Source organism: Pseudomonas sp. 22072 (assembly GCF_052046095.1).
In the GTDB taxonomy this organism is placed as follows: Bacteria; Pseudomonadota; Gammaproteobacteria; order Pseudomonadales; family Pseudomonadaceae; genus Aquipseudomonas; species Aquipseudomonas paracarnis.
Genome location: NZ_JBQEQE010000003.1, coordinates 1 through 57,671, shown reverse-complemented (window position 1 = coordinate 57,671; position 57,671 = coordinate 1). Strand labels below are relative to the sequence as shown.

47 protein-coding genes, 1 tRNA gene and 5 pseudogenes (1 of these 53 running past the window's edge) are annotated in these 57,671 nt (G+C 58.6%); 37 read left to right on the top strand and 16 right to left on the bottom strand.

Going from position 1 to position 57,671, the window contains the following annotated elements:
• The 3 genes in view from ACTJLA_RS03950 to ACTJLA_RS03940 are tightly spaced (each overlapping or abutting the next) and all read right to left on the bottom strand, a layout consistent with a single transcriptional unit that may run on beyond the window.
• Window positions 1-91, bottom strand: partial view of a DUF4129 domain-containing protein gene (locus ACTJLA_RS03950; RefSeq protein ID WP_198862507.1) — the 5' end (the start) only. It extends 1,439 nt beyond the left edge of the window; only the first 91 of its 1,530 coding nucleotides appear in the window; it begins with the start codon at window positions 89-91; its stop codon lies off the left edge, out of view.
• A complete protein-coding gene (locus ACTJLA_RS03945) occupies window positions 78-1,058 on the bottom strand; it encodes a stage II sporulation protein M (protein WP_034128599.1) in 981 nt (326 codons plus the stop codon). The genes ACTJLA_RS03950 and ACTJLA_RS03945 overlap by 14 nt, the downstream gene beginning before the upstream one ends.
• Window positions 1,055-1,747 (bottom strand): RDD family protein, encoded by a 693-nt coding sequence (locus tag ACTJLA_RS03940; RefSeq protein WP_054918403.1) that lies wholly within the window; start codon window positions 1,745-1,747, stop codon window positions 1,055-1,057. The genes ACTJLA_RS03945 and ACTJLA_RS03940 overlap by 4 nt, the downstream gene beginning before the upstream one ends.
• A 167-nt stretch (window positions 1,748-1,914) precedes the next feature.
• Here ACTJLA_RS03940 and sbcB point away from each other — a divergent pair, with 167 nt between their 5' ends.
• The gene (gene sbcB / locus ACTJLA_RS03935; RefSeq protein WP_054918405.1) at window positions 1,915-3,342 is read left to right on the top strand and encodes an exodeoxyribonuclease I; all 1,428 of its coding nucleotides are present in this window, start codon (window positions 1,915-1,917) and stop codon (window positions 3,340-3,342) included.
• A 90-nt stretch (window positions 3,343-3,432) separates the two neighbouring features.
• On the opposite strand, the gene mvaT is transcribed toward sbcB, so the two are convergent.
• Complete coding sequence (mvaT, locus tag ACTJLA_RS03930) at window positions 3,433-3,807, bottom strand: histone-like nucleoid-structuring protein MvaT (RefSeq protein ID WP_019821235.1); 375 nt, start codon at window positions 3,805-3,807, stop codon at window positions 3,433-3,435.
• 352 nt (window positions 3,808-4,159) lie between these two features.
• Between mvaT and purU the strand changes: the two genes are divergently transcribed.
• Window positions 4,160-5,008, top strand: a complete 849-nt coding sequence (gene purU / locus ACTJLA_RS03925) for a formyltetrahydrofolate deformylase (RefSeq protein WP_019821236.1) — start codon at window positions 4,160-4,162, stop codon at window positions 5,006-5,008.
• A gap of 123 nt (window positions 5,009-5,131) precedes the next feature.
• Here the strand turns inward: purU and ACTJLA_RS03920 are convergent, their stop codons facing one another.
• The 5 genes and pseudogenes from ACTJLA_RS03920 to ACTJLA_RS03900 form a co-directional block, all read right to left on the bottom strand.
• A complete protein-coding gene (locus ACTJLA_RS03920; RefSeq protein ID WP_054918407.1) occupies window positions 5,132-6,241 on the bottom strand; it encodes a lysylphosphatidylglycerol synthase transmembrane domain-containing protein in 1,110 nt (369 codons plus the stop codon).
• Window positions 6,229-6,981, bottom strand: a complete 753-nt coding sequence (locus ACTJLA_RS03915) for a DUF2334 domain-containing protein (protein ID WP_054918409.1) — start codon at window positions 6,979-6,981, stop codon at window positions 6,229-6,231. The genes ACTJLA_RS03920 and ACTJLA_RS03915 overlap by 13 nt, the downstream gene beginning before the upstream one ends.
• On the bottom strand, window positions 6,974-8,095 hold the full coding sequence (locus ACTJLA_RS03910) for a glycosyltransferase family 4 protein (protein ID WP_054898008.1): 1,122 nt from the start codon (window positions 8,093-8,095) through the stop codon (window positions 6,974-6,976). The genes ACTJLA_RS03915 and ACTJLA_RS03910 overlap by 8 nt, the downstream gene beginning before the upstream one ends.
• A gap of 221 nt (window positions 8,096-8,316) precedes the next feature.
• Entirely contained in the window at window positions 8,317-9,081 is a 765-nt protein-coding gene (locus ACTJLA_RS03905; protein WP_370694806.1) for a methyl-accepting chemotaxis protein, read from the bottom strand.
• Window positions 9,082-9,174: 93 nt separating this feature from the next.
• Window positions 9,175-10,206, bottom strand: a pseudogene (locus ACTJLA_RS03900) (HAMP domain-containing protein); the annotation flags it as partial.
• 205 nt (window positions 10,207-10,411) lie between these two features.
• On the opposite strand from ACTJLA_RS03900, the gene ACTJLA_RS03895 reads away from it, so the two are divergent.
• Window positions 10,412-11,890 carry a helicase HerA-like domain-containing protein gene (locus ACTJLA_RS03895; RefSeq protein WP_054918416.1) on the top strand — a complete coding sequence of 493 codons (1,479 nt, stop codon included), beginning with the start codon at window positions 10,412-10,414 and terminating at the stop codon, window positions 11,888-11,890.
• A 4-nt stretch (window positions 11,891-11,894) separates the two neighbouring features.
• Here ACTJLA_RS03895 and ACTJLA_RS03890 read toward each other — a convergent pair whose 3' ends face one another.
• Window positions 11,895-12,350 (bottom strand): DUF721 domain-containing protein, encoded by a 456-nt coding sequence (locus ACTJLA_RS03890; RefSeq protein WP_034128591.1) that lies wholly within the window; start codon window positions 12,348-12,350, stop codon window positions 11,895-11,897.
• Between the two features lie 306 nt (window positions 12,351-12,656).
• Between ACTJLA_RS03890 and secA the strand changes: the two genes are divergently transcribed.
• From secA to ACTJLA_RS03875, 3 genes are all read left to right on the top strand, one after another.
• A complete protein-coding gene (gene secA / locus ACTJLA_RS03885) occupies window positions 12,657-15,392 on the top strand; it encodes a preprotein translocase subunit SecA (RefSeq protein WP_014719726.1) in 2,736 nt (911 codons plus the stop codon).
• Between the two features lie 124 nt (window positions 15,393-15,516).
• Window positions 15,517-16,734: a bifunctional glutamate N-acetyltransferase/amino-acid acetyltransferase ArgJ gene (argJ, locus tag ACTJLA_RS03880; protein ID WP_089042400.1), complete on the top strand. Its 1,218-nt coding sequence runs from the start codon at window positions 15,517-15,519 to the stop codon at window positions 16,732-16,734.
• 143 nt (window positions 16,735-16,877) lie between these two features.
• Window positions 16,878-17,822, top strand: a complete 945-nt coding sequence (locus ACTJLA_RS03875) for a Nudix family hydrolase (RefSeq protein ID WP_047711674.1) — start codon at window positions 16,878-16,880, stop codon at window positions 17,820-17,822.
• 110 nt (window positions 17,823-17,932) lie between these two features.
• Here ACTJLA_RS03875 and ACTJLA_RS03870 read toward each other — a convergent pair whose 3' ends face one another.
• Genes ACTJLA_RS03870 through ACTJLA_RS03860 form a run of 3 tightly spaced genes read right to left on the bottom strand, consistent with a single transcriptional unit; the run spans window position 17,933 to window position 21,514 of the window.
• A complete protein-coding gene (locus tag ACTJLA_RS03870) occupies window positions 17,933-18,511 on the bottom strand; it encodes a cob(I)yrinic acid a,c-diamide adenosyltransferase (protein ID WP_032895497.1) in 579 nt (192 codons plus the stop codon).
• A gap of 2 nt (window positions 18,512-18,513) precedes the next feature.
• The gene (locus ACTJLA_RS03865) at window positions 18,514-20,550 is read right to left on the bottom strand and encodes a sensor histidine kinase (protein WP_314545105.1); all 2,037 of its coding nucleotides are present in this window, start codon (window positions 20,548-20,550) and stop codon (window positions 18,514-18,516) included.
• 46 nt (window positions 20,551-20,596) lie between these two features.
• On the bottom strand, window positions 20,597-21,514 hold the full coding sequence (locus tag ACTJLA_RS03860; protein WP_252949969.1) for a putative 2-dehydropantoate 2-reductase: 918 nt from the start codon (window positions 21,512-21,514) through the stop codon (window positions 20,597-20,599).
• A gap of 123 nt (window positions 21,515-21,637) precedes the next feature.
• Here ACTJLA_RS03860 and ACTJLA_RS03855 point away from each other — a divergent pair, with 123 nt between their 5' ends.
• Both ACTJLA_RS03855 and ACTJLA_RS03850 read left to right on the top strand, forming a co-directional pair.
• The gene (locus ACTJLA_RS03855; protein ID WP_003193880.1) at window positions 21,638-22,123 is read left to right on the top strand and encodes a YajQ family cyclic di-GMP-binding protein; all 486 of its coding nucleotides are present in this window, start codon (window positions 21,638-21,640) and stop codon (window positions 22,121-22,123) included.
• A gap of 136 nt (window positions 22,124-22,259) precedes the next feature.
• A complete protein-coding gene (locus ACTJLA_RS03850; RefSeq protein WP_014719720.1) occupies window positions 22,260-23,102 on the top strand; it encodes a mechanosensitive ion channel family protein in 843 nt (280 codons plus the stop codon).
• A gap of 182 nt (window positions 23,103-23,284) precedes the next feature.
• Here the strand turns inward: ACTJLA_RS03850 and ACTJLA_RS03845 are convergent, their stop codons facing one another.
• Window positions 23,285-24,565: an OprD family porin gene (locus tag ACTJLA_RS03845; protein ID WP_034128586.1), complete on the bottom strand. Its 1,281-nt coding sequence runs from the start codon at window positions 24,563-24,565 to the stop codon at window positions 23,285-23,287.
• 740 nt (window positions 24,566-25,305) lie between these two features.
• Between ACTJLA_RS03845 and ACTJLA_RS03840 the strand changes: the two genes are divergently transcribed.
• Together ACTJLA_RS03840 and ACTJLA_RS03835 are read left to right on the top strand one after the other, a co-directional pair.
• Window positions 25,306-25,731, top strand: a complete 426-nt coding sequence (locus tag ACTJLA_RS03840; RefSeq protein ID WP_054898003.1) for an HIT domain-containing protein — start codon at window positions 25,306-25,308, stop codon at window positions 25,729-25,731.
• A gap of 3 nt (window positions 25,732-25,734) precedes the next feature.
• Window positions 25,735-25,941 carry a SlyX family protein gene (locus tag ACTJLA_RS03835; protein ID WP_005790924.1) on the top strand — a complete coding sequence of 69 codons (207 nt, stop codon included), beginning with the start codon at window positions 25,735-25,737 and terminating at the stop codon, window positions 25,939-25,941.
• Between the two features lie 72 nt (window positions 25,942-26,013).
• On the opposite strand, the gene ACTJLA_RS03830 is transcribed toward ACTJLA_RS03835, so the two are convergent.
• A complete protein-coding gene (locus ACTJLA_RS03830) occupies window positions 26,014-26,616 on the bottom strand; it encodes a cold-shock protein (protein WP_181123923.1) in 603 nt (200 codons plus the stop codon).
• Window positions 26,617-27,043: 427 nt separating this feature from the next.
• Between ACTJLA_RS03830 and ACTJLA_RS03825 the strand changes: the two genes are divergently transcribed.
• The 25 genes and pseudogenes from ACTJLA_RS03825 to ACTJLA_RS03705 all read left to right on the top strand — a co-directional run bounded on the left by ACTJLA_RS03825 (window position 27,044) and on the right by ACTJLA_RS03705 (window position 56,769).
• Window positions 27,044-27,517, top strand: coding sequence for a Dps family protein (locus tag ACTJLA_RS03825; RefSeq protein WP_003193874.1), 474 nt, complete (start codon window positions 27,044-27,046; stop codon window positions 27,515-27,517).
• A 180-nt stretch (window positions 27,518-27,697) separates the two neighbouring features.
• Window positions 27,698-28,051 carry a ribbon-helix-helix domain-containing protein gene (locus tag ACTJLA_RS03820; RefSeq protein ID WP_034128584.1) on the top strand — a complete coding sequence of 118 codons (354 nt, stop codon included), beginning with the start codon at window positions 27,698-27,700 and terminating at the stop codon, window positions 28,049-28,051.
• 162 nt (window positions 28,052-28,213) lie between these two features.
• Complete coding sequence (locus ACTJLA_RS03815; protein WP_003193872.1) at window positions 28,214-28,435, top strand: FmdB family zinc ribbon protein; 222 nt, start codon at window positions 28,214-28,216, stop codon at window positions 28,433-28,435.
• A gap of 108 nt (window positions 28,436-28,543) precedes the next feature.
• A complete protein-coding gene (gene aspS / locus ACTJLA_RS03810; protein ID WP_005790914.1) occupies window positions 28,544-30,319 on the top strand; it encodes an aspartate--tRNA ligase in 1,776 nt (591 codons plus the stop codon).
• A 135-nt stretch (window positions 30,320-30,454) separates the two neighbouring features.
• Window positions 30,455-31,201: a YebC/PmpR family DNA-binding transcriptional regulator gene (locus ACTJLA_RS03805; RefSeq protein ID WP_034128583.1), complete on the top strand. Its 747-nt coding sequence runs from the start codon at window positions 30,455-30,457 to the stop codon at window positions 31,199-31,201.
• Window positions 31,202-31,372: 171 nt separating this feature from the next.
• Window positions 31,373-31,897 carry a crossover junction endodeoxyribonuclease RuvC gene (gene ruvC, locus ACTJLA_RS03800; RefSeq protein ID WP_019821257.1) on the top strand — a complete coding sequence of 175 codons (525 nt, stop codon included), beginning with the start codon at window positions 31,373-31,375 and terminating at the stop codon, window positions 31,895-31,897.
• A gap of 70 nt (window positions 31,898-31,967) precedes the next feature.
• Window positions 31,968-32,579, top strand: a complete 612-nt coding sequence (gene ruvA, locus ACTJLA_RS03795) for a Holliday junction branch migration protein RuvA (protein ID WP_054898002.1) — start codon at window positions 31,968-31,970, stop codon at window positions 32,577-32,579.
• Window positions 32,580-33,638: a Holliday junction branch migration DNA helicase RuvB gene (ruvB, locus tag ACTJLA_RS03790; RefSeq protein WP_003193867.1), complete on the top strand. Its 1,059-nt coding sequence runs from the start codon at window positions 32,580-32,582 to the stop codon at window positions 33,636-33,638.
• A 238-nt stretch (window positions 33,639-33,876) separates the two neighbouring features.
• Complete coding sequence (gene ybgC / locus ACTJLA_RS03785) at window positions 33,877-34,332, top strand: tol-pal system-associated acyl-CoA thioesterase (RefSeq protein ID WP_014719714.1); 456 nt, start codon at window positions 33,877-33,879, stop codon at window positions 34,330-34,332.
• Window position 34,333: 1 nt separating this feature from the next.
• Window positions 34,334-35,029: a protein TolQ gene (gene tolQ, locus ACTJLA_RS03780; RefSeq protein WP_003193865.1), complete on the top strand. Its 696-nt coding sequence runs from the start codon at window positions 34,334-34,336 to the stop codon at window positions 35,027-35,029.
• Window positions 35,030-35,052: 23 nt separating this feature from the next.
• Complete coding sequence (gene tolR, locus ACTJLA_RS03775; RefSeq protein ID WP_161793227.1) at window positions 35,053-35,505, top strand: protein TolR; 453 nt, start codon at window positions 35,053-35,055, stop codon at window positions 35,503-35,505.
• Entirely contained in the window at window positions 35,505-36,578 is a 1,074-nt protein-coding gene (gene tolA / locus ACTJLA_RS03770) for a cell envelope integrity protein TolA (protein WP_003193863.1), read from the top strand. The genes tolR and tolA overlap by 1 nt, the downstream gene beginning before the upstream one ends.
• 17 nt (window positions 36,579-36,595) lie before the next feature.
• Complete coding sequence (gene tolB / locus ACTJLA_RS03765; RefSeq protein ID WP_032874245.1) at window positions 36,596-37,876, top strand: Tol-Pal system beta propeller repeat protein TolB; 1,281 nt, start codon at window positions 36,596-36,598, stop codon at window positions 37,874-37,876.
• A gap of 55 nt (window positions 37,877-37,931) precedes the next feature.
• Entirely contained in the window at window positions 37,932-38,432 is a 501-nt protein-coding gene (pal, locus tag ACTJLA_RS03760) for a peptidoglycan-associated lipoprotein Pal (protein ID WP_003193861.1), read from the top strand.
• A 6-nt stretch (window positions 38,433-38,438) separates the two neighbouring features.
• Window positions 38,439-39,269: a tol-pal system protein YbgF gene (gene ybgF, locus ACTJLA_RS03755; protein WP_314545072.1), complete on the top strand. Its 831-nt coding sequence runs from the start codon at window positions 38,439-38,441 to the stop codon at window positions 39,267-39,269.
• Between the two features lie 164 nt (window positions 39,270-39,433).
• Window positions 39,434-40,081, top strand: a complete 648-nt coding sequence (gene queE, locus ACTJLA_RS03750) for a 7-carboxy-7-deazaguanine synthase QueE (protein WP_314545070.1) — start codon at window positions 39,434-39,436, stop codon at window positions 40,079-40,081.
• Window positions 40,082-40,204: 123 nt separating this feature from the next.
• A tRNA-Lys gene (locus tag ACTJLA_RS03745) sits at window positions 40,205-40,280 on the top strand.
• 400 nt (window positions 40,281-40,680) lie between these two features.
• Window positions 40,681-42,393, top strand: coding sequence for a ShlB/FhaC/HecB family hemolysin secretion/activation protein (locus tag ACTJLA_RS03740; RefSeq protein ID WP_314545068.1), 1,713 nt, complete (start codon window positions 40,681-40,683; stop codon window positions 42,391-42,393).
• Between the two features lie 30 nt (window positions 42,394-42,423).
• Window positions 42,424-53,058, top strand: a complete 10,635-nt coding sequence (locus tag ACTJLA_RS03735; RefSeq protein WP_440840650.1) for a two-partner secretion domain-containing protein — start codon at window positions 42,424-42,426, stop codon at window positions 53,056-53,058.
• Between the two features lie 10 nt (window positions 53,059-53,068).
• On the top strand, window positions 53,069-53,266 hold the full coding sequence (locus ACTJLA_RS03730; protein WP_034128708.1) for a DUF4926 domain-containing protein: 198 nt from the start codon (window positions 53,069-53,071) through the stop codon (window positions 53,264-53,266).
• A gap of 241 nt (window positions 53,267-53,507) precedes the next feature.
• Window positions 53,508-54,398, top strand: a pseudogene (locus ACTJLA_RS03725) (DUF637 domain-containing protein); the annotation flags it as partial.
• 587 nt (window positions 54,399-54,985) lie between these two features.
• Entirely contained in the window at window positions 54,986-55,228 is a 243-nt protein-coding gene (locus ACTJLA_RS03720; RefSeq protein ID WP_054897997.1) for a hypothetical protein, read from the top strand.
• A gap of 262 nt (window positions 55,229-55,490) precedes the next feature.
• Window positions 55,491-55,640, top strand: a complete 150-nt coding sequence (locus ACTJLA_RS03715) for a hypothetical protein (RefSeq protein ID WP_164919369.1) — start codon at window positions 55,491-55,493, stop codon at window positions 55,638-55,640.
• A gap of 3 nt (window positions 55,641-55,643) precedes the next feature.
• Complete coding sequence (locus ACTJLA_RS03710; RefSeq protein WP_054897996.1) at window positions 55,644-56,123, top strand: hypothetical protein; 480 nt, start codon at window positions 55,644-55,646, stop codon at window positions 56,121-56,123.
• Window positions 56,124-56,373: 250 nt separating this feature from the next.
• Window positions 56,374-56,769, top strand: coding sequence for a hypothetical protein (locus ACTJLA_RS03705; RefSeq protein WP_054918452.1), 396 nt, complete (start codon window positions 56,374-56,376; stop codon window positions 56,767-56,769).
• 235 nt (window positions 56,770-57,004) lie between these two features.
• On the opposite strand, the pseudogene ACTJLA_RS03700 reads toward ACTJLA_RS03705, so the two are convergent.
• Window positions 57,005-57,160: pseudogene (locus ACTJLA_RS03700) on the bottom strand (DUF6124 family protein); the annotation flags it as partial.
• Between the two features lie 80 nt (window positions 57,161-57,240).
• Here ACTJLA_RS03700 and ACTJLA_RS03695 point away from each other — a divergent pair.
• A pseudogene (locus ACTJLA_RS03695) lies at window positions 57,241-57,414 on the top strand (transposase); the annotation flags it as partial.
• Window positions 57,415-57,515: 101 nt separating this feature from the next.
• Window positions 57,516-57,671 (top strand): annotated as a pseudogene (locus ACTJLA_RS03690) (transposase); the annotation flags it as partial.

Sequence of the window (57,671 nt, the reverse complement as noted above, 5' to 3'; positions counted from 1 at the left end):
AACGGTGTTCCCGGGCCATCAGCACACCCAAGTCCATGGCTTCCCAGGAAGTGCGCGGGCGAATGACTACGCTGGCGTCAGTCAGGCGCATGGCGACTCCGCCCGGCCAGGGTCAGGTAAGCGGCCACCAGCAGCCAGAGGGCGGCGCCTACCGCGTACTTGATCCAGGGCTCAATGCGAGTGGTTGAGGACCAGTAGGCTTCGATAAAGGCGGCGATCAACAGGAACACCATGACACCACAGAGCATCCTTACGCTTTTGCGCGCGGCCAGGCGCAGGGCTTCGCTGCGCGCCAAGCGCCCGGGGGCGACCAGTGACCAGCCCAGTTGCAAGCCTGCGGCACCGGCCAGTGTGATGGCGCTCAACTCGAATGCGCCGTGACCAATGACAAACGACCAGAAGGTCTGGCCATAGCCAATGTCGGTAAGGTGCCCGGAGACCGCACCTATGACCAAACCGTTGAAAATCAGGAAGAACACACTGCCCAGGCCAAACAACAGGCCGGCAGCAAAGGTCTGGAAGGCGATGCCGATGTTGTGCATCACGTAATAGCCAAACATCATCCAGTCTTCGCTGGCGGCACGCTCGGCAGCGCGGCCCAGGCGGTTGGCATCGGGGTTGTACATGCCCTGCATCTCGGCCACCTGCTGGGGGCTGATGATGCTGTAGACCAGGTCGGGGAACAGGTACACCAGCAGGGCGATCCCTACCAGGCTGCCAAAGAACAGCAGGCCGGCGATCAGCACGAAGCGCCATTGTTCGCGTACCAGGCGTGGGAAGTCGGCGAGAAGAAACGCCAGTATGTTTGCCGTCAGTTGGCTGCGATGACGATACAGTTGTTGATGGCCGCGCAATGCCAGCTGTTGCAACGGATCGACCAGGTAACTGCTGTAGCCGCGCTGCTGAGCCAGGGCCAGATGTTGGCACAGGCGTCGATATTGATGCGGGAAGTCGGCGACATCGGCGGCCTTGGCTTTACCTTGCTCCAGTTGCTTCAACTGCTCGGCGAAGGTTTGCCATTGATGCTGGTGGCGGCTTTCAAAAAGGCTTTGCTTCATGTCGGCCCCAACAAACCACGGGCTACACCGTTGAGTTGCTCCACGGCACGCGGTGCAGGCACCTGCAGGGGCCCTGCGAGGATGGCGGCCAGTTCATGCACCCGTTCGGCCGAGAGTTCCGCCTGGCGTTCGGCGAAACCGAGGATGGCCCGCTGTTCGCTCAGCTCCAGTGCGAATGACAGGCGCAGGGCGGGTGCTTGAGGGATGCTCGGGCGCACCAGCGGCAGCTCGCGGTAGACCACCAGTGTGCCTGCGGCCAGGTCGCCGAGCCGCTTGAAGTGCGGATGCTGCAGGCAACTGATCGCGCCGAGGAAATAACCGAAGGGCAGCATGTCGACAAAACGCAGCAGGTTGCGGATCAATGATGCCGACCAGCCAATGGGCGTGCCGTCATCCTGTACCACGCGCAGGCCCATGACCTGCTTGCCCGGCGAGCAGCCGTGGTTGAGCACTTCGAACAACACCATGTACCACCAGCTCACCACGAACAGCAGCAGCGAACCCAGCCCGATCCCCACATTGCCGAGCAGCGCCAGCGGCACTAGCAGGATCCCCATGATGATCCCTCGCGCGCCCAGGTCGAATGCAAAGGCCAATGCCCGAGAGGGCAGGCCAGCAGGACGCAGGGGCAGGTCGATGCCCTCCGGCGTTTCTATCTGATAGTGGGTATCCAAAGGCGTTGATGGCATTGCGATCCTTGGCAGTGCGAGGCGACTTGAGAGACACGGATGCTAGCAGTGTCGACGCTGGAAGCAACCATTCGAGGGTTTTCTGGATATTTATACAGTCAGGTATCGCTGGCTCCCAACGCCTTGCAGCGCCTAGACTTTGTCGATCTTCAGCACAGGAATAGCCCGTGACCTCGATTTTCTGGTACGACTATGAAACCACTGGCATCAACCCGCGCAACGATCGCCCGCTCCAGGTAGCCGGGATCCGCACCGACCTTGAGCTCAATGAGATCGGTGCGCCGATCAATCTTTATTGCCAGCCCAGCGACGATATCCTGCCTCACCCGGCAGCGTGCGCGATCACGGGCATCACGCCGGGTGTCCTCGCCGAGAAGGGCCTTGCCGAAGCCGATTTCATGACTCGGGTGCACGCCGAACTGGCCGCGCCAGGTACCTGCGGCGCCGGCTACAACACCCTGCGATTCGACGATGAAATGACGCGCTACAGTCTGTACCGCAATTTTTTCGACCCGTATGCGCGCGAGTGGCAGGGCGGCAACAGCCGGTGGGACTTGATCGATGTGATGCGCACTGCCTACGCCCTGCGGCCGGAGGGGATCAACTGGCCCGAGCAGGACGGGCGTGTGACCCTCAAGCTCGAACGCTTGACCGAGGCCAACGGCATCGACCATGGCCAGGCCCATGATGCGTTGTCGGATGTGCGTGCAACCATCGCCCTGGCGCGGTTGGTCCGGGAGAAACAACCGAAGTTGTATGAATGGTTGTTTCAATTGCGCAGCAAGCAGCGGGTCATGGATCAGGTGCGGTTGCTGCAACCGATGGTGCATATCTCGGGGCGTTTTTCCGCCGAGCGCCATTATCTGGGCGTGGTCTTGCCCCTGGCCTGGCACCCGCGCAATCGCAATGCCTTGATCGTCTGTGACCTGGGGCTCGATCCACAAGGGCTGTTGGACCTGGATGCGACGACGCTGCGTCAGCGTCTTTACACGCGCCGCGATGAGCTAGCCGAAGGTGAACTGCCGGTTCCGCTCAAGTTGCTGCATATCAACCGCTGCCCGGTGGTTGCGCCGTTGAAGGTGCTGCGCCCTCAAGACCTCGAGCGCCTTCAATTGGATAAGGAAGCTTGCCTCGCGCGGGCGCTGCGGCTAACTGACGCACAGGAAGTTTGGCGGGACAAGTTAGCGGCCATTTATGCCGAGGAAGACTTTGCGTCAAACTCGGACCCGGAGCAGCAGCTCTACGAGGGTTTTATTGGTGACCGTGACCGCCGTTTATGTGAGCAAGTTCGCATGGCAGAGCCCGCGCAATTAGCCCGTCAGCAGTGGCCGTTCGATGATCATCGTTTGCCGGAATTATTATTTCGCTACCGGGCGCGTAACTTTCCTGAAACCTTGAACAATGAGGAGCAACAACGCTGGAAACTTTTCTGTCAGCAACGTTTGTCGGATGCACAGTGGGGGGCGCCGAATACCCTCTTGGCATTTAAGCAGGCGCGTGAGGAGTTGGCGGTTAGTGCTACATCGTTTCAGTGCCAGGTACTGGCGCAATGGCAGGACTATGTGGATTCCTTAGCGGCGCGCCTGAATCTGTAGGCGCATAACTACAGAATATTCAGACAATAAAAAACGCCAGCAAGCTGGCGTTTTTCATGTGTGACGTATCGGGTGAACGTCCGACCGGGCTTAGCCCAGCAGGGTTGCCCAACCTTCAACTACGTCACCGCCCCACTTGGCTTTCCACTCTTTCAGAGTTTTGTGGTTGCCACCTTTGGTTTCAATTACTTCGCCGTTGTGCGGGTTTTTGTACTGCTTGACCTTGCGAGCACGCTTGGTGCCGGTAGTTTTCACAGCGCCACGCGGTGCTTTAACTTTCGACTCTGGATCCAGCAGCGCGATGATGTCACGCAGGGATTTGGAGTATTCACCCATCAGGGTGCGCAATTTGCCTTCGAATTCCAGCTCGGTTTTCAGCTTGTCGTCTTCGGACAGGTTCTTCAAACGGGCTTGCAGCTCTTTGATAGCTTCTTCGGTGGCGCGGTATTCGTTGATCAGTGACATGTGGACTACCTTATGTAGAACGCTGATTGACAGGGTGAGTGGCCTAATAATAGTCAGGCAATTTCATCAAGTAAACATTTAAGACGGTATTTAGGCGAATGACATTGAATGTGTGGGAGAAAACCTGGCCGATGAGTTAATTAGTGAGCGTTATGCGCAAAAGATAATCACCTTAATTTTTTGCTACTGGCCTGAGCATGCCGTTGTATCGTCATATAGCGCTGGTAAAACCTTACACGATTAAGGGGTGTTACCACGGCCATGCCTCAAGATAAGGTGCAAGGGAATACTGCAGTTTTTCTGCGTAATCGCTAGAATAGCGGCCTTTGTGAAGTTCTGGAGTTTCCCCCTAATGCGCACTTTTCGGCTGGTGATTGCTTGCCCGGACCGGGTTGGCATCGTTGCCAAGGTCAGTAACTTTCTGGCTTCCCATAATGGCTGGATCACCGAGGCGAGCCATCACTCGGACGATCTCAGTGGTTGGTTTTTCATGCGTCACGAAATCCGTGCCGATACGTTGCCCTTTGGCCTGGAAGCCTTCCGCGAGGCGTTTGCGCCGATTGCCGAAGAGTTTTCGATGACCTGGCACATCACCGATACAGAGCAGAAGAAACGCGTGGTGCTGATGGCCAGCCGCGAATCCCACTGCCTGGCAGACCTGCTGCACCGCTGGCACAGCGACGAACTCGATTGCGAGATTGCCTGCGTGATCTCCAACCATGACGACCTGCGCAGCATGGTCGAATGGCATGGCATCCCTTATTACCATGTGCCGGTCAACCCACAGGACAAGGAGCCGGCATTCGCCGAAGTGTCGCGCCTGGTCAAGCAGCATGACGCGGATGTAGTGGTGCTGGCGCGCTACATGCAGATCCTGCCACCGGAGCTGTGCCGCGAATACGCTGGCAAGGTGATCAACATCCACCACAGCTTCTTGCCGTCCTTTGTTGGTGCCAAGCCTTATCACCAGGCTTCCCTGCGTGGCGTGAAGCTGATTGGTGCAACCTGCCACTACGTGACCGAAGAGCTGGACGCCGGCCCGATCATCGAGCAGGACGTGGTGCGCGTCAGCCACAGCGACAGTATTGAAGACATGGTGCGTTTCGGCCGTGATGTCGAGAAGATGGTGTTGGCCCGTGGCTTGCGCTACCACCTGGAAGATCGCGTGTTGGTGCACGGCAACAAGACCGTGGTCTTCTGACCCAGCGGTTTTGATTGAAAGACACCGGGGCCTGGAGGTAAAACTCTCCAGGCCCTTTTTTATTTCTGTTTCAGGAGATTCCCATGAGCGACCCGCTCGATAAAGCCACCTCACGGGCGCCTGCTACCTTGGGCGAGGGCTGTTTGAGTCGTTACGACCCGGACGCGCTGGATGCCGAGGATGGTACTGATTTTCCAGGCGCGGCGCGTTTATGGGAACAGACACAGGCGCAGGATGAGCAGCCTGCCGCCCCTGAAAAAGACGCTTGAGCAGCGGTTTGCCGACCATCAATAGAAACACTGGCGCACCGGCCAGCAAATAGAAGTAGTAGGTCACCGCGCGCCAGATCAGAATCGCCGCAGCCGCTGTGGATGTGCCCACCATGGGCGCCAGCAGTGCCGCTGACGTCAACTCCGCAGCGCCGGCCCCGCCTGGCGCCAGGCTGAACTGCCCGGCAGTCAGGGATAACATCTGGATCAGAAAGCTCCAGGCCCACTGCACCTCGCCCCCCAACCCGCGCAGCGCCAGGTACAGCACGCTGTAACGCAGCAGCCAATGCAGGCTGGTCAGCGCAAAGACCCCAAGCAAGGTGCTCCGGGGTAGTTTCAGGGTGGCGCTGAACGCCGCAAGAAAACGCAGCAACCGGCGTGCCCAGCGTCGGCGGGTGGTAGCACTGACCTTCATGGCCTTGAGTGCCAAACCCGCCAGGCGAATCAGCCGTCGGTGAAAATGCACCACGGCCCAGCCACTGATTACCCCACCCACCATCGACACGGCGCTGAGCCCCAGCAACCACTCCAGACGCGGGCTGAGGCTATGGAATAGCGCATATAGCAAGATCCCCACCAGTGCGCAGAGAAAAAACACTAGGTCGCTCAACTGGTCCATGGCAAACACCGCGCTGCCTTGGGCGGGGCGGATGCCATTGCGTGCCAGCAGGGCCATCAGGGTCAACGGCCCGCCGCTGCCGCCGGGTGTTGCACACATGGCGAACTCGGTGGATATCACCACGCCAAGGCTTTTAAGCGGGCCTAACTCGCCGCGATGCTCGCCAAGCAGTAGGCGGATACGCAGGCTGTTGATCAGCCAGCAGCCAATGATCATGGCGAACATCCCCAGTAACTGGGGCAAGGGAAACTGGCGCAGGCGCGCAATGCTTTCGCCGCCGCCCAGCCACAATGGGATCACCAGCGCCACCAAGAGCGCCAACACTAACCAGATCAGTCGGCCCATGGCTGCGTCGCCAGCCAGGCGGCCTTGGTTTGGGGGACGCGCCCCGTGTTGAGCAGGCGTTGCAGGGTGTCTAGCCAATAATCGCGGGAAAACCTGTGGCGCATGTCCACCGGGTGCAAACCCAGTCGGATCAGCGGGGCCTCCTGCCACCGCTGTTCACGGCGATCACTGAGGATTTTGGACAATCCCCGGCGCCAGGCACTGCGGGCGCTCCACACCAGGCCGGGGGCGTTGATAGGCGTGAAGTCCGGCAGGCGATAAAGATGTTGTGGGTCGCTGGTGTAGCTCAGCGGCAACTGGCGCAATGCCTGCCGGGTGCCGTCGCTCATCAACCAGGCGGGCGCAACAAAGCCATGCAGCGGCCAGCCATTGCGCTCAAATACCTCAATGCCGGCGGTCAACCGCCGCAGCGCCTCGGCTTCGGACAGCTGGTAAAACTCGCCTTCGTGGGTATAGATGCGTCGCATAAACCATTCTTTTGGCGTACGCGGCCGAGGTTGGTCGTCGCAATGGTAGTAACCGTGCAAGGTGAGCTCATCGCCCTTGGCGACACGGCTGTCGAGCAGGCGCCGAAAATCGCGGTGGGCGGCCAAGTCGTCATGGTGATGGAAGTCTGGCACCACCAGCCAAGTGATGGGCACGCGGCCCAGTGCATCGACGGCCTCGACGAACGGCCGGTAGTCGGCCCAGGTGTGCGGAGCCACGTCGTGCAGTACCAGCATCAGCGCGCGCTCAGCCATGGGCGAGCATCGGTTCATGGCTGCCCAGCACGGCGCAGTAATGCCCCAGCAGGCTGTCGACTACCGTGTCCCACGCATAATGCTGCTCGACATGGCGCCGAGCCTGAGCACCCAGGCGTCGGCTGTCGGTACTGAACAGCTCGCGCACCGCCTCGGCCATGGCCTTGGGGTTGTTTGGCGCGCACAGCAGGCCACAACGCTCGTCGACAATCTCGGTAAAGGCCCCGGCCGCCACGGCGACCACTGGAATACCGCAGGCCATGGCTTCCAGGATCACCAGGCCGAAGGTCTCCTGGTCGCCACCATGCAGTAAGGCGTCGGCGCTGGCCATCAGCCGAGCGACATGTTGGGCGGGCCGGAATCCGTCAATCACGGTGACATTGTCTGGCACGCTGGCCGGCATGCCGGAGCCCACCAGCAGCAAGTGGTAGCCTTCCCCCAGGCGTTTCATGCAGTTGAGCAGCACCGGCAGGTTTTTCTCCTTGGAGCCGCGCCCGGCGAAGATCAGTAGCCGAGTGTCTTCGCCAATCCCCAGTTCGGCGCGCAGGCCGGGGTCACGTACCTCAGGGGTGAAGGTTTGCAGGTCTACGCCCAGGGGTTGTACGAAGACATTTCTGACGCCAAGCCCGATGAGCTTGTCGGCCATTACCTGGCTGGGGGCGAGCACTCGGTCAAAATTCCCATAGAGTTTGCGCACATAGGCTTCAACATTGGGGGTAAACCAAGGCCCCATGCGGTTGCTCACCAGCAGTGGCAGGTCGGAGTGGTAAAAGCCGATGACCGGCACATCCAATTGGCGTCGGGCATCCAGCGCGGCCCAGGCGGTCAGGTAAGGGTCGCCAACTTCGATCAGGTCGGGCTGTAAATCGTGCAGGACATTTCGCCAAGGCGCCAAACGAAGGGGGAAGCGATAGCCTTTGCCGAAGGGCAGGGCGGGCGCCGGTACTTTGAAGATGCCGTCCTGCTCGCTCAAGTGTGCGCCAGGAATCAACAGGCTATGGCGAATGCCCGGCTTGAGCGCCAGACGCCGGTGCTTGGCGTCAAGGTAAGTGCGTACGCCACCGCTGGCCGGGGCGTAGAACATGGTTATGTCAGCGATATGCACGATGAACATCCCTCCGATCCATTGCTCTCCCTAGATGGACCTGAGGTAAGGATAGATGTTCGGTTTAGATTCGCAGCATGACGGTGGCGGGAGTGGACAAACGCACGCTGTAGGAGCGAGCTTGCTCGCGAAAAACTCACAGACTCCGCGTTTCTTCAGGCAGCCCGCGTTATCGTTGACGTTTTTCGCGAGCAAGCTCGCTCCTACAGGTGGATTAAGGTGGGGGCACCTCAGATCCGGAAGCTGCCCACCAATTGCTTCAAGCGCGAGGCCTGTTGTTCCAGGTCCGAGCAGGCGCGCAGGGTCGATTGCAGGTTTTCCACCCCTTCCTGGTTGAGGGTGTTGATCTCGGTGATGTCCATATTGATCGACTCCACCACCGAGGTTTGTTCTTCCGTTGCGGTGGCGACCGACTGGTTCATGCCGTCGATCTCGCCAATGCGCTGGGTCACGCTGTTCAGGCGCTCGCCTGCCAGGTTGGCGATTTCCACGCTGTCCAGGCTGTGGCGTTGGCTTTCGCTCATGGTAGTCACCGAGTCCCGGGCACCCACCTGTAGCTCTTCGATCATCGTCTGCACCTGTTGCGCCGACTCCTGAGTGCGATGAGCGAGGTTGCGCACTTCATCGGCCACGACCGCAAAGCCACGCCCGGCTTCCCCGGCGCGCGCCGCTTCGATCGCCGCATTGAGCGCCAGCAGATTGGTTTGCTGGGAAATGCTGGTGATCACCTCAAGAATCTGGCCGATATTCACCGTTTTGCTGTTAAGTGCTTCGATATTGGTGCTTGAGGTGCTGATCATGCTGGATAACTGCGTCATCGCCTTGATATTGCGTTCAACCACCTGCTGGCCGTCTTCGGCCAAGTGCCTGGCGTCGCTGGCCTGACTGGAGGCTTGGGCGGCGTTGCGTGCGATCTCCTGGGCTGCGGCCCCCAGTTGATTGATGGCGGCAGCGACACTGTTGGTGCGGTTGGCCTGTTCGTCAGAGTTGACCATCGACGAGTTGGAGGCGCTGACCACCCGCAGGGCTACTTCATTGACGTGCTCGGTGGCTGAAGACACTTCGCGAATCGAGGTATGAATGCGCTCGACGAAGCGGTTGAAAGCATTGCCCAAGGTGCCGAATTCATCATTGTTCTGGATGGTCAGGCGGCGAGTCAGGTCGCCTTCACCGTCGGCAATGTCTTGCATGGCGCGGGTCATCAGGTGCAAAGGTTGCAGCAAGACGCGGATCAGCATGCCGAGCAGGGCGATGATGATCACCACCGCGATGATCGTGGCGATCACCGCCGAGGTGCGGAACTCACTGAGCATGGCGAAAGACTTGTCCTTGTCCACCGAAACGCCCAGGTACCAGTTCACCGATGGCAGGCCCTTGATCGGTGTGAACGTCACGATATTGGTCTTGCCATTGGCTTGCACTTCGCTGAAGTCGCCGCTGATCTTCGGCGTGTCTTTTGGATAAACGTCCGACAGGGTCTTCATCACCAGGGCTTTATCGGGGTGCACCAGCACTTTGCCGTCGGCGCTGACCAGGAACGCATAGCCCATGCCGCCAAAATCCAGCGCGCCGATGTTGTCCACCAGGGTCTGCAGGCTCAGGTCGCCGCCGACTACGCCGATGCTCTGGCCGCCCTTGGTACTGGGCGTGGCAACGGAGATGATCAGTTGCCCGGTCGCCGCGTCGATATAGGGTTCGGTCAGGGTCGAGCCATTACTGGCCTGGGCGCCCTTGTACCAGGGGCGAACACGCGGGTCGAAGCCGTCGGGCATCTTGGTGTCAGGGCGGATGGTGAACGTGCCCTGGCTGTCACCGACGTAGGTCGCCATGAATGACGAAGTCAGCGCTTTCTGCTCCAGCAGGCTGGCGACGACGGTTTTTTCAGGGTTGACGGCGATGTTCTGTGCGGCGTTTTCCACCAGGGCGATACGTCCGGTGAGCCAGGTCTGGATGTTGCTGGCGGTAACGTCGCCCATCTCGTGCAGATAGTTGTTGAGGTCGTCGCGAATCGCGTTGCGCTGCAGATAGTCGTTGTAGAGGGTAAACAACGCAAAGGCGGCGATGACGATAAGGGAGGCTGCAAGCAGGATCTTGTGGCTGAAGCGCAGATTTTTGTTCATGGCTTGAAGGGTCCGCTAAGGTCTTAATATCCGAGGCGCATCCAATGCGGGAGGCGCGAAATGGCAGCGTTAAAAAAGGTGTGGTATTTCTGGTGATAGCTCCGTTGGTCCGTATCGGAATTATCTGACCGTTTTTTAGTCTTTGTCGGGCTTACATCCGTCTATATCGACCTCGCGGCACTAAAGATTAACCATAGGTGACGAAATGCCTGACTCCACACAACTGCTTATCGGTGCAGGCCCTGACGGCCAGCCCATCGCCCAGTCCATGCGCCTGGCCAACCGTCATGGGTTGATCGCCGGCGCCACCGGCACCGGCAAGACCGTCACCTTGCAGCGCCTGGCGGAAGCCTTCAGTGATGCGGGCGTGGCGGTGTTCGCTGCCGACATCAAAGGCGACCTCTGCGGCCTGGGCGCCGCCGCCAACCCCCAGGGCAAAGTGGCCGAGCGCATCGCCGGTATGCCCTTCCTTGATTACACGGCCCAGGCGTACCCGGTCACCCTGTGGGATATCCACGGCCAATCCGGTCATCCGTTGCGCACCACCATCAGTGAAATGGGCCCGCTCTTGCTCGGCAGCCTGTTGGAACTCACCGACAGCCAGCAGTCGGCGCTCTATGCGGCGTTCAAAGTGGCCGACCGCGAAGGCCTGTTGCTGCTGGACCTCAAGGACCTCAAGGCACTGCTCAATCACCTGCGCTATCACCCGGAACTGCTGGGCGAAGACGCCGCCTTGATGACCACCGGTTCCAGCCAGGCCTTGTTGCGACGCCTGGCGGTGCTGGAGCAGCAGGGCGCCGAAGCCCTGTTTGGCGAGCCGGCCCTGCAACTGGAGGATATTTTGCAGCCCGCCAGTGATGGGCGTGGGCGCATCCACCTGCTGGACGCCAGCCGCCTGGTGCATGAAGCGCCGAAGGTCTACGCGACCTTCCTGTTATGGCTGCTGGCAGAGTTGTTCGAACAATTGCCGGAACGCGGCGATGCCGACAAACCGTTGCTGGCGTTGTTTTTCGATGAAGCGCACTTGTTGTTCGCCGATACGCCAAAAGCCTTGCAGGAGCGCCTGGAGCAAGTGGTGCGCCTGATCCGTTCCAAAGGGGTTGGCGTGTACTTCGTCACCCAGTCGCCGGGCGACCTGCCGGATACGGTACTGGCGCAACTGGGCCTGCGCATCCAGCACGGTTTGCGCGCATTCACCGCCAAAGAGCAGAAATCCCTGCGAGCGGTGGCGGACGGTTTTCGGCCCAACCCGACATTCGATACCTTGTCAGTGCTTACAGAATTGGGCACTGGTGAGGCATTGGTGGGAACCTTGCAGGAAAAGGGCACGCCGGAAGTCGTCCAGCGCGTACTGGTTGCTCCCCCGCAATCGCGGATCGGGCCGCTCACCGAAGCCGAACGTAAAGCGTTGGTTGCCAGTTCGCCGCTGTTGGGGCGCTATGACAAACCAGTGGATCGTGAGTCTGCCTATGAGGTGCTGATGGCCCGCAAGGAGCTTGGGCCTGCCGAGCAGGCTGCTCCGGCCGCCGAAGAGCCGAGCTTCACCGACAAGGCGGGTGCATTCCTGGGGACCACGGCGGGCAAGGCGTTGAAATCAGCCATGCAGCAGGCCGCCAATCAGATGGGGCGCCAGTTGGTGCGGGGGTTGCTGGGTTCGTTGCTGGGCGGCAGCAAACGCAAATAGCGCTTCAGGCTTTGGGCCGGGCATGGGCGGCCAGCCGTTCCAGGGCAGCGCGCAACCCCGGGTCGTTGATCCCTTCAGCAGTGGCCTGAAGGGTTTCGGCGGCCGTTTCCGACAGGTCCATGGTATGCCCCACTGCGCCTTGCGGCACGGTGGGTGGCTGTACCTTGAACTGAATGCGCGTCAAATTGGCAAATTCGTCGAACGCCATCAACTGGCGCTGCAAGCGCTTCTGTTGGTAGCGCAAGCGGGTGGCCCAATGCCCATCGGTGACAATTAATAGCAGGTTGCCTTCACGCCAGGAGGCGACGTGACAATGTTCCCGGGCGGCCGGCTGCAGTTGGCTTTCCAGCAGGCGTTGCAGATGGCCCAAGCGTTGCGCCTGGCCGAAGATAGCTTTCAGCGGTTTGGCTTCGCGGAGCAACGCGCCGGGCGCGCGGGCTGTGAGAGGGCGAAATGCCATGTTTAGACACCTTAGGTAACAGAGCGGCTATCTTAGCAGAAAGCGCCTGTATGCCCTGAGGCTCTGCGTCGGCAGGGCTTTCTCCGTCAAATCAATAAGTAACTTCTGCGCCTGGTGGGTTGAAGTTCCAGCAAAAGCCCTTATTTTAAACATGCCCTCTCACTATGCCGTGCCTGTCTCAGGGAACAACGCCACTTTCCTCACCCACGATTCCGGGTAGAATGCGCGTTCGCAATGCGGCCGTGAGGGCTGCTCGGGCCACTCACGGTGCGCCCTCCATCCCTATGTGTGGAAGAACCTGCCGATATGTTTGCGCCTTTGTTAAAGAAACTTTTTGGAAGCAAGAATGAGCGCGAAGTCAAACGCATGCTCAAGACGGTGCAGCTGGTCAATGCCTTCGAAGAGCAGATGGTTGCTCTGTCGGACGAGCAATTGCGCGCCAAGACCCAAGAGTTCAAGGCCCGCATAGCCAAAGGTGAAACCCTCGACAAGCTGCTGCCCGAAGCCTTCGCGGTTGCCCGTGAAGCCGGTAAGCGCGTCATGGGCATGCGCCACTTCGACGTCCAGTTGATCGGCGGCATGACCTTGCATGAAGGCATGATTGCCGAAATGCGCACCGGTGAAGGCAAGACCCTGGTGGCAACCCTGGGCGTTTACCTCAACGCACTGTCCGGCAAGGGCGTGCACGTTGTGACGGTGAACGACTACCTGGCTCGCCGGGACGCCAACTGGATGCGCCCGTTGTATGAATTCCTCGGCCTGACCGTCGGCGTGGTAACGCCGTTCCAGCCGCCGGAAGAGAAGCGCGCCGCGTACGCCTGCGACATCACCTACGGTACCAACAACGAATTCGGTTTCGATTACCTGCGCGACAACATGGCGTTCAGCATGGATGAAAAATTCCAGCGTGAACTCAACTTTGCCGTGATCGACGAAGTCGACTCCATCCTCATCGACGAAGCCCGTACCCCGCTGATCATCTCCGGCCAGGCCGAAGACAGCTCGCGCCTGTACACCGAGATCAACAAGTTGATCCCGCGTCTTGAGCAGCACATCGAGGAAGTGGAAGGCGTGGTGACCAAAGAAGGTCACTTCACCATCGACGAGAAGACCCGCCAGGTCGAACTCAACGAAGCCGGTCACCAGTTTGTCGAAGAAATGCTGACCCAGATCGGCGAACTGGCCGAAGGCGAAAGCCTGTACTCGGCGCACAACCTGGGCCTGTTGACCCACGTGTACGCTGGCCTGCGCGCCCACAAGCTGTTCCATCGCAACGTCGAATACATCGTGCAGGACGGCCAGGTGGTACTGGTTGACGAGCACACCGGTCGTACCATGCCCGGTCGTCGTCTGTCCGAAGGCCTGCACCAGGCCATCGAAGCCAAGGAACACCTCAACATCCAGGCCGAAAGCCAGACGTTGGCGTCCACCACCTTCCAGAACTACTTCCGTCTGTACAACAAGCTGTCCGGCATGACCGGTACGGCCGACACCGAAGCGTTCGAATTCCACCAGATCTACAACCTGGCCGTGATGGTCATTCCGCCGAACAAACCGTTGGCGCGTAAAGACTACAACGACCTGGTGTTCCTGACCGCCGAAGAGAAATACGCGGCGATCATCAACGACATCAAGGACGGTATGGCCAAGGGCCGTCCGATCCTGGTGGGTACCGCCACCATCGAGACCTCCGAGCACGTGTCCAACCTGCTCAACAAGGAAGGCATCGAGCACAAGGTACTGAACGCCAAGTTCCACGAAAAAGAAGCCGAGATCATTGCCCAGGCCGGTCGCCCAGGCGCACTGACCATCGCCACCAACATGGCCGGTCGTGGTACCGACATCCTGTTGGGCGGCAACTGGGAAGTGGAAGTGGCCTCGCTCGACAACCCGACGCCTGAGCAGATCGCCCAGATCAAGGCCGACTGGCAGAAGCGTCACCAGGCTGTGCTGGAATCCGGTGGCTTGCAGGTGATCGCGTCCGAGCGTCACGAATCGCGTCGTATCGACAACCAGCTGCGTGGCCGTGCCGGCCGCCAGGGTGATGCCGGTTCCAGCCGTTTCTACCTGTCGTTGGAAGACAGCCTGATGCGTATCTTCGCATCGGACCGGGTGAAGAACTTCATGAAAGCCCTGGGCATGCAGTCCGGTGAAGCGATCGAGCACCGCATGGTGACCAACGCCATCGAGAAGGCCCAGCGCAAAGTAGAAGGCCGTAACTTCGATATTCGCAAGCAACTGCTCGAGTTCGACGACGTCAACAACGAACAGCGTAAAGTGATCTATCACATGCGTAACACGTTGCTGGCCGCCGACAACATTGGCGAGACCATCGCTGATTTCCGTCAGGACGTGCTCAACGCCACTGTCAGCGCCCATATTCCGCCACAGTCGCTGCCTGAGCAGTGGGATGTTGCCGGCCTGGAAGCGGCATTGAAGAGCGACTTCGGTGTGGACTTGCCGGTTCAGCAATGGCTGGACGAAGACGACCACCTGTACGAAGAAACCCTGCGCGAAAAACTGATGGCCGAGCTGCTGGCGGCGTACAACGAGAAAGAAGAGCAAGCGAGTGCCGAAGCTCTGCGCACCTTCGAGAAACAGATCGTATTGCGCGTGCTGGATGACCTGTGGAAAGACCACCTGTCGACCATGGACCACCTGCGCCACGGTATCCACCTGCGTGGCTACGCCCAGAAGAACCCGAAGCAGGAGTACAAGCGCGAGTCGTTCACGCTGTTCTCCGAATTGCTGGATTCGATCAAGCGCGATTCGATCCGCGTGCTGTCCCACGTTCAGGTGCGTCGCGAAGACCCGATCGAGGAAGAAGCACGCCTGCGTCAGGAAGCCGAAGCACTGGCGGCGCGCATGCAGTTCCAGCATGACGAAGCGCCGGGCCTGGATGAGCCTGAAGCATTGGGTGAAGAGGTCGATGTGGCCCTGGCCCAGACCCCGGTTCGCAATGACCAGAAGCTGGGCCGCAACGAGCTGTGCTACTGCGGTTCGGGCAAGAAATTCAAACACTGCCACGGCCAGATCGAATAAGATTTTCGCCTGACGCTGCAACACCCCGCGCCGCGACCGGCCTTTGCCGTCGCGGCGTTTTGCCATTAATTCCCACCGTCGATAGCGACGGCACAGACATCACCTATTTTTGAGGAGCGCATTCATGGCTGTTGGTCTTGGTCCTTTGCCCACGTTGCACCCGGTTGCCGGTTTTGAACTCGGTATCGCTTCGGCGGGCATCAAGCGCCCGGGGCGCAAGGATGTGGTGGTGATGCGTTGTGCGGAAGGCTCGACCGTGGCGGGCGTGTTCACCCTCAATGCCTTCTGCGCTGCGCCGGTGATTCTGGCCAAGCAACGGGTGGCTGGGTCGATTCGCTACCTGCTGACCAATACCGGCAATGCCAACGCCGGCACCGGCGAGCCGGGCCTTGTCGCGGCGGCGCGCACCTGCGCCAAGCTGGCGCAACTGACCGGCGTGGACGCCAGCCAGGTGCTGCCTTACTCCACCGGTGTGATCGGTGAGCCGCTGCCGGTGGAAAAAATCGAAGGTGCCCTGCAAGCCGCGCTCGATGACCTGTCTGTGGATAACTGGGCGGCTGCCGCTACCGGCATCATGACCACCGATACCTTGCCAAAAGGCGCGAGCCGTCAGTTCGTGCATGAGGGCGTGACTATCACCGTCACCGGTATCAGCAAAGGCGCAGGCATGATCCGTCCGAACATGGCCACCATGCTCGGTTATATCGCCACCGACGCCAAGGTCTCCCGTGATGTGCTGCAACGCCTGATGCTGGACGGCGCCAACAAGTCGTTCAACCGCATCACCATCGACGGTGATACCTCCACCAACGACTGCTGCATGCTGATCGCCACCGGCCAGGCCAATCTGCCGGAAATCACTTCCACCGAAGGTCCATTGTTCGCGGCGTTGAAACAGGCAGTGTTTGAAGTGTGCATGGACGTGGCCCAGGCCATCGTGCGTGACGGCGAGGGCGCGACCAAGTTCGTCACGGTTGAAGTCAACGGTGGCAGCAACCATCAGGAATGCCTGGATGTGGGCTACACCGTGGCGCACTCGCCGCTGATCAAGACCGCGCTATTTGCTTCGGACCCGAACTGGGGCCGTATCCTCGCGGCTGTCGGCCGTGCTGGCGTGCCGGACCTGGACGTGAGCAAGATCGACGTGTTCCTGGGTGACGTGTGCATTGCCAGCCGTGGCGCCCGCGCCGAAACCTACACCGAAGCCCAGGGCTCGGCGGTGATGCAGCAGGAAGAAATCACCATCCGTATCGAACTGGGTCGTGGTGACTGCAGCGAAACCATCTGGACCACCGACCTGTCCCACGAGTACGTGAAGATCAACGCGGAATACCGTACCTGAAAATGACCCTCCCCCTGTAGGAGCGAGCTTGCTCGCGAAAAACTCAATGCCATCGCGGTTATCCTGGATGCACGCGTTATCGTTGACGTTCTTCGCGAGCAAGCTCGCTCCTACAAAGGGCTACGACGAGAGGAAGCAGTGGCGTGAAACGAGTGCATGTAGCAGCAGCGGTGATCCGCGGTGTCGATGGCAGGATCCTGCTGGCGCGCCGTGCCGATACTCAGCATCAAGGCGGGCTCTGGGAGTTTCCCGGCGGCAAGGTGGAGGCTGATGAGTCGGTTGCCACGGCTTTGTCCCGTGAATTGCAGGAAGAGCTGGGCATCCAGGTCACCACGGCGCGGCCGCTGATCAAGGTGCAACATGACTATCCGGACAAGCAGGTATTGCTGGATGTCTGGGAAGTCTCGGCTTTTACCGGCGAGCCCCATGGCGCTGAAGGGCAGCCGTTGGCGTGGGTGGCACCGCGGGACCTGGTCAACTATGAATTTCCGGCGGCGAATGCGCCGATTGTCGCCGCGGCACGCTTGCCCGCCGAGTACCTGATCACCCCTGGCGAGCTGGAGACCCCGACGCTGTTGCGCGGTATCCAAAAGGCTATTGCTGGTGGCATCAAGCTGGTTCAACTGCGTGCGCCCAACGGCTATGACCCCAAATACCGTGACCTGGCGGTAGATGCGGTGGGCCTGTGTGCCGGCAAGGCGCAATTGATGCTCAAGGGGCCGTTCGAGTGGCTGGGGGATTTCCCAGCTGCCGGCTGGCACATGACCTCGGCGCAGTTGCGCAAATACGCCAGTAAGGGCCGCCCACTGCCCAAAGACCGTTGGCTGGCGGCTTCGTGCCACAACGCGGAAGAGCTGGCCCTGGCAGAAATGATGGACGTGGATTTCGTCACCCTGTCGCCGGTGCAGCCGACCCAGACCCATCCGGATGCCCAGCCGTTGGGGTGGGAGCAGGCGCAGCAGTTGATCGCCGGGTTCAGCAAGCCGGTGTTTCTGTTGGGCGGGGTTGGGCCGGCGCAGCGGGAGCAGGCCTGGGAGGCTGGTGCGCAAGGTGTGGCAGGTATTCGAGCGTTCTGGCCGCAGGTGTGATGATCATTCCCACGCTCTGCGTGGGAATGCCTCCTGTGACGCTCTGCGTCATGTTTTGGACGCGGAGCGTCCCTTGATACATTCCCACGCAGAGCGTGGGAGCGATCAGGTCAGTGTGGCTTGGCCGCCGCCTGCCACAACACTTCCGCAACGCCTTGGCGCTTGGCAATCACCCTGGCCGCCACAAACAGCAAATCCGACAACCGATTGATGTACGCCAACCCCACACCCTCCAGTGGCTCCACCGCATTCAAGTGCTGACAGCGGCGCTCGGCGCTGCGCGCCAGGCTGCGGCACACATGGGCCTGGGCAATCAGGGCTGAGCCGCCGGGCAGGATGAAATTCTCAAGCGGCCCGACTTCCTCGTTCCAGCGATCAATCGCTGCTTCCAGCCGATCCACTTCCGCCGCATTCAGCGCCTTGTATACCGGCATCGCCAGTTCACCGCCCAAGTCAAACAGACGGTGCTGGCAAGGCGTGAGCACTTCAATCACGTCCTTCAACGCCGGGTGCTTGCCGCTTTGTTCTTCAAGGTTGGCCAGCAGCAGGCCCAGTTGGCTGTTCAGGGTATCCACCTCGCCAATCGCTTCCACGCGTGGATGGTCCTTGGGCACGCGGCGGCCGTCGCCGAGGCCGGTCTCGCCTTTGTCGCCGGTACGGGTGTAGATCTTCGACAGGCGAAAGCCCATGGTCAGTGCTCCAGTTGGGTAAGTTCAGTGGGGGGCAATTGGCTGCCGGCCAAAGGCAGGCGCAAGGTAAAGCAGGTGCCCTGGCCCAGGGTGGAATGCACCTCCATCTGGCCCTTGTGGTTGTTGGTGATGATGAAGTACGACACCGACAGGCCTAGCCCGGTGCCCTGGCCGATTTCCTTGGTGGTAAAGAAGGGTTCGAACGTGCGCTTGCGCACGTTTTCGCTCATGCCGATGCCGTTGTCTTCTACCTGGATTTCTGCCCACGGCGGGTTAAGACGGGTGCGCAGGATAATGCGCCCGGGTTCGCTGTCGTCTTCACGCAGATGAATGGCCTGGGCGGCGTTCTTCAACAGGTTGAGCAGCACTTGCTCCAGCTCGTTGGCGGTGCCGGGTACCGGGCCCAGTTGCGGATCGAACTGGCGGATGATCGCCTGGCCCTTGAAGTCGAAACCAATGGTCAGATCAAAGTCGTTGCCAGCGATTTCCACGGCCTGGTCGATCAGCGCCGGCAAATCGCAGGGCGCCATCTGGCGATTGCTGCGGCGGCTGAAACTGAGCATATGGGTAACGATTTTCGCGGCACGCGCCCCGGCCTGCTGAATGCCGTCGAGCAATTGCGGGACTTCGCGGCCTTGCAGGTATCGGTTGACCGTCTCCAGCTCGATACCCACCTGTTCGGCAAGTTCCAGGTTCTTGGGCAGCTCGGGAGACAGGCGCCGGCGAATGTTCTGCACGTTATGCAGGATCGCGCCCAGCGGGTTGTTGATCTCATGGGCCATACCTGCGGCCAGGCCGCCCACGGAGAGCATTTTTTCCGATTGCACCATCATTTCTTCCAGGGACAGGCGCTGGGTGATGTCGTCGATTCGGATTACCACTCCGCGCCCGGCGCCGCCCATCAACGGGTAGAACGTCAGCGCGTAATGCTTGGGCTCGTCGTCCTTGATCCAGGTGACCCGCTCAATCCGCTCCACCGTGTGTTGCTCCACGGTGGCCTTGATCTGTGGCAGGTACGGCTTGAGCGGCTGGAAGGCCAGGAAAACCGGCTGGTTCAGGGCTTCGTCCAGGCGAGTGCCGGATAGGGCGGTGGCTTCCTGGTTCCACTGGGTAACGTAGAGTTGTTCATCCAGGGCGATCAGCGCCGAGGGCATCGAGTCGATAATGCTGTTCAGGTAGTTCTGGAAGCCCGTGAGCTTTTTCTCGATCTTGCTGCGTACCTGGACTTCCAGTTCCAGCTTGCGGTTGGTATGCCGGGTTTCTTCGGCCAGGCCCTGAGCCTGGTCATACGCAGCCTGGGAGTCGTCGCGCGCGCGTTTGAGCTGCTGCTCACGGGCTTCGATGCGCGACAACATGGTGTTGAACGCTTCGGCCAGGCTGCCGATTTCATCACGGTTGCCACGCCCGGCGCGTAAAGCGTAGTTCTCCTCGCGGGTCACCTGGCGGGACAGTTCTTCAAGTTCATGAATCGGCCGTGTGATCAGGCGTTTGATCTGCCGGGCGATGACCAGCCACAACAACACACTGAAAATCAGGATGCCCAGGCTGGCGGTCAGCGTGCCGGTATAGAACGCCACCGGCAGCTCACTGCTGGCCACCAGCAACAAATGCCCCGAAGGCTCAGTGCCACGGGGCAGGGTGATGACCTGGTTGCTGCGAAATTCAGTGAGGCGCCACGCTTCGATATGCCGGTAGTGGTCCGGCAGGTGCAGGCGGTCGCCGTGCTGCATCTGCGCCAGGCGGTTGCCTTCGCCATCGTACAAAGCGGCGGCGCGCAACGGTGAATAGCTGGTCAGCTCATTGAGCAGCGCCTCTGCCTTGGTCGGAGACTCAAGGGCCTCGGCGGCAAGCGCGGGGTTGGACACCAGTCGACCAATGGACTGCAAGGCCTGGGGGGCCATGCTTTCCTGGGAGATCCAGTAGGCGGCGCTGATAAACGTCAGGTTGGCCACCAGCAATACGGTGGTCAACAACACCAGCAGGGCCGCCAGCAGTTTCTGCCCTACCGGTAGATTTTCAAGACGCTGGCGCAATGGCATCAGGGGTTTCCCAGGTGATAGACAGGTAGGCAGGGTAGCGCGTGCCTCAGTCGCTGGCCAATCCGCGTGCAAGCAGATGCGCCACCAACCGCGTGTGTAGCTGTTGCAGGTGCGGCGCTGCCAACTGATGGCGGGCCGCGGCCTGGCAAGCGTAGCCCAGCAGGTAACTGATCTCGGTGCGTCGGGCGTTGGCGACGTCCTGGTACATGGAGGAATAGTTGGCGGCGGTGGCCTGGATCACCCGCTCGACTTCGCTGTGCAAGTCCTGTGCAGCCGCAGGCTGGCCACAGCGCTCCAGCAGTTCGGCCAGTTCGGCGCAGAGCGTGGCGACCTCGCAGTGGTGGGCGCTCAAACCGCCGTTGCGGCAGTGGTACAACACGGTCAGTGGGTTGATGGCGCAATTGAGCGCGAGCTTGCGCCACAGGCGCGTCAGGATATCGGTGGCCCATTCATGGGGGATGCCTGCCGCTTGCAAATCATCCAGCCACAGCGGCGGGGTGGGATGGCTCGCGTCCCCCAGCCAGGTGTAGCCATGGCCGGCGAATACCACCCGCCAATCGCCATCGCGAAATGCGCCCTCGGTGCTGGAGGCAAAGATGCAGCGCGCCGACGGCCATTGCGCAGCCACGGCGTCCTGGCTGCCGAGGCCGTTTTGCAGCAGGATCAATTCGGCGTCCGGCGCCAGTCGATGCTGCAACTGTGCGATGGCGCTTTGAGCGTCGTAGGCTTTGCACGCGACCAGCAGGCGATGAATCGGCTCCGGGCTGCCAGGCGTTTCGCCGATGACCGGATAAGTCTGTTCCACGCCGTGCTCCACCAGGGTCAGCCCTTTGCCTGCGCGATAGCTGGCCAGGCGCGCCTGGTTACGCAGGATCAGCCTGACGGGCACCCCCGCACGTGCCAGCCGCGTGGCCCAGAGGGTGCCCAGGCTGCCGGCGCCAAGAATATGCCACGGGGTCGACATCAGTGTGTACTCCATAAGGTCGCCAGCGGTGAACGGCGCGAAAGAACCGCTATAATGCCCCGGCATTTTAGCTCGGGCGCGCTCCATCTCTACTGAGCCCGCCCCTTATATTGGAGAAATCACATGCCTTCGTTCGACGTGGTATCTGAACTGGACAAACACGAAGTCACCAACGCCGTCGAGAACGCCGTCAAGGAACTGGACCGTCGCTATGACTTGAAAGGCAAGGGCAGCTTCGAATTCAAGGAAAAGGAACTGACCGTCAACCTGACCGCTGAAGCCGATTTCCAGCTGGAAGCGATGATCGAGATCCTCAAGCTGGCCCTGGTCAAGCGCAAGATCGACGTGCAGTGCCTGGAAGTCAAGGACGCCTACGCCTCAGGCAAACTGATGAAGCAGGAAGCCGTGCTCAAGGAAGGCATCGACAAAGAGCTGGCCAAGAAGATCGTGGCGCACATCAAGGACGCCAAGCTCAAGGTCCAGGCCGCCATCCAGGGCGAGCAGGTTCGTGTCACCGGCAAGAAGCGTGACGACCTGCAAGAGGCCATTGCGGCCCTGCGCGCCAAGACATTTGACATGCCGCTGCAGTTCAATAACTTCCGCGACTGATGGCACTTTGGGGAACCTGTGGGCACTTTTGGCGTCCCACGCCCCAGCATCAGTGCCTACAATTGAGCCCTTCGGGGCTCAATTGCGTTTTCAGGCAGTCAATACAGCCTTATCGCCGCACAACAGGAGAAAGTAGATGGATTTGAACGCTGAAATGGATCACCTGATCAAGACCTCCCAGTCTTGGCTCCCCATGATCATGGAATACGGCAGCCGCGTATTGCTGGCGTTGGTCACCCTGGCCATCGGCTGGTGGCTGATCAACGTCTTGACTCACCGCGTGGGCCGTCTGCTGGCCATGCGTAACGCTGACTTGGCACTGCAACACTTCATCACCAGCCTTGCTAACATCGCGCTCAAAGTCATGCTGGTGGTCAACGTGGCCTCGATGATTGGTGTGGCCACCACCTCGTTCGTTGCGGCGATCGGTGCCGCTACCCTGGCAATCGGCCTGGCCTTGCAAGGCAGCCTGGCGAACTTTGCCGGCGGCGTGTTGATTCTGTTGTTCCGCCCGTTCCGTATCGGTGACTGGATCGAAGCCCAGGGTACCTCGGGTACCGTCGACAGCATCCAGATCTTCCACACGGTGCTGCGCACCGGCGACAACAAGACGGTGATCATTCCCAACGGCAGCCTGTCCAACGGCCTTATCACCAACACCAACCGCCAGCCGACCCGCAAGGTTGTGTTTGACGTGGGTGTGGACTATGAGGCGGACCTGCAGAAGGCCCGTGAAGTGCTGCTGGCTTTGGCTGAAGACCCGCGTGTACTGAAGGACCCTGCCGCCGTGGCGGTGGTGTCGACCTTGGGCGACAGTTCCATCACCGTCTCCCTGCGTTGCTGGACCAACACACCGGATTATTGGGACGTGATGTTTATGCTCAATGAACTGGCGCGTGACCGTTTGAAAGCGGCCGGGATTGATATTCCGTTTCCGCAACGGGTTATTCGGGTGATGCAGGAAAGTGCGCCGAAGTAACTTGGCGTGATGCTATCGAAGTTGGCCGAAAGGTCAGCTTTGAAAAACTAGTTACTTAGCTTGCTAGTTGTTTTGTTGGTTGAAATAAAACTGCAATAAAAAAGCCGCTCCCTGTTTAAACAGAGGAGCGGCTTTTTGTTTAAGGCCGAAGCCTCAAGTCATCGTTGTAATTGAACCGGCAATTACAAGATGTTCAGCGGGTAGTTGGCGATCAGACGCAGCTCGTCGATCGACGGCGAACCGTAGTACACGCCATCACCGGAACGGTAAGTTGCTTGACGCAGGCGCAGGCTCAGGTCTTTTGCCGGGCCGCTCTGGATCACGTACTTGGCTTCGATGTCGCGTTCCCACTCTTTGCCATTCGAGGTGGTGCCCGTATTGGCGCCGCTACCGGTTACATAACGGGTCATGAAGCTCAGGCCCGGAATGCCGAAGGTTGCCATGTTGATGTCATAACGCGCCTGGTAGGACTTTTCGCCTTCGGCGTTGAAGTCGGAACGGGCGATGGAGTTGGCCAGGAACACAGTGCCGCCGCCGTCTACGCCGTAACCGTAGTCGCCGTCACCGGTGACTTTCTGGGCTGCCAGGGTGAAGGTGTGAGCACCGATGGTGTACGCGCCCTGCAAGCTGAAGGCGCGGTTGTCGAGCTTGGTCACGCCATCTTTCTCTGCGCGTTGCAGGCCGGCGCCGTCGCTCTTGGTGTCGTAGATGTTGAAGTCCAGGGCGAACGACTGATCATCGCTCAGGGCGTGGGTCCAGTTCAGGTTGCTGTAGTACTTGCGGAAGTAATCTTCGGTTTTCGCGTAGTACAGGCTGCCGGTGACTTCTGGAGTGAAGGCATACACACCGCCGACGAAGTCGGTTTTGGTCAGGCCCAGGCTGTCGTGGTAGGTCTGGTTCTGCGCGACGCTGGAAGTGAAGTGACCGCCTTCAAGCTTCAGGCCCTTGATTTCGTTGCTGGTGATGGAGATACCTTGCGGCAGCTCTGGCAGCAGGCGGCTGTCGTCGGAGGCAAACACTGGGGCTGTGGTGTATTGGTCACCGACTTTCAGCACAGTGTTGGAGATGCGGAACTTCACCGCGCCGCCGCCTTTGGAATAGTCATCTTGCGAGCGACCGTCGGAACCGGTTGGGAACAGGCCGGTGCCGGCGCGACCCTTGCCGCTGTCGAGCTTGACGCCCATCAGGCCGATCACGTCGACACCGACACCAATGGTGCCTTGGGTGAAGCCCGATTCGTACAGGGCATTGAAGCCCAGGCCGGTTTCTTCAGCACGGCTCTTGGAGCCTGGGCCCGACGGGTTGTTACGGAAGTCACGGCTGAAGTACAGCGCGCGAGTATTGATGCTGAACGTACTGTCTTCAACAAAGCCCTTGGAATCGTCCTGGGCGGACGCCATTGCGAACTGCGAGGTGCCTGCTGAAACAGCCAGGGCGATCATGCTCCACTTCATCACGCGCATCGTGATTTGCTCCTTTGGTTTTAGGAAGAGTACTGCCGTCCCACCTGTATTTTTATCTGGGCGGCTCTTTCTTTTTGTGTCGGCGCAAAGTTATCTCACGCAGACCCTATTGACGATACTTACTCAATTATCCTTTCAGCTTCTTTACGAGGCTGTCGTAAATCGCTAGATCCATGTCGCAAATTCACAGCCTGAAATGTATCCAGGCTGACAACTTCAATGCTGTTTTCAGACTTCTTTCAAAGTTTGAACGCATCCCTGATACACATTGAAACGCCACTATTTTTATCGCGAAACACCTGTGTCCAAACGGGTGTCGTTGCCGACGATATGGGGGTGAATGCAACAAGCGTGCTCAAACCACTTACCGAATGTCATTTTTTCGTGAAAAGTGTGATGAACCTGTAAAAACCGCATAAGCACGGGGGTTTTACGCCATTTCGGTTGGGCTTGACGCCAGGGTGTTACCCCGGTTCGGTGGTACCTGAATCCTGTACCTGGGTAAAACGTTACCGGTTGACCCTTATCAGTGGGTAATCGGCGGATCCCTTTGAGGCACAGGTGGGTTATTTTGGTGCATCCCGTTGAGGCCCGGCCTAGCGTTGCTCACCTGGGCTGTTGCCTCTAAAGGGTGCATCTTTTTGCCTGGTTGCCTCAAGGCCGCCAGCATTGCCCGTGAAGCCTTGGGCATTCGAAGGTATGCTGGGCACCTGTTACCGACCTGCCGAACGGAGTGCCACGTGTTCGCCTTAGATCAACGCCTGCAACAAGATACCTTGGCCATTGGGGACTTCCCGCTCTGTCGCCTGCTGCTGTCCAATGACGCCAATTACCCCTGGTTCATCCTGGTGCCGCGCATCGAAGGTATCAGCGAAGTGTTTCAACTGGATGTCGCAGATCAACAAACCTTGTGGCAAGAAACGACGGCCCTGGCGCAGCTGCTTAACGACGGGCTGGCGGCCGACAAGATGAACATCGGCGCGCTGGGTAACGTGGTCAGCCAGTTGCATGTGCATGTGATTGTGCGCAAGCGCGACGACGCCGCCTGGCCAGCCCCGGTGTGGGGCAAGCACCCGGCCCGGCCCTACACCGAAGAGCAGGTGGCCGCGACTCGCAGCCGATTGCGAGAGCTATTGCCTGCCGACTTCATCTTTACCCAGGACTGAACCATGGACCTGCAAGAACGCGTCACCGACCTGGAAAGCCGCCTGGCCTTCCAGGACGACACCATTGAGACCCTCAACGACATCCTGGTCACCCAGCAGCGGGCCGTCGAACGTCTGCAATTGCAAATGACTGCATTGCTCAAGCGCCAGGAAGAAATGGGCGGGCAGTTCGAGTCATCCGAAGAGGAAGCGCCGCCGCCACACTATTGAGTGCGCAAGCAATAAAAAAACCGCGACCCAGCCAAGGCTGGATCGCGGTTTTTTTTGCTGCGAGGGCTGGGATCAGCGACGCGGCAGGGCAGCGATGACATCTTCGGCTTGCAGGCCCTTGTCACGGTTCATCACCGAGAACTCTACGCGCTGGCCTTCGACCAGGACGCGATGGCCTTCGCCACGAATGGCTCGGAAGTGGACGAAGATATCGTCGCCCGAGTCGCGGGAAATGAAGCCGAAGCCCTTGGAGGTGTTGAACCACTTGACGGTCCCGGTATCCCGGTTGGTCATGTCATAGTTTTGCGACGCGGCCGCTGGAGACGAGCGGTAGAAGCTGATGGCCAGGTGAAGAACGATGGCGACCACAGCGATCACCAGGCTGAGCAGGATGGCCGGATGGCCCCCGACTTCAGGCATGGGCGCCAGGAGGGTGAGGGTTTGTACGACAACAGTCAGCACCAGCAGCGCACTGACCAGGTTTTGCAGTTGATGACGCGTGCCTTTGTTCCAGTAAGGGACTACCGGTGCGAGCGTCAGGTTAAGAAGGCCGAACAAGGCCAGGTACAGGGCGTCGTGTTGTTCCAGGTAGGGCAGGCTTTCAGGCTGCAGGCTCGGAATAAAGGACAGCAGCAAGGCTGCGACGCCCGTTAGCAGGTGGACGATTTTCAACATTTTGGTTAACTCACGTTAAGACGGATCACAAGGAAGAGCTGACTGGCACGGTTCGCTTCTGAACAATGGGAGGCGTTGAGCACGTGCGCGGGTATCAGCCTATGTGACGTGCCGCAGGAATAAACGGCAGCCACACCGCGTCTATTTAACAGCAAAGGCTGTGCCTACTCAAATCAAGCATTTCGGGGTGTTGCCACGGCCACGGCATTTCTGCGTCAAACGCTTGTCCTAGACAGGTGCGGGATTTTTTCAGTGGTGGCCTAGACCCTTCCTACAGGTAAATAGGCTTGCCAAGTCAGATCCCGCAGTCGGTGCGGGGCGATTTGCCGCATGCAGCCCGAGTGTGTCGGGCTGCACGTGGCGCACTCTCTTGCTAGAGTGGAACTGCACCTGATCAATGAATGCTCGTCAATTGAAGGGGAAACACATGGCAATCGATATTGGTATCAGTGAAGAAGACCGTAAATCCATCGTCGACGGACTTTCCCGCCTGCTCTCCGATACCTATGTTCTGTATCTGAAGACCCACAATTTCCATTGGAACGTCACAGGCCCCATGTTTCGTACGCTGCATCTGATGTTCGAAGAGCAGTACAACGAGCTTGCGCTGGCAGTGGACTCCATCGCCGAGCGTATCCGTGCCCTGGGCTTCCCGGCGCCGGGTGCCTATTCAATTTACGCCCGCCTGTCTTCCATCAAGGAAGAAGAGGGGGTGCCGAGCGCCGAAGAGATGATCAAGCAGTTGGTGGCCGGCCAGGAAGCAGTCACGCGTACCGCGCGAGGCATCTTCCCATTGCTCGACAAAGTCAGTGATGAACCGACGGCGGACCTCTTGACCCAGCGTATGCAGGTTCATGAGAAAACCGCGTGGATGCTGCGCTCCCTGCTTGAAAACCAGTAACTGTCGAACCCAGGCGGCGCCTTTTCGGCGCCGCCTGCTGGTTTCCCTGCGCTTCCTGGCGTTGTCCTACAACTAACAACTCCCCGTCTTCTGGCTGCTCTGCGCTGGCTGCTGTTTTATAGGCCATCGTCCAATGGGAGAAGCCCATTGGCTGCTGTTTGGCAATGGAGTGTCAGGTGTATGTCACGTGGAGTGGGTAAGGGAATGATGGAAGCCTGTGGTTTTCACAAGATAAAGGTCGACCCTTTTACCAAGGGTTTTGATATGGGGCTGGCCAAGCCACTGTCCCGTTCGGTCAGGCTCAATGGGTTTTCTACCTGCCTGCGGCTTGAACAGATCTATTGGAATATCCTGACGGAAATCGCCAGGCTCAATACCTGTTCGGTCAGTGCGCTGTTGTCCTATGTCGATCGGGAAGTGCATTTGCGTTACGGAGGCGTGAAGAACTTCAGTGGGCTGGTGAGGGTGGTGTGCGTGGTTCACGTCCTCAAAGGTCGGGGCGCCCTCACGTCCGGGGATACGCTCGCGCAGTAGTCCGATGGCCGGGCCTTCAGCCCGACGGGCCGGGTCCTGGGCACAAAGCCGGCTGCGCTGTATTGATTTACCAGATATAATCCCGCGCTTTGCTGCGCATGCCGGGCTTTATGCACAGGGCAGGGCGTGGCGCTGTAACGATCTGATCGCCGAGACATCTCCATGCCCATGTACGACTATCAATGCGCTTCCTGTGGTCATCAGTTGGAAGCCATTCAGAAGATCAGCGCCGCGCCGCTGGTCGATTGCCCTGCCTGCCAGGCACCTGAGTTGAAGAAGATGTTGTCCATGCCGGGCTTCCGCCTGAGCGGCAGCGGCTGGTACGAGACTGATTTCAAGACCGGTGCCAAGAAGAACCTGGCCGGCGGCGACAAAGCAGACTGAGTTGAACTCTACGCGCAGGCTCCTGCATTATCCGTCCCCTGCTTTAATGTGCGGTGACGAGGCGGGCCTGCCACCGAATTTCGAATTACGAGAAGTGAAACCACGACCATGATGCGCAGCCACTATTGCGGCCAACTGAACGAGACCCTGGAAGGTCAGGAAATCACCCTTTGCGGATGGGTTCACCGTCGCCGCGACCACGGCGGGGTAATCTTCCTCGATATCCGTGACCGTGATGGTCTGGCCCAGGTAGTGTTCGACCCGGACCGCGCCGAAAGCTTCGCCGCCGCCGACCGCGTGCGCAGCGAATACGTCGTGAAGATCACCGGCAAGGTACGCCTGCGTCCGGCCGGTGCCGTGAACAAGAACATGGCGTCCGGCGGCATCGAAGTGCTGGGCTATGAGCTGGAAGTGCTGAACGAGTCGGAAACCCCGCCGTTCCCACTCAATGAATACTCCGACGTGGGCGAAGAAACCCGCCTGCGCTACCGCTTCCTGGACTTGCGTCGTCCGGAAATGGCCGAGAAGCTGCGCCTGCGCTCGCGCATGACCACCAGCATCCGCCGCTTCCTGGATGAAAACGGCTTCCTCGACGTCGAAACCCCGATCCTCACCCGGGCCACCCCGGAAGGCGCGCGCGACTACCTGGTACCGAGCCGTACCCATGCCGGCAGCTTCTTCGCCTTGCCGCAATCGCCGCAGCTGTTCAAGCAACTGCTGATGGTGGCTGGTTTCGACCGCTACTACCAGATCGCCAAGTGCTTCCGTGACGAAGACCTGCGTGCCGATCGCCAGCCGGAATTCACCCAGATCGACATCGAGACCAGCTTCCTCGATGAAAAAGAGATCATGGGCCTGACCGAGCAGATGATCCGCAACCTGTTCAAGGAAGTCCTGGACCTGGAGTTCGGCGAATTCCCGCACATGACCTTCGAAGAAGCCATGCGCCGCTACGGTTCCGACAAGCCAGACCTGCGTAACCCGCTGGAGCTGGTGGACGTGGCCGACCAGCTCAAGGACGTCGACTTCAAGGTGTTCAGCGGCCCGGCCAACGATCCTAAATGCCGCATCGCCGCCCTGCGTGTGCCTGGCGGCGCGAGCATGCCGCGCAAGCAGATCGACGACTACACCAAGTTCGTCGGCATCTACGGTGCCAAGGGCCTGGCGTACATCAAGGTCAACGAGCGCGCCAACGGTGTCGACGGCCTGCAATCGCCGATCGTGAAAAACATCCCTGAAGCCAACCTGAACACGATCCTCGATCGCGTCGGTGCGGTTGACGGCGACATCGTGTTCTTCGGTGCCGACAAGGCCAAGATCGTCAGCGAGGCCCTGGGCGCGCTGCGTATCAAGCTCGGTCACGACCTGAACCTGCTGACCTGCGAATGGGCGCCGATGTGGGTTGTGGACTTCCCGATGTTCGAAGAGAACGACGACGGCAGCTTCAGCGCCTTGCACCACCCGTTCACCGCACCGAAGTGCTCCCCGCAAGAGCTGGAAGCCAACCCTGCAGGCGCGCTGTCCCGTGCCTACGACATGGTGTTGAACGGTACTGAACTGGGTGGCGGTTCGATCCGTATCCACCGCAAAGAGATGCAACAAGCGGTCTTCCGCCTGCTGGGCATCAACGAAGCGGAACAGGAAGAGAAATTCGGCTTCCTGCTCGACGCCCTGAAATACGGTGCGCCGCCGCACGGTGGCCTGGCGTTCGGCCTGGACCGTCTGGTGATGCTGATGACCGGCGCCCAGTCGATCCGTGAAGTGATCGCCTTCCCGAAAACCCAGAGCGCTGCGGACGTCATGACCCAGGCTCCGGGTGTGGTTGATGCCAAGGCACTGCGCGAGCTGCACATCCGCCTGCGCGAGACGCCGAAGGCTGAGTAAGGCTGCAGCGTGAAAGCGCGATAAGGTTGTACGCAGTCAAAAAGGCGCATCTTCGGATGCGCCTTTGCGTTTAAAAGAGGGAAATCTCGCCTGGGGCGGGATTGATAAGGTTTCTAGAGAATTCGGAGTTGTGTTATGGCTGGCCATTCCAAGTGGGCGAACATCAAGCACCGCAAAGAGCGTCAGGATGCCAAGAAAGGCAAGATCTTCACCAAGTGGATTCGCGAACTGACCGTCGCTGCCCGTCAGGGTGGCGGTGACCCGGGCTCCAACCCGCGTCTGCGCCTGGCGCTGGACAAGGCGCTGGGCGCCAACATGAGCCGCGACATCATCGACCGCGCCGTGGCCCGTGGTGCTGGTGCGGCCGACACCGACGATATGGTCGAGCTGACCTATGAAGGCTACGGCCCGGGCGGTGTGGCGGTGATGGTCGAATGCATGACCGACAACCGCAACCGTACCGCGGCAGCCGTGCGCCATGCGTTCAGCAAGTGTGGCGGCAACCTTGGCACGGACGGCTCGGTGGCCTACCTGTTCGAGCGCAAGGGGCAGATCACCTTCGCACCGGGCACTGATGAAGACGCGCTGATGGAAGCCGCGATGGAAGCGGATGCCGATGACGTGGTCACCAACGAAGACGGCTCCATCGATGTGTTCACCTCGTTCGCCAGCTTCTACGCCGTGCGTAATGCCCTGGAAGCCGCTGGTTTCAGCGGCACCGACGCGGAGATCGTGATGCTGCCGACCACCAGTGCCGAACTGGACCTGGACGGTGCCCAGAAGGTGCTGAAGCTGCTGGACATGCTTGAAGATCTGGATGACGTGCAGAATGTGTATTCGAATGCCGACATCCCTGAGTCTGTGGCCGAACAGCTCGCTTAAGAACGATGAATATCCGCTGTGGGAGCTGGCTTGCCTGCGATAGCATCACCTCGATTTGACAGAAGCACCGAGGTGCCCGCATTGCAGGCAAGCCAGCTCCCACAGGGCTTCTATGCTGTTACACAAATGTGTGCCTGGCACATACCGTTGTAAATCCAACCCGCAGGCGTTATGACTTTAATCCTAGGTATCGACCCCGGTTCGCGCATCACCGGTTTTGGCGTGGTGCAGCAGACCCCACGCGGCTGTGTGTACGTCGCCTCGGGCTGCATCCGCACTGGCGCAGGGGAATTGGCCGAGCGGCTGCAGATCGTCTATCGCGGCGTACGTGAAGTCATCCAGACCTACGGCCCGGTCACCATGGGCATAGAGAAAGTCTTCATGGCCAAGAATGCCGACTCGGCGTTGAAGCTCGGGCAGGCCCGGGGCGCTGCCATCGTGGCAGGTGCCGAGGAGGGCATGGAGATCGCTGAATACACCGCGACCCAGGTCAAGCAGGCCGTGGTCGGCACCGGTGGCGCCAACAAGGAGCAGGTGCAAATGATGGTCATGCACATGCTCAAGCTCACTTCAAAGCCGCAGATCGACGCCTCGGATGCCCTGGCCATCGCCATTTGCCATGCCCATACCCGCTCCAGCCTGTTGCCTCACGGCTTGGGCGCAGCACGTAGTCGTGGCGGGCGGCTGCGTCTCTGATAGCATCAGCGCAATCGTTATTTTTGCGGTCAGGCTCCGATCTGACCCCCAAGCTTTAAGGATCTGAACCGTGATTGGACGCTTGCGCGGCACCCTGGCTGAGAAACAGCCGCCGCACCTGATTCTGGATGTGAATGGGTTGGGTTATGAGCTGGAAGTGCCCATGACCACCCTGTATCGCCTGCCGTCGGTCGGCGAGCCGATAACCTTGCACACTCATTTAGTGGTGCGCGAAGACGCGCAACTACTCTATGGTTTCATCGGCAAGCGTGACCGCGATTTCTTCCGCGAGCTGATTCGTCTCAATGGCGTGGGGCCCAAATTGGCCCTGGCCTTGATGTCGAGCCTGGAAGTGGATGAATTGGTCCGGGCTGTATCGGCCCAGGATACCTCGGCCCTGACCAAGGTGCCGGGGGTGGGCAAGAAGACCGCCGAGCGCTTGTTGGTCGAGCTCAAGGACCGCTTCAAAGCCTGGGAGGTGGTGCCGAGCATGTTCGCCCTGGTACCGAACCAGCCGGATATGCCGGCGGCCCAGGTCGCCAACGCCGAGAGCGATGCCGTCAATGCGCTGATCTCCCTGGGCTACAAGCCTCAGGAAGCCAGCAAGGCCGTATCGGCCATCAAGGACAAGAACCTGAGCGCTGAAGACATGATTCGCCGTGCCCTGAAGGGAATGATTTAAGTGATTGAAGCCGATCGTCTGATCGCGGCCACCGGCCCGCGTGACCGTGAAGAAGTCCAGGACCGGGCCATCCGCCCGTTGAGCCTGGCCGAATACATCGGCCAGCCCACCGTGCGCGAGCAGATGGAGCTGTTTATCCAGGCCGCTCGCGGGCGCAGTGAGTCCCTGGACCACACCCTGATCTTCGGCCCGCCGGGTTTGGGCAAGACCACTCTGGCCAATATCATCGCCCAGGAAATGGGCGTGTCGATCAAGTCCACCTCCGGCCCGGTGCTTGAGCGTCCTGGCGACTTGGCCGCGTTGCTGACCAATCTTGAACCCCATGACGTGCTGTTTATCGACGAAATCCATCGCTTGTCGCCGATTGTCGAAGAAGTGCTGTACCCAGCCATGGAAGACTTCCAGCTCGACATCATGATCGGCGAAGGCCCGGCGGCCCGTTCGATCAAACTCGACCTGCCGCCCTTTACCCTGGTGGGCGCGACCACCCGCGCGGGCATGTTGACCAACCCGCTGCGAGACCGTTTCGGCATTGTTCAACGTCTAGAGTTCTATAGCACCGCCGATCTGGCGACCATTGTCAGCCGGTCGGCGAGTATCCTCGGCTTGCCCCTGGACCCGGAAGGCGCCTTTGAAATCGCTCGACGCGCTCGCGGTACGCCACGAATTGCCAACCGTTTGCTGCGCCGCGTGCGAGACTTTGCCGAGGTGCGTGCCAAGGGCCACATCACCAAGGCCGTGGCGGACCTGGCCTTGAACCTGCTGGATGTGGACGAACATGGTTTTGATCACCAAGATCGACGCCTACTTTTGACCATGATCGAGAAATTCGACGGTGGCCCGGTCGGCGTGGACAGCCTGGCCGCAGCCATCAGTGAGGAGCGCCATACCATTGAGGATGTTCTGGAACCGTACCTGATTCAGCAGGGCTACATCATGCGAACCCCGCGGGGCAGGGTGGTGACGCGTCATGCCTATTTGCACTTCGGGCTAAACATTCCGTCACGATTGGGAGAGATGCCCGTGGTAGACGAATTCCTCGATGCAGTGGACGATTAAAAAATTGCAGGAGCGAGCTTGCTCGCGAAAAACGCCAACGATAACGCGGTATGTCTGGTTATACGCGGCGTGCTCAGGTTCTTCGCGAGCAAGCTCGCTCCTACAGGGTATTTGTCATGTGGGGTGATTTATCTGAGCTTTGTGCTGTCCCAGTGTCTGGCGTCGTCATTTGAAAGCGTTCAGGAATGAAAAAACAGTTGCCCAGCCAATTGGCAACCTGAGGAGTAAGCACTAGAGTATGCGCGCGCAAAACGGGGATCAGTCGTTCGCACATCGCTGTCGCGTTTATTACGAGGACACCGATGCCGGCGGCATCGTTTATTACGTCAATTACCTGAAATTCATGGAACGGGCTCGAACCGAGCGGCTGCGGGAGTTGGGTTTTGCCCAGTCCGAGCTGGTAGGCGAGGACCTGTTATTCGTCGTGCATTCCAGCGAGGCGCGGTATTACGCGCCGGCGCGACTGGACGATGAGTTGCTGGTCAGTGCTGAAGTCATCGAATTGAACCGTGCCAGCCTGCGTTTCAAACAGCAGGTCAGGCGGGCCACGGATGCAACGCTGCTCTGTGAGGGGCAGTTCCTGGTGGCGTGTGTGCGCACCAACAGCTTGAAACCTCGGGCCATTCCCGAAACTCTACGCGCGGCCTTTGCCGCCGTGAGCGGCGCGGGTCAACAATCAAAGCAGGAGATTTAGCGTGGAACCTACCGTCGTCGACCATTCCTCCATGTGGAGCCTGGTCAGCAATGCCAGTGTCGTGGTTCAACTGGTCATGCTGACCCTGGTAGCCGCATCGGTTACCTCTTGGGTCATGATTTTTCAGCGCAGCAACATGTTGCGCGCCGGTCGACGTGCCCTGGAGAGCTTTGAAGAGCGCTTCTGGTCGGGTATCGACCTGTCCAAACTGTACCGCCAGGCAGGCAGCAACCCGGATCCGGATTCGGGCGTCGAGCAGATCTTCCGTGCTGGCTTCAAGGAGTTCTCGCGCCTGCGCCAGCAGCCAGGTGTCGATCCTGAAGCGGTGATGGAAGGTGTGGCCCGTGCCATGCGCGTGGCCATCTCCCGCGAAGAAGAGAAACTCGAGCAGGGCCTGCCGTTCCTTGCCACCGTCGGTTCCGTCAGCCCGTACATCGGCCTGTTCGGTACCGTATGGGGCATCATGAACTCCTTCCGTGGCCTGGCCCAGGCGCAGCAAGCCACACTGGCCACCGTGGCCCCGGGTATTGCCGAAGCCCTGATCGCCACCGCGATCGGCCTGTTCGCCGCTATCCCCGCAGTAATCGCCTACAACCGTTTTGCCGCAACCAGCGAAACCTTGATCGGCCGTTACTACACCTTCGCCGATGAATTCCAGGCGATCCTGCACCGTAAAGTGCACACCAGCGAAGAATAAGCAGGTAATTCCCAATGGCTTTAATCGCTCGAGCTCGCAAAAAGCGCAAGCCGGTCGCCGAGATGAACGTAGTGCCCTACATCGACGTGATGCTGGTGCTGCTGGTGATCTTCATGGTGACCGCGCCGATGCTCAACCAGGGCGTGAAAGTTGATCTGCCCAAGGTTTCCAGTGAAGCCTTGCCGCAGGACAACAACACTCAGGTCCTGACCATTTCGATCAAGGCTGACAAGACCTATTACTGGAACCTTGGCAGCGAAGTCGATACGCAAAAGCAGCAGGACAAGGCCCTGACCTTGCCTGCAATGACCGATGCGGTGACCAAGATCATTCGCTCCGGCAACGAAGGCGGCAAGCACACCCAGGTGTTTATCCGGGGTGACAAATCGGTCGACTACGGCTCCGTCATGGGCGCCATGGGCGGGCTGCAGAAGGCCGGCGTCGGTAACGTTGGCTTGATTACCGAGGCGCCCTGATGCAGCAACAGCGAGAGCCGTCCGCCTCGGAAAGCTACTTCTGGCCTGGCGTGTGGGCAATTGCCCTGCACGTCCTGGTGTTCGGCATGCTGTTCGTCAGCTTTGCCATGACCCCGGACCTGCCGCCAGCCAAGCCGATCGTGCAGGCGACCCTGTATCAGCTGAAATCGAAAAGTCAGGCCACCACCCAGACCAATCAGAAGATTGCGGGTGAGGCCCAGAAGTCGGCCGCGCGCCAGACTGAAGTCGAGCAGATGGAACAGAAGAAGGTCGAGCAGGAAGCGGTGAAGGCTGCTGCGGAACAAAAGAAAGAAGAGGCGGCTCAAAAGGCCGAGGAATCGAAAAAGGCTGACGAAGCCAAGAAGGCCGACGAGGCTAAAAAGGCTGATGAAGCCAAGAAAGCCGAGAAAGCTGCCGAAGCGAAAAAGGCCGAAGAGAAACAATTGGCTGATATAGCCAAGAAGAAATCGGAAGAAGAAGCCAAGAAGGCTGCCGAAGAAGAGGCCAAGAAAAAGGCCGCTGAAGAAGCCAAGAAAAAGATAGTCGAAGACGCGAAAAAGAAAGCCGCCGAAGACGCCAAGAAAAAAGCTGAAGCAGACGAGGCGAAGAAGAAAGTCGCCGACGAAGCGAAGAAGAAAGCTGCCGCCGACGCCTCCAAGAAAAAGGCCCAGGAAGCAGCACGCAAATCCGCCGAAGAGAAAAAGGCCCAGGCCCTGGCAGATTTGCTTTCCGACACGCCGCAGCGTCAGCAAGCCTTGGCCGATGAGCGTGGCGATGAAGTCGCGGGCAGTTTCGACGACCTGATTCGGGCGCGGGCAGCGGAAGGTTGGACACGTCCACCTTCGGCACGTAAAGGCATGACAGTAGTGCTGCAGATCGGCATGTTGCCGGACGGTACGGTGACTTCGGTCAGCGTGGCCAAGTCCAGTGGTGACGGTTCGTTCGACAGTTCGGCGGTTGCCGCGGTCAAGAATATTGGCCGGTTGACCGAGATGCAGGGAATGAAACCAAGTGACTTCGCTCCCTATCGTTCATTCAAGATGACATTCACACCTGAGGATCTAGCCTTGTGAGAAACCTTCTTCGAGGAATGCTTGTCGTTATTTGCTGTATGGCAGGGATAGCGGCGGCGGATGAAAAGAACATCCTGGTAACCAGCGGCAGTGATCGGGCCACCCCGATTGCAGTCGTGCCGTTCGGTTGGCAGGGCGGCAGCGTGCTGCCGGACGACATGGCCCAGATCGTCAGCGACGACCTGCGTAACTCCGGTTACTACGCGCCGATTCCAAAAGGCAACATGATCAGCCAGCCAACCCAGGCCAGCGAAGTCATCTTCCGTGACTGGAAGGCGGTGGGTGCCCAGTACCTGATGGTCGGCAGCATCACGCCGGCCGGCGGTCGCCTGCAGATCCAGTACACGTTGTTCAACGTGGCCACCGAGCAGCAGGTCTTGACCGGCAGCGTATCGGGTACCGCCGAACAACTGCGCGACATGGCTCACTACATCTCGGACCAGTCGTTTGAAAAACTCACCGGTATCAAGGGGGCGTTCTCGACGCGCCTGCTGTATGTCACGGCTGAGCGTTTCTCTGTAGACAATACCCGCTACACCCTGCAGCGTTCGGACTACGACGGTGCTCGTGCAGTGACCTTGCTGCAGTCCCGTGAGCCAATCCTGTCGCCGCGCTTCGCGCCGGACGGCAAGCGTATTGCCTACGTATCGTTCGAACAGCGTCGCCCGCGTATCTTTGTGCAGCACATCGATACTGGCCGTCGTGAGCAGATCACCAACTTCGAAGGCCTCAACGGTGCGCCAGCCTGGTCGCCGGACGGTTCGCGCCTGGCTTTCGTGCTGTCCAAGGACGGCAACCCGGATATCTACGTGATGAACATGGCCTCGCGTCAACTCTCGCGTGTGACCAGCGGCCCGGGCATCAACACCGAACCGTTCTGGGGCAAGGATGGCTCGACCATCTACTTCACCTCCGACCGTGGCGGCAAGCCTCAGGTCTACAAGGCAAATGTGAACGGCGGCGGTGCGGAACGTGTGACCTTTATTGGTAACTACAACGCCAACCCCAAGCTTTCGGCCGATGAAAAGACGTTGGTGATGATTCACCGTCAGGATGGTTTCACTAATTTCCGGGTTGCGGCCCAGGATTTGCAGCGCGGAACCGTAAAAATCCTTACAGATACCAACCTTGATGAGTCAGCCACTGTTGCGCCCAACGGCACCATGGTAATCTACGCCACCCGCCAGCAGGGCCGGGGAGTCTTGATGCTCGTGTCCATCAACGGACGCGTAAGGCTCCCACTTCCTACCGCACAAGGCGAAGTCAGAGAACCATCCTGGTCCCCTTACCTGAACTGACGCGGCGCTACAAAAAGAAGTACTTAACACACTGGGGTTCATTAGGAGTTTCACGATGGAAATGCTGAAGTTTGGTAAGTTTGCTGCTCTGGCTCTGGCTCTGTCCGTAGCCGTTGGTTGCTCCTCTAAAGGCGGCGACAATGCCGGTGAAGGCGCAGCTGTTGATCCAAACGCTGGTTACGGCGCCAACACTGGTGCGGTCGACGGCTCCCTGAGCGAAGAAGCTGCTCTGCGCGCTATCACCACTTTCTACTTCGAATACGACAGTTCGGACCTGAAGCCAGAAGCCATGCGCGCTCTGGACGTTCACGCCAAGGACCTGAAAGCTAACGGCGCTCGCGTTGTTCTGGAAGGTAACACTGACGCCCGTGGTACTCGTGAGTACAACATGGCACTGGGCGAGCGTCGTGCGAAAGCCGTTCAGCGCTACCTGGTACTGCAAGGTGTTGCTCCAGGCCAACTGGAACTGGTTTCCTACGGTAAAGAGCGTCCAGTTGCAACTGGCAACGACGAACAGTCGTGGGCTCAGAACCGTCGCGTCGAACTGCGTAAGTAATTCGTCATGCGAATGTGCCGTCGTGCTCTAACTGTATTGGCTCTCAGCTTCGCACCGCTTGCGGTGTGGGCTGCGGTTCCTGTAACGGATAGCAACTCAGGCTATAACAATAGCGGGAGCAGTTATCCGCCAGCGGGTTATGGCACGAACGGCGCCTATGCGGGGGGAGCGGCTACGTCCGCTCCCTCGGCACAGGGCGAACTGTTCAACCAGCTGCAACGCATGCAGGATCAGTTGGCCCAGCAACAAGGCGCCATTGAAGTTCTGCAGAACCAAGTGAACCAGCTGAAGCAAGAAGGCCTGGAGCGTTACCAGGATCTTGACCGTCGTATTGGAGCCGGTGTTGCACCTGCCGCTACTCCTGATAATTCTTCTACCGGTGGCGCACCCAGTGCCGCTGCCGGTGGCGCAGCAGCGGGGGCCGCCGCTGCAGCTCCTGCCGCCAGCAGCGAGCCGGGCGATCCAGCGAAGGAAAAACTGTATTACGATGCAGCCTTCGACCTGATCAAGGCCAAGGATTTCGATAAAGCCAGCCAGGCTTTTACCGCTTTCCTGCGCAAATACCCCAACAGCCAGTACGCGGGCAACGCCCAGTACTGGTTGGGTGAGGTCAACCTGGCAAAGGGTGATTTGCAGGCGGCGGGCCAGGCTTTTGCCAAGGTCAGCCAGCTGTACCCCAAGCATGCCAAGGTTCCGGATTCGCTGTACAAACTCGCTGACGTAGAACGCCGCCTGGGTCACACCGACAAGGTCAAAGGTATTCTGCAGCAGGTGGTTGCCCAGTATCCGGGTACTTCCGCGGCGCAGTTGGCCCAGCGGGACCTGCAACGCTTGTAAGCAATGCAGCCCATTCAGAAGAAACCCGCGCTTGTCGCGGGTTTTTTCGTTAGAATCCACGCCCTTTTATGAAACACGCTTCCTGGGGTTGACGCGTTGGCGCAATCCCTTGAAGTGCCTGACGGAGGCGGACAGCCTGTTTAGCTGTTACGCCCGTGGCGACTATGCAAGACACACTACGTATTACCGAAGTCTTTTACTCGTTGCAGGGTGAAACGCGCACTGCTGGCCTGCCCACCGTATTTGTACGGCTCACCGGCTGCCCGTTGCGTTGCCAATACTGTGACAGCGCCTACGCCTTCAGCGGCGGCACTGTGCGCACCCTCGACGACATCCTGGAGCAGGTTGCCGGTTACCGGCCGCGCTACGTCTGCGTGACGGGCGGTGAGCCTCTGGCGCAACCCAACGCCATTCCGTTGCTCAAACAGCTGTGTGATGCCGGTTACGAGGTCTCTCTGGAAACCAGTGGCGCCCTGGACATCTCCGCGGTCGACCCGCGCGTCAGCCGAGTGGTTGACCTCAAGACCCCGGACTCCAAGGAAGCCCACCGCAATCGCTACGAGAACATGGACTTGCTGACGGCCAACGATCAGGTCAAGTTCGTCATCTGTTCCCGTGACGATTATGACTGGGCCACCTCCAAGCTGATCCAGTATAGCCTGGAGCGTCGAGCGGGCGAGGTGCTGTTCTCGCCGAGCCATCACGACCTGAATGCCCGTGACCTGGCGGATTGGGTAGTGGCGGACAACCTGCCGGTACGCCTGCAATTGCAGCTGCACAAGTACCTGTGGAACGACGAGCCGGGGCGCTGATCCGGCTGCTGCGATAGGCGTTCTACCCACCGAATTACCGTTCAAATGCGTTTTTTCTGATTTATTTAAAATAAGGTGTTGAATAATCCTTAGAAATCAGTATTATACGCGCCACCACACAGCGGGTCGTTAGCTCAGTTGGTAGAGCAGTTGGCTTTTAACCAATTGGTCGTAGGTTCGAATCCCACACGACCCACCATTTTTGGCGGTTTAGAAAATCCGGAAGGCCCACGCAAGTGAGGATTTCCGGGTTTTTTTTTGCCTGTGATTTGGCAGGCCCGAGTCGACGCTGAGTCGTCTCTTGCTCAGATTCCGTCGCCGTCCAAAAAGCATTCCTTAAATTCAAATACTCATACGCGGACCGGCGCTGACCGATAGTCCGGTCGTTCGTATACGCCTTCAATGTGTATCAAACCTGATACCGCTGGTCGGAAACCAAATCGGAACTTCAAACGAAACTCTCTCCTTTTTGGTTATTTTTTCTTCTGTGTCAGCTGCTTACGAATTTTTTAAGACATTGCCTAAAGTGCAGTCGGTTTATTGGCGTGAGGGGCGGTCGATGTTAGTTTGCCACCCTTCGTAAATTCGATGGATCGAACATGAATTCCCAACCGCCACGGACTCGGTATTCACTGAGCATTGCCCTGCTTGTCTGCCTCGCCTCCCCCAGCGTGATGGCGGCAACCCTTCCGGGTGATCAGGACCTGATCCGCGACCGGCAAAACCGCCTGTTGGAAGATCAGCAACGCCGCCTTGAACAACTCAAGGAACTGCCCGGCAAAGAGGCCAGGCCCGAAGCGCCAGCAGCCCCGGTGGACAGCCGTTGCTTCCCGATCCAAACCATTGAACTCCAGGGGGCCGACCACCTGCCTGCCCCTGAACGCGAGCGTCTGCTCAAACCGTACACCGGTCAATGCCTGGGCGTCTCACAACTCAACGCCCTGCTCAAAGACCTCACCGACTTCTACATCGACAAAGGCCTGATGACGAGTCGCGCCTACTTGCCGCAACAGGACATGTCCAAGGGGCATCTGCAAGTGCTGGTGGTGGAGGGCAAACTCGAAGGCTTGAAGGGCGCCGACAACAGCAAGTTGACGGACCGCGAGCTGGCCATGGCCTTTCCCGGCAAAAGCGGCGAGATATTGAACCTGCGAGAAATCGAGCAGGCCGTCGACCAACTCAATCGCTTGCCGTCCAATCAAGCCCAAATGGAGCTGACCCCGGGCGAGGCCGTGGGCGGCAGCTCGGTATTGGTCAAAAACACCCCGCAAAAGCCATGGCGCGCCAGTCTTTCACGTAATAACGATGGCCAGAAAAGCACCGGCGAACAGCAGTGGGGCACCGGCTTTGAGTGGGACAGCCCGCTGGGCCTGGCCGATCAGCTGATTCTGCGCGGCGGCCATGACGCGGTCAGCGACCATCAGAAAACTTCCAAGAACGCGATGCTCTACTACAACGTGCCTTGGGGCTGGTGGAACTTCAGCTATAGCTACAACCAGAGCGATTACCGTTCGGTCGTCCAGGGCGACGGTTTCGACTTCAAGCAAACCGGTGACAGTGAAAACCATCAGTTACGCGCTGAGCGGGTGATCCACCGTGATGCCGTGAGCAAGACGTCGCTCAACGTCGGCCTGTCCCACCTGCGCACCAACAACTACATCGATAGCAGCCGCCTCAAAGAGAGCAGCAACCGCCTCAGTGAACTGCAGTTGGGCATCAACCATGGTCGTCGTATCGGCAGTGCGTTCGTCAACGTCGATGTGGGCATGCAAAACGGCACCGGCGCCTTCGACGCCCAAGGCAATCACAACCCCATGCCTGGCGTGCCGGATGCGCGCTACCGCAAATACACCGCCACCGTCAGCTACCTGCAACCCTTCACGCTGTGGGGAGAGTCGTTCAGTTTCACCAGCCTGGCCACCGGCCAACGCAGCGAAGACGTGCTGTTCAGCCCCCAGCGCATGAGCCTCGGTGGCTCGGCGTCGGTACGCGGCTACAAGGATCAGCAACTGACCGGCGACAGCGGCGGTTACTGGCGCAATGACCTGCGCTGGAGCCGCCCGGTGACCCTCGGTTGGCTGCGCCCGGTGTTCGGCGAGTACGGTGCCAGCGTGGGCTACGACCAGGGCGTGATCCGCAATGGTCGCTACAACGGCGAAGTGCACGGCCGCGTCTCGAGCAACTCCCTTGAGCTGTTCGCCCGCGGCCAACACGTGAGCACCAGCGTGACCTTTGCCCACTCACTGGAACGACCGGCCGCGCTGCTTGAGCGCGAAGCACCGATCTACTTCCGCATGGATTTCTTCCTGTAATTCAACGCCCAGTTGCAACGAGAATTTGAAATGGATGTTCGCCAATTTGCCTTCCTGGTTCGCCAGCCTTCTGCTGCCCTGAAAAGCCGTGACGCGTTCCTGGGCCTGCCCAAACGTGGCGTGGCGCTGATCCTGGCCAACGCGCTGTTCTGGCAACCGCTGCTGGCCCAGGCCGAAGGCATCGTGGTCAGCGCGCCGGGCACCACGGTCGGCCAGGCGGGCAATGGCGTGCCGGTGGTAAACATCGCCGCCCCCAATGGCAGTGGCCTGTCCCACAACCAGTTCAAGGACTACAACGTCGGCGCCAACGGCGTGATACTCAACAACGCCACCGACCGTACCCAATCGACGCAACTGGGCGGCATCATCCTCGGCAACCCGAACCTGCAAGGCCGCGCCGCCAACGTCATCCTCAACGAAGTCAACGGCGGCAGCCCCAGCCAACTGCGCGGCTACACCGAAGTGGCGGGCCAGTCGGCCAAGGTCATCGTCGCCAACCCCTATGGCATTACTTGCAGTGGCTGCGGCTTCATCAACACCCCCAACGTCACCCTGACCACCGGCAAACCGATACTCGACGCAAGCGGGCAACTGCAACGTTACCAGGTTGATGGCGGCGCCGTGACCATCGACGGCCAGGGCTTGAATGCCGATAACGTCGACCGCTTTGAAATCATCACCCGCTCGGCCAGGATTAACGCACAGATCAACGCGCGCAACTTGAGCGTGATTGCCGGGCGCAATGACGTCGATGCTAAAAGTCTGCAAGCCACCGCCCGGGCCGATGACGGCAGTGCCAAGCCGGAGCTGGCGATTGATTCGACGGCGTTGGGTGGGATGTATGCCGGGGCGATCAAACTGGTGGGCACCGAGGCCGGGGTGGGCGTGAAGCTCGACGGTACGTTAATGGCCAGTGGCGGTGATATTCAGCTCGATGCCAATGGACGACTGAGTTTGGCTAATGCCAAAGCCAGCGAAGCGGTGGTGATTAAGGCCGGTCAATTGGACGCTACGGGTGCGGTGTATGCCGGCACGCGAGTCGATGTACAAACCTCTACAGGCCTGAGCAACCAGAAAAGCCTGGCGGCCCGCGACAGCATCACCGTGACCAGCGGTGGGGCGCTGGTCAACAGCGGCATCATCGAAGCCGGTGTCAACGCCGATGAAAGCCGCAATGCCGGTGGCGATGTCAGTCTGCGCGCGGCAAACCTGAGCAATAGCGGCAGCGTGGTTGCCAGCCGAACCCTTACCGCCACGGCCAACCAAACCTTGAACAATCAAGGCGGCACTCTGAGCGGTACCACCGCCGTGATTAACGCCGGTCAACTCGACAACCGTGGCGGTCGTGTACTGGGTAAGGACTCGCTCAAGGTCACGGCCACCGGTCTGGATAACCGCACCAACGGTCTGCTGCACAGTGAAAACAGCACCGACGTTACGGTGACCGCTGCGCTGGATAACCAGAACGGTCGCGTGATCGGCCTCAAGAACCTGACGCTCAACGCTGGCCAACTGACTAACGATAACGGCCTGGTCGCCAGCCAGGCGCAGGCCCGTGTAACCGCAGGGCAACTGAGTAACCAGGCGGGTGAAATCTCTGCCAGCCAGACAACCGTGATTGCCACGAACCTGGATAACCGTTCAGGCAAATTGCTGGGCAGCAACCTCAACGTAACCGCCAGCGGTACCATCGATAACCGCCTGGGGATTTTCTCTGCGTCCAGCCTGACAGTACAGGCGGCCAGCCTGGATAACCGCGACAAAGGTTCCATCGCCGCCCAAGGCGTGATGAACCTGACCGTCGCCGGGCTGCTGGACAATCGCAATGAAGGCAACCTCGTCAGCCAGGGGGCTCAACAAATAACCGCAGGGCAGTTGAACAACAGCCAGGGCGGCCTGGTGTCCAGCAAAACCACCCTGGCGTTGCACGGCGACAGCCTGATCAACCAGGGTGGCCTGGTCATTGCCGACGGCGCGCTGACCCTCACCGGCGGCGATCTGGATAACAGCCAAGCGGGCGTGATCAGCACCAAGGCCGCCGCACACGTGCAACTGAACCAGTTGAACAACAGCAATGGCGGCAAGTTGGGCAGCGATGGTGCGCTGACCCTCAACGCCAACCAGCTCGAAAACGGCGCCGGTCGTATCAGCGCCAAGGGCGACCTGCAGGCAACCGTCGGTGTGCTCAATCAACAATCGGGCGAACTCGTCAGCGACGGTGCGCTGAACCTGACCGGCGCGTCCCTGGATAACCGCAACGGCGGCCTTATCGCTGCCACCAAGGGCGTGGACCTGCGCAGCCAGACCATCCTCAATCAGCAAGGCGAGATCTCCAGCCAGGCCAGGGTGCTGGTGGTCGCCGATCAACTGAACAACACCACCGGCAAGGTCATCGGCGACAGCGGCCTGACGCTCACGGTGCAGCGCCTGCTCAACCAGAGCAACGGCTTGCTGGCGGGGCGTGAGAGCCTGGCATTGAATGGCGACCAACTGGATAACAGCCTGGGTGGCCGCGTTACCAGCCAAAAAGACCTGACCATTAGCCTGACCGGAGACTTGCTCAACCAAGGCCAGGGCACGCTGCTGAGCGAGGGCGGACTGACCGTCAGGGCTGGCACCCTGGATAACAGCCGGGGCGGTATTCTTTCTGCGGCCAATGCGCTGTCGATCACCACCCAGGGCCAACTGAACAATCAGGCTGGCAAGCTGCTGGCCGATGGCACCGCCACGCTGGTCAGCACTGCGCTGAACAACAGCCAGGGCGGCGTGATCAGCGCCAAGCAACAGGTGGACGTGCGCAGCGCCGGCCTGGACAACAGCCAGCGCGGCAGCATCAGCAGTGACGCTGGCATCACCCTCAACGCAGGGCGACTGGACAACAGCCAACAAGGTTCGATCTTCGCCAAGTCCACGGTCAAGGCAACCCTGACCGGGCTGGACCAACATGATCGTGGCGAGCTGATCAGCAATACCAGCATCGACCTGGACTTGGGCCATGGGCAACTGATCAACCGTGACCACGGCCTGATCGCGACACCGGGCCAACTGCTGCTGAACAACCTGGGCACCGTCGACAACAGTCAGGGCGGTGAAATCTCCAGCACCCAATCATTCCTGTTGATGGCCGATGCGCTGAATAACCGCGGCGGTAAAGTCATCAGTGGCGACAGCCTGCAGGTACGTATCGCCAAGGCGCTGGATAACAGTGTGGAAGGTGTACTGTCCGCCAAGAGCGTTCTGCAGGTGGCAGCCGACAGCCTGGACAACCAGGCCGGTGGCGCGCTCGCCAGCCGTGGTGCGCTGGACCTGAAGGTCACCGGCGTGCTGGATAACCATAACCAGGGGCAGATCTTTGCCGCTACGGTTTTGACGACCACCTCAGGCTCCTTGAACAACAGCGACAAGGGCAGCCTTTCGGCCGGCACGCTCCAGACGCTCAACACCGGCGCGCTGGACAATCACCAGGGCGGGCGAATCGTCAGCGATGGTAGCCAGACGGTCACAGCCGCCAATGTGGATAACCGCGCGGGTGTGATCGGCAGTCAACAGGCGTTGAACCTGACCACTGCCAACCTCGATAACACTGCCGGGTTGATCAACAGCCAGGCTGATTTGACTCTGACCGGGCAAACAGTCGACTCAAGCCTGGATGGCGAAATCTCAGCCAAGGGCGACTTGAAACTCATCGTCCAACAGCTGATCCAGCGCCAGGGCCGCTTGATCGGAGAACGCGCTGTGAGCCTCGATCTGCAAGGCGGAAATCTCGAAAACAGCGCAGGCTTGATCAGCGCCAAAGGTCCGCTGACCTTCGCGCGCCTGGCTAACCTGACCAACCGAGAACAAGGCGAAATCTCCAGCCAGACGGCGTTCACCATCGCCGCCAAACGCATCGATAACGGTGATCGCGGGGTCATCCTCAGTGCCGATCAATTGCGCCTTGAAGCGGATACCGTGGTCAACGCCAACAAGGGCTTGATCTCCGGCTGGAACGGTCTGACGGTGGTCGGCAATGGCCTCGACAACAGCGCCGAGGGCACGTTGTCGAGCAAGAGTGGCACCCTGCACACTGACCTCACCGGTGTATTGGATAACCACGCGGCGGGTGCCCTGGTCAGCATGGGCAAACAAACGCTCATCGCGGGCAGCCTGAACAATGATCAGGGGATCATCTCCGGCCAGGCCGATGTCGACCTCAACGTTGCCGGTCGCCTGGATAACAGCAACAACGGCCTGATTTCCGCAGCTCAACACCTGGGCTTCAATAATGCCCAGAGTCAAATTCTCAACCGTGGTGGGCGTATCAACGCCGCCAACATCACCTTTATCGGCGAGAGTCTCGACAACAGTGCTGGCCAACTGATCAGCCAGGGCACCTTGGACGGTACCCTCAGTGGCGCGCTGATCAATGCCAACAATGCGCGCCTGGCCAGTGGCGCAGCCCTGTTGCTGAACGCCGCCAGCCTGGGCAACCAAGGCGGCCAACTGGTCAGCCAGGATCGCCTTGACCTGACCCTCGCCAATGGCGACCTGGATAACAGCGCCAAAGGCACGCTTGCCAGCCAGAAAGACCTGGTGATCAAGCTGTTGGCCGGTGACGTTCAAAACCAGCAAGACGGCCTGATGTTCAGCCAGAAGGGCAAGCTCGACCTTACCGCCCGCGCCCTCACCAACGATCAAGGCACGCTGCAAAGCCAGACCGATAACCGCCTGCGCCTCAGCGGCGCCCTGAGTAACCAGGGCGGCCGCGTCGACAGCCTCAGTGGCAACCTGGACCTGGAAACCGCCAGTGTAGCCAACACGGCCGGTGGCGTACTCAACAGCAGCAAGGGCTGGGTCAAACTGGTCACTGGGTTGTTCACTAACAGCAACGGCATCACTCAGGCGCAGTCGCTGGATATCCAAGCCAAGGGCGGGCTGCTCAACCAAATGGGGCATTTGTCCGCACTCGGCGGTGAAAGCCGCATCGTCACCACGACCTTCAATAACCAGGGCGGCGGTGTCTACGCCGATACCTTGCTCAAGGTCACTGCCCAGGCTTTCGATAACCAGGGCACGGCGGCCGGTAAGGGCGGCAAGGTCGGTGCACGCAATATCGACTTCGGCCTCACTGGCGCCCTGAGCAATGGCTATGGCCTGATTGAAAGCGACGACGTCCTGCGCCTTGCTGCGCAAACCATCAACAACGTCGGCGGTAACCTGCGGGCCATGGGCCGTACGGGCACGACCGACATCGATGTTTCCGGCCTGTTCGATAACCGCTTCGGCGTGCTTGAAAGCGCCAACGAACACCTGAACCTGCAAGCCGCCGGCCTGGACAATAACGGCGGGCGCATCGTACACACCGGCACCGGTACGTTCGACCTGACCTCCGACCAAGTCACCCGGGCCGGCGGCAGCTTCGTCACCAACGGCCAGTTGGACATCAAGGCTGCCAGTTGGACCAACAGCAGCGTGATCCAGGCCGGGCGCCTGAACCTCGACATCGGCCAGTTCACCCAGACCGCCAGCGGCCAGTTGCTCGGTGCACAAAGCCTGATCGGCATTGGCGACACCTGGACCAACGACGGCCTTCTGGCCAGTGATGGCACCCTCAGTGTGACGCTCACCGGTGGCTACAGCGGCAACGGCCGCGTCAGCAGCCTGGGCAACATGAGCCTCACCAGCGCCAGCATGGACCTGGGCGAGAACGCCCGCATTGCCGGCGGCGCACTCAACCAGGTCACTAGCACGAGCCTGAATAACCACGGGCGCCTGACTGCCATCGGCGACCTGACAGTCAATGCCACCACCCTGAACAACTACGGCACCTTGGGCGGCGCCGGAAAAGTCCGGCTGAACGCCACGCACCTGGTCAATGACAAGGGCTTGCTCTTCAGCGGCAACGACATGGCGTTGCGCGTCAATGATTTCAGCAACCGCTATGGCGACGTCTACAGCCTCGGCGCCCTGGACATCGCCCGGGATGATGCGAGCGCGCGCAGCAGCCTGATCGAGAACGTCTCCGGCAGCCTGGAAAGTGGCACCGGCATGCGCTTGCTGGCAGACACCCTGAGCAACCGTCGTGACCAGTTCACCACTGAAATGAAGCTGGTGTCGGGCAACCTCAATATCTATTGGAACGACTACTGCAAAGGCAAAGGCTGCGAGCTGTACTTCAACTCGGTGGAGAAATACGAAGATGTCATCACCGGCAGCTCGGCCTCTGCGTTCATCAACGCCGGTGGCGACCTGACTGTGGGCAGCCAGACCTTCGATAACCTTTACAGCTCGGTATCCGCCGCCGGGAATATCCTGATCAACACCGATGTGCTGACCAACCGCGGCGCGGCAGGCGGCGAAGAGCGTCACTTCAATTCCGGGCTCTATACCCGCGACCGTGGCATCTACAACACCTTCATGGAGCGCCAGAACCAGTTCAACATCTACAACAATCCCAACTCAGGCGACTACCGCCCGGGCCAGATGACGATGGACCAGGTCAGGGCAGGCGTTGGCAATTTCTATGAAAGCAGTAGCTATGTAGTGCCCACCACCGGCAGCGTGATTGCACAGGCGGTGATTCAGGCCGCAGGTGCGGTGACGGTCAATGCGACCTCCAGGATCGACAACAGCGTCATCCGCCCCAACGCTACCCACATCGACACCCCGGCGGCCAACCGCAACACCAATTCCGAGGTATTTGCCTCCACCGTCAAGCCGGCGATCTCCGCACAGCTACCGCCAGATCTGGCCCAACGCCAGGTCAACCCGGTGACCTTGCCCGGCTTCAGTTTGCCGACCAGCCAGAACGGCCTGTTCCGTCTCAGCGGCCAGGCCGCGAAGGGTGGTGCAGCGGGTAACGCGGCTACCGGTAGCGGTGACTTCAGCGTGAGTGGACGTGTAATCAGCGCCGCCGAGCGCGAGAAAACCCTCGACTACAACGCCGTGCAAGAGCGCGGTTTCAGCCTCGACGGCCAGCCCGTCAGCGGTGCAGTCAACGGCCAGGGCCCGCTGGCTCTGGACAGCCGTGCCCCATCAGTCACCCGCGTACAAGGCCTGCCGGAAATCACCCCGGTAGATAACAGCCACAAATACCTGATCGAAACCAACCCGGCGCTCACCGACCTCAAGCAGTTCATGAGCTCCGACTACCTGCTCGGCAAACTCGGCTACAACCCCGACGCCAGCTGGAAGCGCTTGGGCGATGGCCTGTACGAGCAACGCCTGATCCGCGAAGCCGTGGTGGCCCGCACCGGCCAACGCTACATCAACGGCCTTGCCAGTGATGACGCGCTGTTCCGCTACCTGATGGACAACGCCATCTCTTACAAGGACTCACTCAACCTGCAACTGGGCGTGTCCCTCACCGCCGAACAAGTCGCGGCACTGACCCACGACATCGTGTGGATGGAAGAAGCCGAGGTCAACGGCCAGAAAGTCCTGACCCCCGTGCTCTACCTGGCCCAGGCCAACAACCGCCTGGCGCCCAACGGCGCACTGATCCAGGGCCAGGACGTGAGCCTGGTCACCGGCGGCGACCTGCACAACAGCGGCACCCTGCGGGCCACCAACAACCTCAGTATGGTCGCGGGCAACATCGACAACAGCGGCCTGATGCAAGCCGGCAACCGCCTGGAAATGCTCGCCACCGACTCGATCCGCAACAGCCGTGGCGGCATCATCAATGGCCGCGACATCAGCGCCACTGCTGTGACCGGCGACATCATCAACGAGCGCACCGTCACCACCTTTAAACAGGAAGGCCAGGGCTACCAACTGCGCAACGACGTGGCCAGCGAAGCCTCCCGCTTCGAAGCCACCGACACGCTCAAACTGAACGCCGGGCGCGACGTGCTTAACCTCGGCAGCAACCTCAAGGCCGGTGGCAACGCCAGTGTGACCGCAGGGCGCGACGTACTGATCGCCAGCCAGACCGAGCAGGACGACTACGCCTACCAACGCCGCCGTATCAGCGGCACCGAGCAAACCATCCTGCAACATACCTCCGGTGTGGACGTGGGCGGCAACCTCGCCATCGACGCCCGCCGCGACATCGCCGTGGTCGCCAGCACCGTCAGCGCCGCCAAAGACCTCAGCGTCAAGGCCGGAGAAAATCTGACCCTGGCCGCCGCCGCCAACGAACAACACGACTACTCCAAAGGCAAAAAAGGCGGCACCAAAACCACCACCCAACTGGACGACGTCACCCAACAAAGCGCCGAACTCAAAGCCGGCGGCGACCTGATCGCCATCGCCGGCACCGACCTCACGCTAGTCGCCAGCAAAATCAGCGCGGGCAATGAAGCCTATGTGCACGCTGATAACGAACTGCAAATGCTGGCGGCGCAGGACAGTCATTACTCGCTGTATGACATGAGCAAGAAGGGCAATTGGGGCAGCAAGAAGACTCAGCGTGATGAAGTGACCGATGTGAAGAATGTCGGGAGTGAAATCAAGACTGGGGGTGATCTGACGCTGGAGAGTGGTGGGGATCAGAAGTACCAGGCGGCGAAGCTTGAAAGTGGTGGGGGTATTGCGATTGTCAGCGGTGGGGCGGTGACGTTTGAGGCAGTGAAGGATCTGCATGACGAGAGCCACACCAAGAGCAAGGGCGACCTCGCCTGGACCAGCTCCAAGGGCAAGGGGAATACCGACGAGACGCTACGTCAGACGCAGATGATTGCAGAAGGCAGCGTCGTGATTAAAGCCGTCGATGGCTTGAAAATTGACATCAAGCAGATCGATCAAAATACGGTTAGTCAGACGATTGATGTGATGGTCAAAGCCGACCCGCAACTGGCCTGGCTAAAAGAGGCCGAGCAGCGCGGAGACGTGGATTGGCGCCAGGTTAAAGAGCTGCACGACAGTTTCAAGTACAGCAATTCAGGCTTGGGCGCCGGCGCGCAGATCATCATCGCGATCATTGTTACCTACTTCACGATGGGAGCCGCCAGCGGTGCAATTGCCGCAGCTGGTTCGGGGACATCGATGGCGAGTGCCACGGCTGTTGGGACTGCGGCCACGTCTGCCGGATGGGCCAATGCTGCGGGCAGTACCGTGCTTGCTGGCATGGCGAGTAACGGTGCGATCAGCGCCATCAATAACCGTGGAAACCTGAGCACCGTCTTAAAGGATGTCACTTCCAGCGACGCGATGAAAGGCTACGTGGTGTCCGGCGTCACTGCGGGCTTGACTGCAGGTGTCTATGACAAATGGACCGGCACTCAGACAGGTACTTCCACTGCACTCCCCAACTCAGGTGCAGTTGCCACCGTAAGTCCGTTGAGCACTTGGCAAGGTGTGGGGCAGTTCACGGCCAACCAAGTACTGCAAAACGGAACATCAATATTGGTAGATCGGGCGCTCGGGGGCGAAGCCCGTCTTGGCGACGCGTTGCAGAGTAGTTTGGCTAACGCATTTGCGGCTTATGGATTCAACCTGGTCGGGGATGTTTCCAAGAACCGGTTTGCAGAAGGTGGCATTACCAAGATTGGGCTACATGCCTTGATGGGCGGGTTGGCAGCTGAGGCTTCTGGAGGAGATTTCCGCACAGGGGCCCTGGCAGCGGGTGTGAATGAGGCATTGCTGGATAGCCTCGCCAAGAACTACGCGGACATGCCCGATGACCAGAAGAAAGGTTTGCTGGTCATGAACTCGCAGTTGCTTGGTGTGCTTGCGGCATCGGTACAGAGCAATGCGGATGCGCAGAGCCTGCAAACTGGGGCGTGGGTGGCAAAGAATGCCACGCAATACAACTATCTGGGCGATCATCAAAAGGCTCAGAGAGCGAAAGAGCTGGAAGAAAGCAAAGATTCACTGGAAACACTCAGGATCAATACGAAGTGGGAATTGATCGACGCCGGGCAGGACGCCAGCTTTGCGGGTGGGGCAGTGGTTGGGGTGCCGGAAGGGCTACTTGATACGGTCAAGGGCATCTTGGAAGTTGCCGTCAGCCCGATAGAGACGTATCGGGCGTTGAGATCTGTGCTTGAGAGCGGGGATGTGCTGGGTAATGTTTCGGACGCTATGAAGCAGTCCTACATCGCACGAATTGACAATCTGGAAGCAGAGTATGAAAGAGCTGGGGCGGGTGGATCGTTTAACGCAGGGCGTGAAACCGGGAAGCTGATAAGCGACGTGGTGGCGCTTGGGACGGGGGTTGGGGGAGCGCTGAAAAGCGGGGCCTTGCTCGTCGAAAAGGTCACTGCTAAGGTTGTTAAGGTGGAGTTGGCGGGTGCAAAAGCAACCGGCGAGGTAGCTGCTACCGTGCCGCGGACTCCTCTAGCAGGCCCGACAGGTAACTGGAAAAATTATACTCACGCAGAGGCTGTCATTCAGACCCAAGCATCTGGCCGGTTGGTAAATGCAGAAAAAGCGGTTATTGATCCGAGCAAAGTGACATCTTATGCATTGAACACAGCGCACCCTGTTGGCGGTAACAAAGCAAAGGTCTTTGAGTCGGCCTTGGGCTACAATCAAACGAATGCTGCCAGTTTAATAACAAAAGTACAGGAGGGTGCAGCGCTGTATCCTGCGAAGTTAGGCGCTTCTGATAAATTTGGTCAGCGTATAACTATAGATATGCCAATAACTGGGCCAAACGGTAATACGGCAACTGTCCGTACAGGCTGGATATATGATCCGGGTTCTGCCACACCTAGGATGACGACCCTCTATGTCAAGTAAGGAGTATAAGGTGGTTTATTCGCTTTTTGATGTGGTTGTGTTAATCGAGGATATTCCGGAGGAGGGGTTGCGGGCAGGTATGAAGGGCGCGATTATCGAGATCTATAGTCAGCCAGTTGAGGGGTATGAAATAGAGTTTTGTGACGAGCAGGGGCGAACAGTTTCACAGTTGGCATTATCCTCTAATCAATTCCAGCTCTATAAGTAGGTGCAAAAGCAACTGGGGCTGTTGTAGATGATGCGGTCAAGGCATTACCAGCTCCAAGGCAAATAGATGCATCCTGGAGCGCGAGCACTTATAACAAGGGCGGCCTGATAAGAAAAGGGGACAGATTTATTTTAGCGATCAAAGAAAAGGGGACAGATTTATTTTTGAAGTTTGGTTTTGTGAGGATTTTGAAAAGTAGCGGATGAGTTTCTGAAAAATAAATCTGTCCCCTTTTTTTACTCAACTGGCCTGGATTAAGGATGCAGAGGCTCGTGGGGATGTGGACTGGAGGCAGGTCAAGGAGATTCATGACAGCTTCAAGTACAGCAACTCAGGGTTGGGGCCTGCGTCGCAGATCATTATTGCGATTGTGATGGCGGCGGTGGTTGGGCCGTTGGCTGCGGGTGCGGCTGCCAGCGCAGGGGCGGGCGTTGGCGTGGCAGCTGGAGCAGTGGCTGCAGGAGCAGCGACCAACGCTACGGTCAGTGTCGTTAACAACCGTGGCAACTTGGGCGCGGTACTCAAGGACGTGACTTCTTCGGATGCGATGAAGGGGTATGTGATTGCTGGCGTCACGGCTGGCATGACCGCTGCATATTTTGGTGATTGGACGGGGACTCAAACAAACACAATCACTGGGAAAGTCACGACGCCAGGTCTACTGAATACGTGGAGCGGTGTCGGTAAATTTGCCGCCAACCAGACGTTGCAAAGCGGCACATCCATGCTGCTGAGCAAGGCACTCGGGCAGGGCGGTAGCGCCAGCGATGCATTAAAAAGTGCGCTGTTCAATACGTTGGCGGCAGCTAGTTTCAATCTGGTGGGAAATTACACCCAAGGTGTAGTTGCCGATGGGTCGGCACCCAAGATTGCGATTCACGCGATGGTAGGTGGTTTGCTGGCTGAGGCTACGGGCGGCGATTTTAAAACCGGTGCGTTGGCAGCGGGGGCGAATGAGGCGCTGGTTACTCATCTGAATACGCTGGTTAACGGCAACGAAGAGTTGCTGACGATGAGTTCGCAGATCGTGGGTGTGTTGGCGGCTGCGGGGCAGAAAGATGCGGACGCTGCCAAGATCGAGAAAGGGGCTTGGGTTGCGCAAAACCTGACGCAATACAATTTTCTGGAGCATCTGCCACCAGGCTTAAGTGAATACGGATCAGCGGCGACTACTCTGGCAAAGGACATGCTGGAAAAAGGTGCCACTAACGACCAAATTGCCCAAGCACAGCTGGAGCTGGCCCAAGGACAAGGTTTTGAAGGGGTTCAACCGGCTAACGAGTTCGTCAAGGCTTGGGGCTATTTTATGGCCGGTGAACTCACAGGTGCTGGGCTGGCGGCAGTATTAGGTCGGCTTGTGATGGGAGGTGCAAAAGGATTGCCTTCCGCCCTGCAAAATTTCGGCGGCCGCACTTTCGATGATCTATCTGCCGCAGCTTCAAATCCTATCAATAAGGAAGGTCTGACAGAGGCTGCTAGGGCGCTCACAAAGCATGCTTCTGGCCAGCGAGCTACTGGAACGTTCCCAAAACTCACAGGTGGAATTGAAAAGCAAAATGCAACTGCACTCGGTATTATTGATGACGTTCTCAAGAATTCAAATTCAACATTCTCAAATTTGAGTCGCGGTGGGCTAGAGGTCCGGGCTCCCGATGGAAGAGGTCTGCGCTACAATAATGATGGCTCATTTTCTGGGTTTTTGGACCCTAAGGCGAAACCATGAAACTTGAAAGTAATTCGGATTTTGAAGTTCTGGGCTTTAGTGATAATCGCTATAAAAGGCTGACTGCGGAGATTCAATATAAAGGCGAACCAATTGCTCAAGTTAATCAGGATAAAGGGGTGGACGCTTTAGAGGTGGAGATCTTTGCTGACTTAAGTAGCGCGACTTTGAGAGTTCCATTCTCTGGTTTTTTTGAGGCGATGATTCTAGCGAAAGATTTCATTGTTGAGTCGGGGTGAGGCTAGAAGAAAAAATGGGGCAAATTTGAGCGTCACTTACTTGACAAGAAAAGGGGGCAGGTTTTTTGAGGTTTGGGCTTTGTGAAGATCTTGAGACGTAGCGGATGAGTCTCTGAAAAAATAAATCTGTCCATTTTTTTTCGTTCAATTACCTTACAAAGGTTCCACCGTTATCGGTCATGCACTATCGAAGCACGCGGGTAGAAATCCTGATATTTGGGGTAAGACTACAGGGTCTATGGCTACTTGGAACGAGCAGGCTATGAAGCAGTTACGTGAAATAATACGTGCTCCCGGCGAGTTTAAGTCGGTGACAACAGAAAAAGGAATTCCATTTATAGAGAAACGTCTTGGCGACGGGCGTGGCATACGGTTGAATTTAGATGGGGCATTTAAAGGGTTTGTCGACTAATTTATGAAAGAGTTATATGAGGTTGTTCTAGGTGGTGTGGTTGAAGACGATATTATTATTCTTCTGAAGGATTTGGAGAGTCATTCGGAGCGCGTCGACGATGTGACAGCTTCAGAAGTGCTCGGTATTGCGAGTTGCTTGGGCCTTGATCAAAGTATGGTTGCGGAGCTTTGTCGTTTTGAAGGTGATGTTTGTGTGTCTGCTAAGTTGTATGGTTTTGATATTGTATCTGCTTCCTCCGATTTTTTTGTATTACTTAGAGTTGTAAAATGTGGGGGCGGTGTTGACGTAGAGCTGTGTTTTGACGATTCTGTTTTTAGTGATGTTGATAAAGTTATGCTTCTACTGCAGAAATATCTGAAAGAGATTTCTGATAGAGTTCGTATGAAGGAGTATTACGGAGGGATGGAGCCTGCTAAAGACTTAGGAACTCGGTACTTTACTGGCGAAATGTTAGGCCCTCTGGTTACGCGTTTTCGCTGACAGGTGGCAAAATGGGTGAGTATAAGCCTACATCCACGAAAACGACTTACGATCCAAAGGTTCTGCCGGATAGCAGGGTGGCTGATATGTCTAGTCGAGCGGCAGTCCAAGCCGAGTCTTTGTTTAAAACCAACCCAGCGTTGAGAGAAGCTAGTATTAAAGTTGATGGCTATCACTTCCAAGTGACACGTAATAGCAAGACAGGAGAAATAACAAATTCCTTTATCACTATGCCCCCGAGGACAAACTAATGGATAGCTTGGCTTGGCTTAAGAGGTTCAAGGAGTCATTTGCTTCAACTGGTCTGGACTATGAAGATCTTTACGAATTGATAGAGGCTTCTATGGCGAGGGGAAGGACTAATTTTCCAGCGTTCATCTATGACGCTTCGCAGGGATTTGGCTTCTCTGTGAGTGAAGGTTTTTTTTACGCCCTTGATCAGGACTGGGACGATCCAGAAAGTTTCAATAAGGTTAGTTTCTTTTTGGGCGAAGTGGAAACTTCAAGTATCCCAGTGCCTGACTACGTTTCCCTGATGAAAATTGCAGCAGATGTTTATTCTGCTTTCTTTCCTGATGATGGGGATGGCGTTCTAAGGTCTGCTGAAAGATTAGAAGAGCGTTACTCAAAAAAATTTTCAGTCTAGTTGGAGTGGAAAAGGGGCAGATTTATTTGATTGCTCTATTGGCGGTTTGCTGTTTAATAACGTGGTTTTATTTTTTGGTACCTGCTAGCTTTATAGTTAGCCAAAATGGATGTCTATAAGGCACCATTTTTTTGTAAGTATTCAATTGTTTAAATATAAGTGATAGATGGGGTAGGCCACGATATTTCGAATAAAACTGCGTAACCTATCCTCATCTATTTTTCTCCATTAAAAATCAGAGGGTTACTGGACTCGTTTTTTTCAGAGCATCGTTTACTAGAAGGTGCGCGCTTTCGATCAGCTGGGCCAACCCGAAGGTTTGAAGTCGCTGTGATCCGTTTGAGGAAAACGCCTGTTCATTCGCCATTGCTGATGCCGAAGCCAAAAGCTCACTCGCATTGAGAAAAAAGGGGACAGATTTATTTTTTCCCCATTTGCTAGGCTGTAATTCTCTAAGGAAGGAGGTTACCTATGCCCAGAGTGGGACGTGTCGTTTTGCCCAACTATCCTCATCATGTTGTACAGCGTGGTCACAACCGCCAGGTGATCTTTGCTGCCGAGGAGGACTACCAGCGCTACGTGAGAGACCTTCGAGAGCTTAAGGACGCATTTGGCATAAAAATATACGCCTACTGTTTGATGACAGAAAAAAGGGGACAGATTTATTTTTTTCTGATAGAAAAAAGGGGACAGATTTATTTTTTTCCATTTGCTAGGCTGTAATTCTCTAAGGAAGGAGGTTACCTATGCCCAGAGTGGGACATGTCGTTTTGCCCAACTATCCTCATCATGTTGTACAGCGTGGTCACAACCGCCAGGTGGTCTTTGCTGCCGAGGAGGACTACCAGCGCTACGTGAGAGACCTTCGAGAGCTTAAGGACGCATTTGGCATAAAAATATAC

Excerpts from the sequence above, each read along its gene's own strand:
- ACTJLA_RS03865 (WP_314545105.1), bottom strand. The coding sequence starts at position 20,550 with ATGCCATTGCGCCAGCGTCTTGAAAATCTACCGGTAGGGCAGAAACTG.
- ACTJLA_RS03830 (WP_181123923.1), bottom strand. The coding sequence starts at position 26,616 with ATGTTGAAAATCGTCCACCTGCTAACGGGCGTCGCAGCCTTGCTGCTG.
- ACTJLA_RS03835 (WP_005790924.1), top strand. The coding sequence starts at position 25,735 with ATGGACCTGCAAGAACGCGTCACCGACCTGGAAAGCCGCCTGGCCTTC.
- ACTJLA_RS03945 (WP_034128599.1), bottom strand. The coding sequence starts at position 1,058 with ATGAAGCAAAGCCTTTTTGAAAGCCGCCACCAGCATCAATGGCAAACC.
- ACTJLA_RS03820 (WP_034128584.1), top strand. The coding sequence starts at position 27,698 with ATGTCACGTGGAGTGGGTAAGGGAATGATGGAAGCCTGTGGTTTTCAC.
- ACTJLA_RS03910 (WP_054898008.1), bottom strand. The coding sequence starts at position 8,095 with ATGTTCATCGTGCATATCGCTGACATAACCATGTTCTACGCCCCGGCC.
- ACTJLA_RS03860 (WP_252949969.1), bottom strand. The coding sequence starts at position 21,514 with ATGTCGACCCCGTGGCATATTCTTGGCGCCGGCAGCCTGGGCACCCTC.
- ACTJLA_RS03705 (WP_054918452.1), top strand. The coding sequence starts at position 56,374 with ATGGATAGCTTGGCTTGGCTTAAGAGGTTCAAGGAGTCATTTGCTTCA.
- ACTJLA_RS03710 (WP_054897996.1), top strand. The coding sequence starts at position 55,644 with ATGAAAGAGTTATATGAGGTTGTTCTAGGTGGTGTGGTTGAAGACGAT.
- mvaT (WP_019821235.1), bottom strand. The coding sequence starts at position 3,807 with ATGTCACTGATCAACGAATACCGCGCCACCGAAGAAGCTATCAAAGAG.
- ACTJLA_RS03735 (WP_440840650.1), top strand. The coding sequence starts at position 42,424 with ATGGATGTTCGCCAATTTGCCTTCCTGGTTCGCCAGCCTTCTGCTGCC.
- ACTJLA_RS03805 (WP_034128583.1), top strand. The coding sequence starts at position 30,455 with ATGGCTGGCCATTCCAAGTGGGCGAACATCAAGCACCGCAAAGAGCGT.
- ACTJLA_RS03870 (WP_032895497.1), bottom strand. The coding sequence starts at position 18,511 with ATGGGCTTTCGCCTGTCGAAGATCTACACCCGTACCGGCGACAAAGGC.
- ACTJLA_RS03895 (WP_054918416.1), top strand. The coding sequence starts at position 10,412 with ATGCCTGACTCCACACAACTGCTTATCGGTGCAGGCCCTGACGGCCAG.
- ACTJLA_RS03825 (WP_003193874.1), top strand. The coding sequence starts at position 27,044 with ATGGCAATCGATATTGGTATCAGTGAAGAAGACCGTAAATCCATCGTC.
- argJ (WP_089042400.1), top strand. The coding sequence starts at position 15,517 with ATGGCTGTTGGTCTTGGTCCTTTGCCCACGTTGCACCCGGTTGCCGGT.
- ACTJLA_RS03720 (WP_054897997.1), top strand. The coding sequence starts at position 54,986 with ATGAAACTTGAAAGTAATTCGGATTTTGAAGTTCTGGGCTTTAGTGAT.
- ACTJLA_RS03815 (WP_003193872.1), top strand. The coding sequence starts at position 28,214 with ATGCCCATGTACGACTATCAATGCGCTTCCTGTGGTCATCAGTTGGAA.
- ACTJLA_RS03850 (WP_014719720.1), top strand. The coding sequence starts at position 22,260 with ATGGATTTGAACGCTGAAATGGATCACCTGATCAAGACCTCCCAGTCT.
- secA (WP_014719726.1), top strand. The coding sequence starts at position 12,657 with ATGTTTGCGCCTTTGTTAAAGAAACTTTTTGGAAGCAAGAATGAGCGC.
- tolA (WP_003193863.1), top strand. The coding sequence starts at position 35,505 with ATGCAGCAACAGCGAGAGCCGTCCGCCTCGGAAAGCTACTTCTGGCCT.
- ACTJLA_RS03920 (WP_054918407.1), bottom strand. The coding sequence starts at position 6,241 with ATGGGCCGACTGATCTGGTTAGTGTTGGCGCTCTTGGTGGCGCTGGTG.
- pal (WP_003193861.1), top strand. The coding sequence starts at position 37,932 with ATGGAAATGCTGAAGTTTGGTAAGTTTGCTGCTCTGGCTCTGGCTCTG.
- ACTJLA_RS03905 (WP_370694806.1), bottom strand. The coding sequence starts at position 9,081 with ATGGTCAACTCTGACGAACAGGCCAACCGCACCAACAGTGTCGCTGCC.
- ruvC (WP_019821257.1), top strand. The coding sequence starts at position 31,373 with ATGACTTTAATCCTAGGTATCGACCCCGGTTCGCGCATCACCGGTTTT.
- queE (WP_314545070.1), top strand. The coding sequence starts at position 39,434 with ATGCAAGACACACTACGTATTACCGAAGTCTTTTACTCGTTGCAGGGT.
- ACTJLA_RS03845 (WP_034128586.1), bottom strand. The coding sequence starts at position 24,565 with ATGCGCGTGATGAAGTGGAGCATGATCGCCCTGGCTGTTTCAGCAGGC.
- ybgF (WP_314545072.1), top strand. The coding sequence starts at position 38,439 with ATGCGAATGTGCCGTCGTGCTCTAACTGTATTGGCTCTCAGCTTCGCA.
- ACTJLA_RS03915 (WP_054918409.1), bottom strand. The coding sequence starts at position 6,981 with ATGGCTGAGCGCGCGCTGATGCTGGTACTGCACGACGTGGCTCCGCAC.
- tolB (WP_032874245.1), top strand. The coding sequence starts at position 36,596 with ATGCTTGTCGTTATTTGCTGTATGGCAGGGATAGCGGCGGCGGATGAA.
- purU (WP_019821236.1), top strand. The coding sequence starts at position 4,160 with ATGCGCACTTTTCGGCTGGTGATTGCTTGCCCGGACCGGGTTGGCATC.
- ACTJLA_RS03740 (WP_314545068.1), top strand. The coding sequence starts at position 40,681 with ATGAATTCCCAACCGCCACGGACTCGGTATTCACTGAGCATTGCCCTG.
- ybgC (WP_014719714.1), top strand. The coding sequence starts at position 33,877 with ATGCGCGCGCAAAACGGGGATCAGTCGTTCGCACATCGCTGTCGCGTT.
- ACTJLA_RS03940 (WP_054918403.1), bottom strand. The coding sequence starts at position 1,747 with ATGCCATCAACGCCTTTGGATACCCACTATCAGATAGAAACGCCGGAG.
- ACTJLA_RS03890 (WP_034128591.1), bottom strand. The coding sequence starts at position 12,350 with ATGGCATTTCGCCCTCTCACAGCCCGCGCGCCCGGCGCGTTGCTCCGC.
- ACTJLA_RS03855 (WP_003193880.1), top strand. The coding sequence starts at position 21,638 with ATGCCTTCGTTCGACGTGGTATCTGAACTGGACAAACACGAAGTCACC.
- ACTJLA_RS03715 (WP_164919369.1), top strand. The coding sequence starts at position 55,491 with ATGAAGCAGTTACGTGAAATAATACGTGCTCCCGGCGAGTTTAAGTCG.
- aspS (WP_005790914.1), top strand. The coding sequence starts at position 28,544 with ATGATGCGCAGCCACTATTGCGGCCAACTGAACGAGACCCTGGAAGGT.